At 72.3% G+C, this 51,086-nt stretch carries 42 protein-coding genes and 1 pseudogene; 26 read left to right on the forward strand and 17 right to left on the reverse strand.

Going from position 1 to position 51,086, the window contains the following annotated elements:
• Window positions 1-408 (reverse strand): annotated as a pseudogene (locus ACWEJ6_RS44005) (hypothetical protein); the annotation flags it as partial.
• Window positions 409-508: 100 nt separating this feature from the next.
• On the opposite strand from ACWEJ6_RS44005, the gene ACWEJ6_RS44010 reads away from it, so the two are divergent.
• The 3 genes from ACWEJ6_RS44010 to ACWEJ6_RS44020 all read left to right on the forward strand — a co-directional run bounded on the left by ACWEJ6_RS44010 (window position 509) and on the right by ACWEJ6_RS44020 (window position 4,121).
• Window positions 509-1,594: a DUF5937 family protein gene (locus tag ACWEJ6_RS44010; protein WP_452431413.1), complete on the forward strand. Its 1,086-nt coding sequence runs from the start codon at window positions 509-511 to the stop codon at window positions 1,592-1,594.
• A 69-nt stretch (window positions 1,595-1,663) separates the two neighbouring features.
• Window positions 1,664-2,719, forward strand: coding sequence for an LLM class flavin-dependent oxidoreductase (locus ACWEJ6_RS44015; protein ID WP_452431414.1), 1,056 nt, complete (start codon window positions 1,664-1,666; stop codon window positions 2,717-2,719).
• Between the two features lie 136 nt (window positions 2,720-2,855).
• Complete coding sequence (locus ACWEJ6_RS44020; RefSeq protein ID WP_452431415.1) at window positions 2,856-4,121, forward strand: valine--pyruvate transaminase; 1,266 nt, start codon at window positions 2,856-2,858, stop codon at window positions 4,119-4,121.
• A gap of 71 nt (window positions 4,122-4,192) precedes the next feature.
• Here ACWEJ6_RS44020 and ACWEJ6_RS44025 read toward each other — a convergent pair whose 3' ends face one another.
• From ACWEJ6_RS44025 to ACWEJ6_RS44040, 4 genes are all read right to left on the reverse strand, one after another.
• On the reverse strand, window positions 4,193-5,131 hold the full coding sequence (locus tag ACWEJ6_RS44025; RefSeq protein ID WP_452431416.1) for a hypothetical protein: 939 nt from the start codon (window positions 5,129-5,131) through the stop codon (window positions 4,193-4,195).
• 109 nt (window positions 5,132-5,240) lie between these two features.
• Window positions 5,241-5,840, reverse strand: a complete 600-nt coding sequence (locus tag ACWEJ6_RS44030) for a GNAT family N-acetyltransferase (RefSeq protein ID WP_452431417.1) — start codon at window positions 5,838-5,840, stop codon at window positions 5,241-5,243.
• Window positions 5,841-5,936: 96 nt separating this feature from the next.
• Window positions 5,937-6,908 carry a class A beta-lactamase gene (gene bla, locus ACWEJ6_RS44035; RefSeq protein ID WP_452431418.1) on the reverse strand — a complete coding sequence of 324 codons (972 nt, stop codon included), beginning with the start codon at window positions 6,906-6,908 and terminating at the stop codon, window positions 5,937-5,939.
• A gap of 144 nt (window positions 6,909-7,052) precedes the next feature.
• The gene (locus ACWEJ6_RS44040) at window positions 7,053-9,740 is read right to left on the reverse strand and encodes an ATP-binding protein (protein WP_452431419.1); all 2,688 of its coding nucleotides are present in this window, start codon (window positions 9,738-9,740) and stop codon (window positions 7,053-7,055) included.
• A 168-nt stretch (window positions 9,741-9,908) separates the two neighbouring features.
• Here ACWEJ6_RS44040 and ACWEJ6_RS44045 point away from each other — a divergent pair, with 168 nt between their 5' ends.
• The 3 genes from ACWEJ6_RS44045 to ACWEJ6_RS44055 all read left to right on the forward strand — a co-directional run bounded on the left by ACWEJ6_RS44045 (window position 9,909) and on the right by ACWEJ6_RS44055 (window position 12,068).
• On the forward strand, window positions 9,909-10,328 hold the full coding sequence (locus ACWEJ6_RS44045; protein WP_452431420.1) for a hypothetical protein: 420 nt from the start codon (window positions 9,909-9,911) through the stop codon (window positions 10,326-10,328).
• Between the two features lie 57 nt (window positions 10,329-10,385).
• Window positions 10,386-11,429, forward strand: coding sequence for a DUF5937 family protein (locus ACWEJ6_RS44050; RefSeq protein WP_452431421.1), 1,044 nt, complete (start codon window positions 10,386-10,388; stop codon window positions 11,427-11,429).
• A gap of 90 nt (window positions 11,430-11,519) precedes the next feature.
• Window positions 11,520-12,068, forward strand: a complete 549-nt coding sequence (locus ACWEJ6_RS44055; protein WP_387676218.1) for a hypothetical protein — start codon at window positions 11,520-11,522, stop codon at window positions 12,066-12,068.
• A 17-nt stretch (window positions 12,069-12,085) separates the two neighbouring features.
• Here ACWEJ6_RS44055 and ACWEJ6_RS44060 read toward each other — a convergent pair whose 3' ends face one another.
• The 4 genes from ACWEJ6_RS44060 to ACWEJ6_RS44075 form a co-directional block, all read right to left on the reverse strand.
• Window positions 12,086-12,703: a hypothetical protein gene (locus ACWEJ6_RS44060; protein WP_452431422.1), complete on the reverse strand. Its 618-nt coding sequence runs from the start codon at window positions 12,701-12,703 to the stop codon at window positions 12,086-12,088.
• Complete coding sequence (locus tag ACWEJ6_RS44065) at window positions 12,691-13,272, reverse strand: RNA polymerase sigma factor (RefSeq protein WP_452431423.1); 582 nt, start codon at window positions 13,270-13,272, stop codon at window positions 12,691-12,693. The genes ACWEJ6_RS44060 and ACWEJ6_RS44065 overlap by 13 nt, the downstream gene beginning before the upstream one ends.
• 323 nt (window positions 13,273-13,595) lie before the next feature.
• Complete coding sequence (locus ACWEJ6_RS44070; protein ID WP_452431424.1) at window positions 13,596-14,300, reverse strand: response regulator; 705 nt, start codon at window positions 14,298-14,300, stop codon at window positions 13,596-13,598.
• Complete coding sequence (locus tag ACWEJ6_RS44075) at window positions 14,297-15,541, reverse strand: sensor histidine kinase (RefSeq protein ID WP_452431425.1); 1,245 nt, start codon at window positions 15,539-15,541, stop codon at window positions 14,297-14,299. The genes ACWEJ6_RS44070 and ACWEJ6_RS44075 overlap by 4 nt, the downstream gene beginning before the upstream one ends.
• 167 nt (window positions 15,542-15,708) lie before the next feature.
• On the opposite strand from ACWEJ6_RS44075, the gene ACWEJ6_RS44080 reads away from it, so the two are divergent.
• Window positions 15,709-17,184 carry a S41 family peptidase gene (locus tag ACWEJ6_RS44080; protein WP_452431426.1) on the forward strand — a complete coding sequence of 492 codons (1,476 nt, stop codon included), beginning with the start codon at window positions 15,709-15,711 and terminating at the stop codon, window positions 17,182-17,184.
• A gap of 71 nt (window positions 17,185-17,255) precedes the next feature.
• On the opposite strand, the gene ACWEJ6_RS44085 is transcribed toward ACWEJ6_RS44080, so the two are convergent.
• Window positions 17,256-17,939, reverse strand: a complete 684-nt coding sequence (locus ACWEJ6_RS44085; protein ID WP_452431427.1) for a DUF4386 domain-containing protein — start codon at window positions 17,937-17,939, stop codon at window positions 17,256-17,258.
• Window positions 17,940-17,967: 28 nt separating this feature from the next.
• A complete protein-coding gene (locus ACWEJ6_RS44090; protein WP_452431428.1) occupies window positions 17,968-18,315 on the reverse strand; it encodes a nitroreductase family deazaflavin-dependent oxidoreductase in 348 nt (115 codons plus the stop codon).
• A gap of 139 nt (window positions 18,316-18,454) precedes the next feature.
• Between ACWEJ6_RS44090 and ACWEJ6_RS44095 the strand changes: the two genes are divergently transcribed.
• Entirely contained in the window at window positions 18,455-19,105 is a 651-nt protein-coding gene (locus tag ACWEJ6_RS44095; RefSeq protein WP_452431429.1) for a TetR/AcrR family transcriptional regulator, read from the forward strand.
• A gap of 276 nt (window positions 19,106-19,381) precedes the next feature.
• On the opposite strand, the gene ACWEJ6_RS44100 is transcribed toward ACWEJ6_RS44095, so the two are convergent.
• The 4 genes from ACWEJ6_RS44100 to ACWEJ6_RS44115 are packed head-to-tail and all read right to left on the reverse strand — an operon-like array spanning window position 19,382 to window position 26,869.
• Complete coding sequence (locus ACWEJ6_RS44100) at window positions 19,382-20,317, reverse strand: DUF7158 domain-containing protein (RefSeq protein WP_452431430.1); 936 nt, start codon at window positions 20,315-20,317, stop codon at window positions 19,382-19,384.
• Complete coding sequence (locus ACWEJ6_RS44105; protein ID WP_452431431.1) at window positions 20,314-24,525, reverse strand: glycoside hydrolase family 38 N-terminal domain-containing protein; 4,212 nt, start codon at window positions 24,523-24,525, stop codon at window positions 20,314-20,316. Before ACWEJ6_RS44105 ends, ACWEJ6_RS44100 begins: the two co-directional genes overlap by 4 nt.
• Window positions 24,526-24,570: 45 nt before the next feature.
• On the reverse strand, window positions 24,571-25,791 hold the full coding sequence (locus ACWEJ6_RS44110) for a glycoside hydrolase 5 family protein (RefSeq protein ID WP_452431432.1): 1,221 nt from the start codon (window positions 25,789-25,791) through the stop codon (window positions 24,571-24,573).
• 46 nt (window positions 25,792-25,837) lie between these two features.
• Window positions 25,838-26,869 carry a LacI family DNA-binding transcriptional regulator gene (locus tag ACWEJ6_RS44115; RefSeq protein ID WP_352354547.1) on the reverse strand — a complete coding sequence of 344 codons (1,032 nt, stop codon included), beginning with the start codon at window positions 26,867-26,869 and terminating at the stop codon, window positions 25,838-25,840.
• 98 nt (window positions 26,870-26,967) lie between these two features.
• On the opposite strand from ACWEJ6_RS44115, the gene ACWEJ6_RS44120 reads away from it, so the two are divergent.
• The 4 genes from ACWEJ6_RS44120 to ACWEJ6_RS44135 are packed head-to-tail and all read left to right on the forward strand — an operon-like array spanning window position 26,968 to window position 33,087.
• On the forward strand, window positions 26,968-28,248 hold the full coding sequence (locus tag ACWEJ6_RS44120; protein WP_452431433.1) for an ABC transporter substrate-binding protein: 1,281 nt from the start codon (window positions 26,968-26,970) through the stop codon (window positions 28,246-28,248).
• A complete protein-coding gene (locus ACWEJ6_RS44125; protein ID WP_387676257.1) occupies window positions 28,245-29,144 on the forward strand; it encodes a carbohydrate ABC transporter permease in 900 nt (299 codons plus the stop codon). Before ACWEJ6_RS44120 ends, ACWEJ6_RS44125 begins: the two co-directional genes overlap by 4 nt.
• Before the next feature lies 1 nt (window position 29,145).
• A complete protein-coding gene (locus ACWEJ6_RS44130) occupies window positions 29,146-30,060 on the forward strand; it encodes a carbohydrate ABC transporter permease (RefSeq protein WP_397159819.1) in 915 nt (304 codons plus the stop codon).
• 30 nt (window positions 30,061-30,090) lie between these two features.
• Window positions 30,091-33,087, forward strand: coding sequence for an alpha-mannosidase (locus tag ACWEJ6_RS44135; protein ID WP_452431434.1), 2,997 nt, complete (start codon window positions 30,091-30,093; stop codon window positions 33,085-33,087).
• 63 nt (window positions 33,088-33,150) lie between these two features.
• On the opposite strand, the gene ACWEJ6_RS44140 is transcribed toward ACWEJ6_RS44135, so the two are convergent.
• Complete coding sequence (locus tag ACWEJ6_RS44140) at window positions 33,151-34,053, reverse strand: endo-beta-N-acetylglucosaminidase H (RefSeq protein ID WP_358297833.1); 903 nt, start codon at window positions 34,051-34,053, stop codon at window positions 33,151-33,153.
• 231 nt (window positions 34,054-34,284) lie between these two features.
• On the opposite strand from ACWEJ6_RS44140, the gene ACWEJ6_RS44145 reads away from it, so the two are divergent.
• The 11 genes from ACWEJ6_RS44145 (at window position 34,285) to ACWEJ6_RS44195 (ending at window position 46,784) form a co-directional block, all read left to right on the forward strand.
• Window positions 34,285-35,199, forward strand: a complete 915-nt coding sequence (locus ACWEJ6_RS44145; RefSeq protein ID WP_452431435.1) for a ketopantoate reductase family protein — start codon at window positions 34,285-34,287, stop codon at window positions 35,197-35,199.
• Window positions 35,196-35,552, forward strand: coding sequence for an ArsR/SmtB family transcription factor (locus ACWEJ6_RS44150; protein WP_452431436.1), 357 nt, complete (start codon window positions 35,196-35,198; stop codon window positions 35,550-35,552). The genes ACWEJ6_RS44145 and ACWEJ6_RS44150 overlap by 4 nt, the downstream gene beginning before the upstream one ends.
• Window positions 35,553-35,661: 109 nt before the next feature.
• A complete protein-coding gene (locus ACWEJ6_RS44155; protein WP_452431437.1) occupies window positions 35,662-36,588 on the forward strand; it encodes an NAD-dependent epimerase/dehydratase family protein in 927 nt (308 codons plus the stop codon).
• The gene (locus ACWEJ6_RS44160; protein WP_452431438.1) at window positions 36,585-36,992 is read left to right on the forward strand and encodes a hypothetical protein; all 408 of its coding nucleotides are present in this window, start codon (window positions 36,585-36,587) and stop codon (window positions 36,990-36,992) included. Before ACWEJ6_RS44155 ends, ACWEJ6_RS44160 begins: the two co-directional genes overlap by 4 nt.
• Window positions 36,993-37,065: 73 nt before the next feature.
• The gene (locus ACWEJ6_RS44165) at window positions 37,066-37,944 is read left to right on the forward strand and encodes a hypothetical protein (protein WP_452431439.1); all 879 of its coding nucleotides are present in this window, start codon (window positions 37,066-37,068) and stop codon (window positions 37,942-37,944) included.
• A 114-nt stretch (window positions 37,945-38,058) separates the two neighbouring features.
• On the forward strand, window positions 38,059-40,137 hold the full coding sequence (locus tag ACWEJ6_RS44170; RefSeq protein ID WP_452431440.1) for a hydantoinase/oxoprolinase family protein: 2,079 nt from the start codon (window positions 38,059-38,061) through the stop codon (window positions 40,135-40,137).
• The gene (locus tag ACWEJ6_RS44175) at window positions 40,134-41,849 is read left to right on the forward strand and encodes a hydantoinase B/oxoprolinase family protein (protein ID WP_452431441.1); all 1,716 of its coding nucleotides are present in this window, start codon (window positions 40,134-40,136) and stop codon (window positions 41,847-41,849) included. Before ACWEJ6_RS44170 ends, ACWEJ6_RS44175 begins: the two co-directional genes overlap by 4 nt.
• A 37-nt stretch (window positions 41,850-41,886) precedes the next feature.
• Window positions 41,887-43,215, forward strand: coding sequence for an MFS transporter (locus ACWEJ6_RS44180; protein WP_387676289.1), 1,329 nt, complete (start codon window positions 41,887-41,889; stop codon window positions 43,213-43,215).
• 28 nt (window positions 43,216-43,243) lie between these two features.
• Window positions 43,244-44,428: a glycine C-acetyltransferase gene (locus ACWEJ6_RS44185; protein ID WP_452431442.1), complete on the forward strand. Its 1,185-nt coding sequence runs from the start codon at window positions 43,244-43,246 to the stop codon at window positions 44,426-44,428.
• Window positions 44,425-45,219 carry an SDR family NAD(P)-dependent oxidoreductase gene (locus ACWEJ6_RS44190; protein WP_452431443.1) on the forward strand — a complete coding sequence of 265 codons (795 nt, stop codon included), beginning with the start codon at window positions 44,425-44,427 and terminating at the stop codon, window positions 45,217-45,219. Before ACWEJ6_RS44185 ends, ACWEJ6_RS44190 begins: the two co-directional genes overlap by 4 nt.
• Before the next feature lie 50 nt (window positions 45,220-45,269).
• Entirely contained in the window at window positions 45,270-46,784 is a 1,515-nt protein-coding gene (locus ACWEJ6_RS44195) for a CoA-acylating methylmalonate-semialdehyde dehydrogenase (RefSeq protein WP_452431444.1), read from the forward strand.
• A gap of 67 nt (window positions 46,785-46,851) precedes the next feature.
• On the opposite strand, the gene ACWEJ6_RS44200 is transcribed toward ACWEJ6_RS44195, so the two are convergent.
• The gene (locus tag ACWEJ6_RS44200; RefSeq protein WP_358297803.1) at window positions 46,852-47,622 is read right to left on the reverse strand and encodes a GntR family transcriptional regulator; all 771 of its coding nucleotides are present in this window, start codon (window positions 47,620-47,622) and stop codon (window positions 46,852-46,854) included.
• A gap of 108 nt (window positions 47,623-47,730) precedes the next feature.
• On the opposite strand from ACWEJ6_RS44200, the gene ACWEJ6_RS44205 reads away from it, so the two are divergent.
• From ACWEJ6_RS44205 to ACWEJ6_RS44215, 3 genes are all read left to right on the forward strand, one after another.
• Window positions 47,731-48,894 carry a pyridoxal phosphate-dependent aminotransferase gene (locus ACWEJ6_RS44205; protein ID WP_452431445.1) on the forward strand — a complete coding sequence of 388 codons (1,164 nt, stop codon included), beginning with the start codon at window positions 47,731-47,733 and terminating at the stop codon, window positions 48,892-48,894.
• 108 nt (window positions 48,895-49,002) lie between these two features.
• Complete coding sequence (locus ACWEJ6_RS44210) at window positions 49,003-50,262, forward strand: serine hydrolase domain-containing protein (protein WP_452431446.1); 1,260 nt, start codon at window positions 49,003-49,005, stop codon at window positions 50,260-50,262.
• A 197-nt stretch (window positions 50,263-50,459) separates the two neighbouring features.
• Window positions 50,460-51,086: serine hydrolase domain-containing protein (locus tag ACWEJ6_RS44215; RefSeq protein WP_452431447.1), on the forward strand; the 627-nt coding region annotated here is incomplete at its 3' end.

Consider the following 51,086-nt stretch of genomic DNA (forward strand, 5'->3'; position numbering starts at 1 on the left):
GGACGGGATCGCCGCGGGCGGCACGGTGCCCTGGAAGGACAGCGCGACCTTGCCGGGCTGGTCGAAGATGTGGGAGTAGCCGGTCTGCTCGGTGCCCGCCGGGGCGGCCAGCAGCAGCGCCACGCCCAGCACCCGCACCAGCATCGACGCGGCCACGACGGTGCTGCGTGCGCCCCGGTCCAGCCATCGGCCGACCGCGGGCATGCACACCAGGCCCACGACGACGCCGGCCGTCATGGCGATGCCGGTGACCGGCGCGGACAGCCTCAGCACCGTCACCCCGTAGAGCAGCAGGAAGGGCCGCAGCAGGCCGGTGCCGAGCGCGTCCACGGCCAGGGCGACGGCGTAGCGGGGGCCTCCGGAGGCGCGGACGAGGGCGCGCGGCCGGATCGTGGTGGTGGATGCCATGGCGCCAACCTTGCGTCCGGCCGCGGGGGACGGCTCCGCCAGTTGACGGACACCGTCAACCGACGCGGTCGTCGGCCGTCCGGCCAGGGATGATGGGGGGATGACGCTGAGGATCGACATCGGCGGCCTGCCGTCCGGGCGGCTGCGGTTCGCCGCCTCCCCGCTGGCCGAGCTGACCGCGATGCTGCACGTGCTGGCCGAACCCGGGCACCACCCGCAGCTCGCCGGCTGGGCCGGGGACGTCTGGGCCGGGCTGCGGCCGGAGCTGGCCGAGCGGCTCAGGGAGGCGGAGTTCCTCTGGCGTTCCTCGCGGGCCGACTTCCTGGTCCCCGCGCGTCCCCGGCCGACCCTCGCCGAGGAGCTGGACGATGTCGACCGGATCGACGACGAGACCTACGTGACCGCCGCGCTCATCACCACGTGCGGCAGCAACCGGGTGCATTTCGCCGCGCCGTCGCCGCTCACCGACGCGACGGCGCGCGAGCGGGCGCTGGACCTGGCCCAGGCCCGCGGCGCGCTCCAGGAGGCGTTCGCGGAACGGCTGCTCGCGGACCCGGCCGCCGTGCGGGCGCGGGTGCGCGACACCCTCGAACAGTGCGCCGAGGCGTTCTTCGACGCCGCCTGGACGGGCGTCGCCGCACAACTGGCCACCGACCTGCGCCTGAAGAACGACCTGCTGAAGCGCCAGGGCCTGGGGGCGGCGCTCGCGTCCGTCTCCGGCGCCGTCACCCTGGCGCCGGACGGCACCCGCATCGTCGTGGACAAGCTGCAGGACAACGCCACCACCGCCCACGGCACGGGGGTCACCTTCCTCCCCAGCGTCTTCGGCCGCCCGCACCTGGTGGTGGTGCACGCGCCCGGATGGCAGCCGGTGGTGCAGTACCCCGTGGCCGAGGCGGGCCCGTCGGAGCCGGTGTCGCTGGAGACGGTCACGCTGCGGCTGGAGGCGCTGGCGCATCCGATACGGCTGCGGCTGCTGCGCACCCTGGCCCGCGGTCCGCACACCACCGGCGAGCTGGCCCACGCCTGGGAACTCTCACCTCCGGAGGTCTCCCGCCATCTCGCCGTCCTGCGCCGCGCGGGCCTGCTCACAGCCCGGCGGCACGGCCGTTACGTCCGATACACCGTCAACGTCCCCGACCTGACGGCGCTGGGCGCGGATCTGCTGACGGCCGTACTGCGCTGAGCGGCTTCGGCTGTCAGGCTGAGGACGTTCGAGCCGATCCTTTCTCGGAGACTCTCTCGTGGAGGTCAGATGCGCGCAGGCGTCGTGGTCGCCGCCCAGCCCGGTGTGGAGGATCTCGCCGTGCGGGCCGAGGAGCTGGGCCTGCACAGTTTCTGGGTGAACGACAGCCCGATGCTCCACGGGGACCCCTTCGTCGCCCTGGGGCTGTGCGCGAAGGCCACCAGCCGCATCAGGCTGGGCGTCGGCGTGACCTCACCGGCGCTGCGCTCGGCCCCGGCCGCCGCGAGCGGGCTGGCCAGCCTCAACGCCCTGGCGCCGGGCCGGATCATCTGCGGGGTCGGCACCGGGAACACCGCCCGCCGCACGCTGGGCATGCGGCCGGCCTCGGTGGCGGCGATGGAGGACTTCACCGCCGCGCTGCAGGACCTGTGTGCCGGGCGGAGCGTCGAGTACCGCGAGGGCGACCGGGCCCGCGCCGTCCGGTTCCTGCACGCCGGGGCGCACGTGCACACGGACGACCCGATCGAGTTCGTCGTGGCCGCGCTTGCCGGGCCGAAGGCCGCCGCCGTCGCCGGCCACCGCGGCACCGGCCTGATCTCCTTCGGCCTGCTCGACCCCACCGCCTGGCGCGCCCTGCACGACGCCCGCCGCCACGCCGCCCACGGCGCACCCCGCGACCCCGCCTCCTACGTGGTCACCGCACTGCACGTGCTGGACGAGGACGAGGATCCCCACGGCGACGCGGCCAGGGACGCGACCGGCCACCTCGTCCTGTCACTGCTGACCTTCGCCGCCGACACGGCCGCCGACACGGCCGCCTTCGCCGAGCGTCTGGACGCCGGGGAACGCGAGGCCGTGCGGCGACTTCTCGACCGGCGCGGCACCACCGCCACCGCGCCCGACCGGCACACCAAGCTCTACCCCGGCTACCTCGGACGCATCGCGCCGCAGGATCGCGACCTGATCCTGCCCTCGCTGATGAACACCCTGGCCCTGGTCGGCACCCGCGACGACCTCCGCGCCCGCATCGCCACCCTCGAACGGGCCGGCGTCGACGAACTGCTCATCCAGCCGGTGATCGACCCACCCGCCGAGATGGCCCGCCTGGCCGAACTCCTCGCCTGACAGGACCGCACCATGCCGGCCGGCGCACGTCGTCACCGTCTTGTGCGGCGACGACTAATGAGGTGGACTCGCTTGATCACGATAAACCGCGGGTGTGTGCCGGCGGCGGGCCAGATCCGAGAAGGGACACGCAAGAATGAAGTTATCGCGGAGCGGCCAGAAAATGTCTGACATGTCGGGCCTGCGGAGCATCATGGAGGACGTCGCGACCTCCACCGCCTCGGGCGCGTCCGACTGGCTGAACCTGAGCATCGGCAACCCCGCCCAGATCAAGGAGGTCATCGACGCCTGGAGGGACCTGACCGCGACCGTCGTGGCAGAGGACTTCGCCGCGACCAGCAGCCGCTACGGGCCCTCGCGCGGCATGCCCACCCTGGTCGAGGAGATCGTCACCTCCTTCAACGCCCGGTACGGCTGGGGCATCACGGCCGACAACGTCGTGGTGGGACCGGGCAGCCAGATGCTCTTCTTCATCGCCACCGCGCTGTTCTCCGGCCAGACCGCCGACGGCTCGTTCCAGCGCGTGGTCCTGCCCATGACCCCCGACTACGCCGGCTACCTGGGCCTGTCCACGGACCCCGACGGCGTGACCGGCATCGCCCCCGAGATCGAGCTGACCGGCGACAGGTCCTTCCGCTACGCCTTCGACTTCGAGGCGGTGGAACGATGCCCCGAGGTCGGCATGCTCCTGCTGTCCAGCCCCAGCAACCCGACCGGCCGCAGCATCGACGGCGACGAGCTCGCCCGGCTGATCGACCTGGCCCGGCGCCACGACGTGCCGCTGATCGTCGACCACGCCTACGGCGCCCCCTTCCCCCGCGTCGCCGCCTCCCGGGTGGCCCCGCAGTGGGACGACCACCTGATCAACTGCTTCACCCTGTCCAAGGCGGGCATGCCCGCCGAACGCGTCGGATTCGCGATCGGGCCGTCCCGGTACATCCGGGCGATGGTGTCGTTCATGGCCAACTCCGTCCTGCACGCGCCGCAGCTCATGCAGCGGGTGGCGGCCAGGGCGCTGTCCTCGGGGCTGCTGGACCGGCTCGCCGCCACGGTGATCAACCCGTTCTACCGAGCCCGCCGCCTGTACGCCGAGCGCCTGCTGGCCGACCTCCTGCCCGAGTCCGTCACCTGGCGGCTGCACGCCGGAGAGGGCGGCATGTTCTGCTGGTTGTGGATCGATCACGACTGGTTCGACGACATGGCCCTGTACCGGCTGTTGAAGACCAAGAAGGTCTTCGTCGTCCCCGGCCGCCACTTCTTCGCCACCCCGGCGCCGGACGCCACGGCCGCGTCCCACGCCAGGCGGTGCTTCCGGATCAGCCTCACCGCCGACGAACACGTGATCGCCGAGGGCGTCGGAAGGATCGCCGAAGGCCTCCTGGAGCTGCGCCGCGGCTCCTGAAGGCCCGCGCCGCCCGGACCTGCCGCCTCCCATGAGCCCAGGCCCGGCGCGGCCCCGCCGCCGTGACGCCGCTACGGCAAGGCGGGCACGGCCGGCGGGTTGTCGGTCCAGCCCGTCTCGATCATGGTGTCGGTCGTGGCCTCGTTGAGGGACAGCTTGCCGCTGATCGCGGTCGTCCGGGTCTTGGACAGCAGAAGCATCGTGCCGGTGTCCACGATCAGGCCGGTCTGCTCCTTGATCGTCAGTCCGTTCTTCTGCACGACCTTCGGGTGGTCGATCGACAGCGCCGCGCCGGCTCTGCCCATGCCGTCCTTGGACTGTCCCTGCGAACGGACGGCGGGCATCGTCTGCAGGACCTGGTAGGCCGCGGCGCGGACGTTCTTGGGCGCCGGAAGCTGATGGAGCATCTCCGGCAGCGCCCCGGTGACGAACTGGTCCACGTCGTCCTGCTTGACCCGTGAGACCCGCGCGGCCTCGGAGAGCCAGGACTTCAAGCCGGCCGGGTCCGCGGGCAGTCGCTGGACCTCGTCGTACGTCAGCCACTGCCCGGCCAGGAAGAACTTGTCGTTCTTGCTGCGTACGGGCCCGACGTGCCCCTTGTCCGGCTCGGTCGACAGCTTCACGACCTGGCCGTCGGCCGTGCGGGTCCACTTGGACGGCGAACCGTCGCGACGCCACGCCTTCCGGTCCGCCGCGCTCTTCGGGTACGCCCCCGCGTTCCGGTATCCGAGCCACGCCTTGCCGTCAGGTGCCGTCCATTCCTCGGTGAGCGCCTGCTCCACCACCCAGTAGCGATTCGCGCCGCCGCCCATCTGGCGGGGACCGGTGCGCTGGGTCAGCACCCGCGTATGCCAGTAGGCGCCTTCCGCCGGAGCCGACGCGGCGGCCGCGAGCTGTGTCTGCGATGCCTCCGCCACGCTCGGCAGGCCCAGCAGGGCGGCGACGCCCACGGCGGCCAGGCCGGTGCCGACGGCGATCAGCGGCCGGACCCGTGCGGTCGCGAGCTTCATGTCTTTCCTCCAGAGGTCGGGAAGTGCTGTCCCCACCCCATACGCGTGAGCGCCGCACAAGGTTGCCTGCGACACCCGCGCCGGATTCCGTTCGGCGTCGACCGGGCCCTCAGATCGCGGGGTCGCGCAGGCCGACGCAGTCGAAGGCCCAGAAGGGCTCCGAGTAGACGAATGTGCCCGTCATCCACGGCTCGTGAGCGGACAACCGGGCGACCTGGAACGCGGCTTCAGGGATGCGCAGCGACGGCGAACGGAAGCCCGCCGCGCAGGCACCCTCGAAGCCGCGCGTGCCGTAGTAACGCGGCGAACCCTCCAGGAACACCAACGGCACCCCCTGGCTGTCGGCCGCGTCGAGGGCGTACGCGATGAGCCGGGTGCCGATCCCCTGACGCTGGAACTCCGGGAGCACGCCCAGCGGTGACAGGGACAGGACGTCCACGATCCGGCGCGGAGCGTCCAACCGGGTCGCGCTCAGCAGGACATGCCCGACAACCCGGTCGTCAACGGTGGCGACGAAGGACATCGGCGCCAGCGCGGCCTCCGCAACGCGAAGCGCCTCCACGAGCCCGGGAACCCGTTCCCCGTCACCGAAGGCGCGCGTGTGAACCTCCCGCACATCCTGCTGATCGTCAGCGGTCTCTCGCCGGATCACCAGCCCGGCACCATCGGGAGCGGTCCGGAAGCCTTCGGACGCATCGCATGACGTCATGGCCGCGACGGTAGAGCACGGGACGGCTCCCGCGCGAGGCAATTACCCCCAGGTCGCCACTACCGGGCCGGCCCGGCCCGACCGGCCACGTTCACCCTACTTGGCGAGGCCGAGCCCGCGGACCAGCACGGTGGCCGTCTTGGCGATCACGCTGTTGTCCATGGTCGCGGCCGGGTCGGTGCGATTGGTGTAGATCGCGATGATCACCGGCGCGCCGGAGGGCGGCCAGGCGACGGCGATGTCGTTGCCCGGCGCGTACGCGCCGGTGCCGCCCCCGGTCTTGTCGCCGACGATCCAGTCCCGCGGCACCCCGGCACGGATGCGCTCGGCGCCGGTGACGCCGGCCCGCAGCCAGTCGTTCAGCCGCCGCCGGTCCTCGGGGACGAGCGCGCCGCCCAGGCTGAGCTTCTGCAGGTCGCGGGCCATGAACGCGGGCTTGACGGTGTCGCGCTTCTCGCCCGGCTTCCAGTCGTTGAGCTCCGGCTCCCAGCGGTCGAGCCGCCCGACCGGGTCCCCGAGCGAGCGGTAGTAGCGGGTCAGCCCCGCGGGTCCGCCGATCTGCTTGAGGAGCACGTTCGCCGCGGTGTTGTCGCTGGCGGTGACGGCCGCGTGGCACAGCCGGTCCGCGGTCATGCCGTTCTTGACGTTCTCCGGCAGTCCGCTGATCGGCGAGTTCGCGACCACGTCCTTGGCCGTCCAGTGCAGCGTGCGGTCCAGCAGGCCGGGATCGGTGGTGCGGGCCTTGTTCAGGATGGCGCCGCACAGGATGGCCTTGAAGGTGGAGGCGCCGGCGAATCGTTCGCCGCCGCGGTAGGAGATGGTCTTCCCGGTGCCGGTGTCGATCGCGTAGGCCCCGATGCGTCCCTGGTAGGAGTCCTCCAGCGCGCGCAGTTGCTTCCTGACGCCGGCCGTGCCGCTCTCCGGCTGCGCGGCGGCGACGGCGGACGCCGAGCGCGTGTCGGCCCCAGCTGACCCCGCCAGTCCGACGACGGCCGCCATCGCCGTGGAGGTCGCCAGCACGGAGGCGCCGAGCCTGGTGCGCAGCCCTCCGTAAGGAACGTCTCTCATCCCGACTCCCCGATCTCGATCCGGATCTTCCTGAGCGCGACCAGGAGACCAGAGGCGGCAGCGGGACGTCCAATAGCGATATGAGACCCCGAACCATAAGGATCCGGATATCCGCCCAGGTAATCGCTTCGCGCCCCTCGACGCTCAGGCGACGATCGAGGCCAGCTCCGCCCGCGACGAGATCCCGAGCTTGGGGAAGGCCTTGTAGAGGTGGTAGCCGACGGTGCGCGGGCTGAGGTACAGCTGGGCCGCGATGTCACGGTTGGACGCGCCGGTGGCGGCCAGCCGTACCACCTGCCTCTCCTGCGCCGTGAGGACGCTGAGCGGGTCGTCCGGCCGGCGCGGGGCCGCGGGCACGTCGCCGGTGGCGCGCAGCTCCGCGCGGGCCCGCTCGGCCCAGAGCGCCATGCCGAGCCGGTCGAAGGTCTCCAGCGCGGCGCGCAACTGGGCGCGGGCGGCGGCGCGCCTGCGCGCCCGCCGCAGCCACTCGCCGTAGAGCAGCCGCGTGCGGGCCTGCTCGTGCGGCTGCTCGCCCTGTTCGTGCGCCCGGACGGCCTGCTCGTACAGGTCCTCGTCGTCCTCGACGAGGGCGCGGCAGCGCAGCGCGATCGCATCGGCGGACGGAACGCCGACACCGGCCGCCCAGTCCAGGTAGTACGCCAGCGGCTCGCCCGCCAGCTCGGGCTCCTTGGCCCTGACCGCGGCCTCGATCCGGTCGGGGGCGGAGAAGACGGACACCGGCGCGTTGGCGGGCGAGATCCTCTCCAGCATCCTCAGCGACGCCTCCGGACGGCCCAGCGCCAGCTCCAGCCGCCCGAGCCCGGCCAGGGCCATCGCCTCGGCCGTACGGAGCCCGCGCGCTCTCGCCTGTTCCACCGCGGTCGTGGCCGCCGTCCGGCAACCGAGCTCGTCGCCCAGTTCGCCGCGCGTCACCGCGAGCAGCGCGGCGAGCACGACGGCTCCGTTCCACTGCCCCAGGTCGCTGACCACCGCGATGCTCTCCTCCAGCCGGGACGCCGCCTCGCGATACCTGCCGAGCAACATCTGCGCCTCCGTCCGGATCTCCACCGCGACGGTCAGCCAGCCGCCCATGTCGTGGGCCCTGCACTCGGCCTCGACGCGCGCCGCCATGGCCTCGGCCAGGCCGTAGCGCCCGATCGGCGCACACAGCTGGGCCACGAAGGTCAGCCCCGGCACCTGAAGCCCGGACAGATCGGGAGCGAGCACCAGCCCCCGCATGAGCGGGACGGCGTCCGTCAGCTCGCCGTTGGCCAGCGCGGACAGCCCGAGCGCGCCGCTCACCAGCGGAGACCCCACCTCGGGCAGCGCCCTGAGCAGCTTCGCCGCCTGCGCCGCCAGGCCCGGGTCACCGGCGTACCACGCGCACCGCATCGCCTCCACGAGCAGGTAGGCCGCCCGTTCCGCGTCGAGCGGGGCGACCCGCTCCGCGCCGGCGATGATGAGGTCACCGGCCGTGGCGGGGCTGCCCTGCTCGAACTCCCGATGGGCGCGCACCTGGATCAGATGGGCGAGGGCCAGCGGGTTCCGGATCTCCTCACTGGCCCGGCCGGCCAGCGCGCCCGCACGGGCCAGTTGTCCCGCGTCGCTGGCCGCCACGGCCGCGGCGGCCAGCCGTACCGACCGCCTGGCGGTGTCGGGGGTGAGCTCGGCGGCCCGTTCGTAGGCCGCGGCCATGGCCGCATAGCCCGAACGCGTGCGCGCCCGCTCCGCGGCCGACTCCAGCTCGCCCGCCACGTCCTCGTCGGGCGTGGTCGTCGCCGCGGCCAGATGCCAGGCCCGGCGGTCGGCGTGCTCGCCGCCGTCGAGCACCTCGGCGAGCGCGCGATGCACGGCCAGCCGGGACGTCAACGGCGCGTTCCGGTAGGCGGCGGCCCTGATGAGCGGGTGCCTGAAGGTCACCGTGGCACCGTTCACCGCGATCAGCTTGGCCTGCTCCGCCGCCTCCAGGTCCGCCAGCCGGGCGGAGAAGGACTCCGCGGCGCGCAGCACGATCCCGAGGTCGCCGGTGTCGTCGGCGGCGAGCACCGCGAGCAGCGTCTGCGCCGTGCCGGGCAGCGCCCTGATCTGCTGCCGGAACGCCTCCTGCACCCGTCCGGCGACGGGGATCGCGGTGAACGGGTTCGGCTGCCCGGCCTGCTGCTCCGCGGTGAACGCGGACGGCAGTTCGAGGAGCGCGAGCGGATTGCCGCCCGCCTCCGCCAGGACGCGGTCACGCACCTTCGGCGCCAGATCCCCGGCCGACTCGGTCAGCAGCGCGACGGCCGCCTCACGGTCCACGCCGTCCAGCCACAACTCGGGCAGCCCTTGCGGGTCGAACTCCTCCCGGCCCGCGAACACCAGCGCGACGCCCTCCGCGTCCAGCCGCCGCGCCACGAACACCAGGGCGTCGGCGGAAGCCCGGTCGAACCACTGCGCGTCGTCGACCAGGCAGAGCAGCGGCCCGTCGCCGGCGATCTCGGCCAGCAGGCTGAGCAGGGCGAGCCCGACGAGGAACCGGTTCACCGGAGCGGTCGCGCCCATCCCCAGCGCGCCCCGCAGCGCCGCCGCCTGCGGTTCGGGCAGCGCGTCGATCCGGTCGAGCTCGGAGCGCAGGAGCAGGTGCAGGGCGGCGTACGGCAGCTCCGCCTCTGACTCGATGCCGACCCCGTGCAGCACCCGGACCCCCGCGGCGCGCTCGGTCAGGTGGCTGAGCAAGGCGGACTTCCCGATGCCCGGCTGCCCGCGCACCACCAGCACGCCACTGCGTCCGGACCGGGCGTCCGTCAGCAGCCGGTCCACCTGCGCCTGCTCCGCAGCCCGCCCATACAACATGGCCGAAAATCTAGCGGTACGGACATGTGCCTCTTCCAGGTGGGAGCGGTGTGCAATGACCGTGACCCGGCACTACCGTCACGATGACAGATTCGGCGCGCCACCGGCCTGCGTAGTTTCGACGGCAGCAGGGATGACGGCATCCCGCACCGACGAAAGGATCTGATCATGGCTGCCCTTGCCGCCGCGCCCACCACCGCCGCCGGGTCCAAGGCCGAGGCCACGTTGCTGCGTTTCGCGCTCAAGCAGGACGCCGTCGGGTCGGGCGCCAACGGGCTCGTCTTCCTGGCCGTCGCCGCGATCTTCGGCTCGATGTTCGGCCTGCCCGCCGCCCTCCTCGTGCCGGCCGGCGTGTTCCTGGTGGCCTTCGCCGCCTCCCTGCTCCGCCTTGCCGTCCGTCCGGTGGTGAACAGGGCGGCGGTGGTCGCGGTGATGGTGGTCAACGTGGCATGGGTGATCGCCAGTGTGGAGACGCTGATCGCCGGGTGGTTCCCGCTGACCGGTCTGGGCACCGCCTACGTGATCGTCCAGGCGGTGGTGGTGGCGGGCTTCACCGGCCTGCAGTTCGCCGGCCTGCGCAGGGCCTGAGCCGCGCCTCTGTCCCGGCGTACCGGCTTCGGCTGCGGGGATGATGGGATCGGTTCCATGCCCACAGTGATCACTGGCCTCGACCGGTGCATGCAGGCGGGATCCCTGCTGCCGGTGGTATCGGCGATGACCGAGTTCGGCTCGGCGCTGCACGTCCTGCGCGACCCCGGTCACCACGGCCTGGAGGACTGGGCGGCGAAGATCCTCACGGCGATGAGCCCTGACCTGGCGGCCTGGACCCGATCGTGGTGGTGGACGGCGCAGGCCATCAGAGCGACGCCGTTCGTCACCCCCGAGCCCCCGGCGGAGAGCTTCGACGACCGGCTCGAACAGCTGCGTGCCATGCCCGTCCAGGAGCTGGCAGGTCAGTTGCTGCGGCCGATCGCTCCCTCGGGCGACCGGCAGGTCGCGCTCCAGTGGTCGCGCGCGCGAGATCCGGCGGTGGCGGCCCGCGTCGAAGCGCTCGTCAGGCGTCCGCAGGACGCCGTCGCGGATTTCCTGTCGTTCCTGCGTCGCAGCCGGCAGGAGTGGTTCGCGGCCGAGTGGACCCGGATCCGGCCGGTGCTGGCCGGGCGGGCGCGACGCTTCGCCGACCTGGCCTCCCGGCAAGGGCCCGGGCCCGCGCTCGCCGCTCTCGACCCCGCGATGGAGCTCGCCCCGGCCGGGGTGGCCGTCCGCATCGCCAAGATCCAGGCCGCCCGTCATGACGTGTCCCGGCGCGGGCTGGTCGTCGCGCCCAGCACCTTCATCCGTCCCCACCTGTACGTGGCCGACGTTCCCGGCCGGCCGCTCCTTCTCCTCCATCCCGTCGACGCCGGCCTCCCCGTGCCCTCCGCCGCCGTGGTGCGGCGACGGCTGGAGGCCCTCGCCCACCAGGGCCGCCTGGAGGTCGCCCGGGCGATCGCCACCGAACCGCGGACGGCCGGCGAGATCGCGATGTTGTGGAACGTCGACCCGACCCAGGTGAACCGGCACCTGCGCGCCCTGGCCGCGGCGGGACTGGCCACCACGGCCCGTCAGGGACGGTTCGTGCGGTACCGGCTCGCCGCCGACGTCCTGGAGGAGCTGGGCACGGACGTGCTGTCGCTGCTGCTGCGCTGAGCACGATTGATCGCATTCGTCAGTTCGCTGGCCGGACGGCCGCGGTGGTGCTGAAGTCCCTCCCAACCACTTCATCGAGGGAGCACCACCATGACGATCCTGTCTCCGGAAGAGGCGATCGGCCGCCTGCGCGCCGATCGGGACATCCTCCTCGCTCGCGTCACCGGACTCACCGAGCAGCAGCTCGACGCCGACCATCTGGTGGATTCCGGCCCGCTCGGCGACTTCTGCCGTTCCTTGCACGACCTCATCGCGCACGTCCTGATGTGGGACGAGATCAACCTGGCGGTGCTGACGGAGGCCGCCGCCGGCCGGTCGCACTGGAGCCTCGACCCACGCTGGGAGGACCCCGCCGTCGGGCAGGCGCTGAACATCGGCGGGGTGGAGGCGGGCCGGCACCTCCCGGCCTCGCTGCTCCTGCACCGGTTCGGGGCGGTGCATGACGCGATCCTGACGGACCTGAGCCGGTACGGCGCGGAGTCCTGGGACGCGCCCGGGCTCGGCGCGGTGGTGCAGAGGGCGTGGACCGTGCCCGGGAACCCGGCGTACTGGCACGCCGCCATCCACCTCGGCCGGCTGCCGTCCACCCCACCTGCCGCTTCCCACAGGTCAGAGCATGCGGGGGTGGAGCGGTGGTGAGCTGGCCGCGGCGGCCTTCACTGAGCGCCCGCGACGGGCGTGCACGGCTTCACGGGGGTGCCCGCCTCGGCCAGCCAGGCGCCGAGCTGCCAGGGCGCCTCCGGGTTCCCGTTGTCGCGGAACTCCACGACGAGCGTCTCGTCCGGTTTGATGTACTGCGGGAAGATCTGGATCGTCCGGACGGACTTCACCCGGGTCGCCTTGTACGATCGCGACTCTTCCACCAGTGAACGCAGCTCGCCCGCGTCGGAGGCGGGTTCCCCGCCGTAGGCGCGGTCCACGCCGGTGAATCGCGGGCCCGCGCACCGCGTGGCCGGGGCCAGGAAGGTCACGTCGGCCTTGATGCCCACCGCGTCGAGCTTGGCCTCCAGGCCCGCGGGATCACGCAGCTCGTTGACGGTGACCTCGACCGTGCCGTCCGGGCCCCTGGTCACCGCATGGGCGGCGGGCCCGGTCCCGGCGACCAACGGTGTGACGGTGATCGCCGCCGCGACTCCGGCCGCGACCAGCAGCCGAGGGCCGGTGACGACGCGTCGCCGGGGGTGCATCCCGCGGAGCAGTCGCTGCCGTGCGCCGGCGAGTTCGTCCGGGGTGGCGGGGGGAACGGTCTGCCACATGGCTTTCAGGGCGTCCATTTGCGTTCTCCTTCTTTGCTCAGGGCTTGCCGGATCTGAAGACGGGCCCGGTTGAGTCGCGAGGCGACGGTTCCCGGCGGGATGGCCAGCGCGTCGGCCACCTCCTGGTAGCTCAGTTCGGCCCAGGCGACGAGCAGCAGCACGTCGCGATCGGCCGGTGCGAGCTCCATCAGGGCCAGCGCCAGCGGGCGGTTGACGGCCAGGGTGTTGACCTCGTCCTCGACCCGGGAGCCGGACAGCTCCGCCGGATGCACGCCGCTGCGCACGTACGCGCGGTAGAGGCTCATCTCGGTACGCCGCCGTCGGCCGATCAGGTTGGAGGCGATGCCGTACAGCCACGGTCGGGCATCGGCACGATTCCTGTCGTAGCCGCCGCGGTGCTGGAAGGCGGCCAGAAAGGTGTCGGCGACGACGTCCTCCGCCTCGCTGGGGCCCAATCGTCTGGCGACGTAACGGTGCAGGAGCGGCGCGTGCCGGTCGAACAACGTGGCGAAGATCTCGGGTTCGTTCAGCGATCTCTCGATGAGGAGCGCGTCGTCGACCTCGACTGCTTCGCGAGGGATTGTCATGCATACCGACCTTTCCTGGCGTATGCGGTCACCAGTACTTACCGCGCCAGCCCGAAATCCTTCACGGGGGAACGCGGGCGGCACAGGTGCAAAGTGGTTCGGCGAAGAGTCCGGGGGCCAGGCATTTCCGAAGCATGTGCCGAACGTCCGACGCATACCCGACGACCAGCGAAAACGCCGATACAAGCCGTGGGCGCGGCGGATGGGCAGGTACGACTGCTCGCGATCTCGGCCAGCCGCCGGCGGACGCCTGCGCCAGACGGGGCTCCGTCTGGACGTTCAAGGTGGGGCAGGCGCGCGTGTGCCGACTTCTCACCGCCCTCTCAAGTCGGTGTTCTCCAGTTCCCGTGCGCCGGGAGGTCGGAGCGGGGTACGACGAGGCCGCTCTCGTAGGCGAAGACGATCGCCTGGGCGCGGTCGCGGAGATCGAGCTTGGCCAGGATGCGGCCGATGTGCGTCTTGACCGTCTGCTCGGCGACGATCAGGGCCGCGGCGATCTCGGCGTTGGACAGGCCGCGGGCCACGTGCACAAGCACCTCGGACTCCCGCTCGGTCAGCGACTGCACCAGGGGGGCGGCGCCAGGCAACGCGGGCCGGCACCGGGCGATCTCCTCGATGAGACGCCGGGTCACCGAGGGGGCGAGCAGGGCGTCGCCGGCCGCCACCACCCGTACGGCCGAGACCAGGTCCGCGGGCGGCGCCTCCTTCAGCAGGAACCCGCTGGCGCCTGCGCGCAGCGCCTCGTAGACGTAGTCGTCCAGGTCGAAGGTGGTCAGCATCACCACACGCGGCCTGTACTGGCCGCCGGGCGGCGCCAGGAGCAGCCGGGCCGCCCGCAGGCCGTCCATGCCGGGCATGCGGACGTCCATGAGGACGACGTCGGGCCGCAGCCGCCTTGACCGGTCCACCGCCTGCTCACCGTCGGCCGCGTCGCCGACGACCTCGATGTCCGGTTCGGCGGTCAGCAGGGCGCCGAAGCCCGCCCGGACCATCGCGTGGTCGTCGGCGACGAGCACCCGGATCGTCATGGGTGCCCCTTCTCGTGTCCGGCCTGCACCAGGGGTAGCGTCAGCTCGACCCGGAACCCGCCCCGCGGCGTCGGCCCGGTCAGCAGGACACCGCCCACCATGGCGGCCCGTTCTCGCATCCCGGCCAGCCCGTGACCGGTGCCCGCGGGCTCGGCGAGCGCGAGCCCCGCGCCCGCGGGCGGCGCGTTCTCGACCACGACCCGCAGCCCGGACCCGTTTCCGGTGACCGCCACGGCTGTGGCGGCGCCCGGCGCGTGCCGGATCACGTTGCTGAGCGCCTCCTGCACGATCCGGTAGACCGGCAGCTCCATGCCGGGGGGTATGCGCCTGGGCAGGCCACTCACCGTCAGCTCGACGGGTGTGCCGGCCCGCCTGGCGCTCTCCACCAGCACGCCCAACTGGTCGAGACCCGGCAGCGGCTCGCGCGGCGGCAGCGCGTCGTCGCTGCGAAGCACGCCCAGCAGGCGCCGCATCTCGGCCAGTGACTGCCGGGCCGCCGCCCCGATGGAGTCGAACTCCCGCTCGGCGCCGGCGGGCACCCCGCCGAGCCTGCGCGCCGCGCTGGCGGCCTGTACGGCGATCACCGACATGTGGTGCGCCACCACGTCGTGCATCTCCCTGGCGATCCTGGTCCGTTCCTCCAGCAGCTCGCGCCGGGCCCGTTCGGCCGCGCTGACCTGTTCCTGCTCGGCGACCCGCGCCCGGGCCCGGCGGCGCCAGCGCACGTTGTCGCCGACGATCAACGGCACCGGCACGACGGCCGCCACGAGCTGCAGCGCCACGGCCCGGTCCGTGGACGACATGGGCACCAGTGACACGTCCGCCAGCGCGCCGAGGAGGGACAGCGCCCACACGGCCGCCAGCATCCATCGCGGCCGGTGCTGCGCCAGCACGAACAGCACGATCAGATAGGCGACCACGGGCATCGGCAGCCACGGCCACGGATTGTTCGCCGGCGGCGGCGCGACCAGCAGCGGCGTGACCAGCATCCCGGTGTAGAGCAGCAGCCAGGCGGTCACCGGCCGGTGCCCGCAGATCGTCACCGGAGCCGCGCAGGCCGCCGCGAGCGCCACCGTCAGCTCGACCGGAGCGTCGTAGACGGTGGCGAGCATCCCCACGTTCATGGCGAACATGAAGCAGGCGACCACCCAGGGCGCTCCGGCCCGCACCCTCGCGAACCGGAGCGCGGACAGGACCGCCGGTCCGGCCGGGGCCGGGGCCGTGGTGAAGGCGCGCGACATGCCATCACCGTAGCTGTCGGCCTTCGCGGACGGATCAGCCCCAGAGCCGACTTCGGGCCTCCCACCTGGGTATGACGCGGCGGCCGGATGGCCAGAAGGTATGACCGGTATGGACGGCTCCGTGGTGTGACGTGCCCGGCCGGGCACGCTGCCTAGCGTCGGACCCCATGAACGACAACAACGATCTCGGCACCGACGGCAGAAAGAGGGGGCGCGGACGGACGCTCCGGCGACTGGCCGCCGTACTGGCCGCGCTGGGCGTCGCCGTGGCGGGACAGGTCGCCACACCGCCCGCGGACGCCGCTACCGGACGGCAGCCGCTGGACGGCCTCTGGCGGGCCGACGGGTACGGCACCGTCTTCGGCATCGGCCAGGGGCGGCTCATCACCTACGACACGACGGCGATCAGCTGCCTGCGTGGGGTGCTCTCGGCGGAACAGACGGCGCGCACGCGCGACTCGGCGTCCTTCACGGCCCAGGAGGGCGGCCGGCGGATCGTCGTCCAGACGCGGGGACCAGGCCGGGCGCGGCTACGGTATGCGGGCAGCGTCGGCGCCATCGGCCTGCGGAGGCTGCCCCGCCTGCCCGGGGCCTGCGCCACCCCGACGCCCGCTGATCCGGTGAAGGTGTTCGACGTCTTCTGGACGACCTTCGCCGAGAACTACCCGTTCTTCGCCACCAAGGGCGTCGACTGGCGAGCCGTACGGGACCGGTACCGGTCCAGGATCGGTCCGGACAGCGGGGACGAGGAGCTGTTCGCCGTCCTGCGCGACATCCTCAAGGAGCTCGGCGACGCGCACACCGCGCTCATCGCGGGCGGCAGGCAGTTCGCCAGACCGTTGCGTCCGGGCACCAGGCAATTGGACGGGGTGCCGGCCTTCATCGCCTTCAACGAACGCGTCCGGGAGTTCGTCGAGAAGAACGACACCCGCAAGCCCCTGCAACAGTGGGGACGAGGCGTGATCGGGTACGCCGACCTCCCGGGCGGCCTGGGCTACCTGCGGCTGGGCGCGTTCGACGGCTACGCCGACGGCGGCTACGAGCCCAACGCGGCCGAGCTGGACCGGGCGCTCGACGAGATCTTCACCGTGTCCCGCACCTCGGGGCCCGGCCGGCTGCGCGGTCTCATCATCGACGTCCGCGTCAATCTCGGCGGCTACGACGCACTCGGCCTGCGGCTCGCCTCCAGGCTCACCGGCAGGCCGTACCAAGCGTACGCCAAGCAGGCCCGCAACACCCCCGGCGATCCGCCCGGGTTCACCCGCCCCCAGCCGGTGCCCGTACGGCCGGCGACCGCCCCGGTGTACACGGGCCCCATCGCCATGCTCACCAGCAGCCTGACCATCAGCGCGGGCGAGACCTTCACCCAGGCCATGACGGGACGGACGCCCCGGCCCGAGCGGATCGGGGAGAACACGCAGGGAGCGTTCTCCGACTTCCTGTGGCGGAAGCTGCCCAACGGGTGGAGCTTCGCTCTGCCCAACGAACGTTTCCTGACCCGCGACGGGACCACCTTCGACGTCACTGGCATCCCGCCGCACCTGTCCGTTCCCGGCGTCCTCAGCGACGAGGAACTGAACGGCGGCCACGACGCCGCCTTCGCCAAGGCCCTCTCCTACCTGACGAGCCGGCGGCGACGGTAGCGCCTCCGCCCGAGGAACAGGCCGGCCGCGGGCGGCGGCCGGCCATGGGAATCGGGGTGAACGGCCCGCCGCTAGTGCCTCAAAGATGCCTTCTGCGTGACGAGACCTCTTGTCATCAACCACACGGCGAAGACGAAGCCCTGCAGGGCCAGTGGCGCATTCATCGCCAGGTAGAGCGGCGTCACGACGTCAGTCACACCGAGCAGCACCAGGAAACTCGCCGACACGGCTGCCGCTATTGCCAGGAATCCCCACCCGGACAACCATCGAGGGACAGATCTCGACCGCCACAGAATGCGGAACAACAGGAGATCTCCAAGACTGAGCGAGATGATCAATGCGACATGATTGACCAAGTCGCGCGCCGTCCGCAGTAATTCTCCAAAGACCTCGATGCTGGATGCGGCCACGGCGTCGGCCTGGGCGAGTTCCCGGCCCAGCACGAGAAACAAGGGCAGCATGATGACGCCGATGAAGTGGAACGTCGCCGCGATCAGCCTGAACCCGAGGAAACCCGCGCTGAGTCTTTCGTTCTCCGCCCGCACCATCGGATACAGGCACAGCGCGAACCCGACATACGCGGGGATCATGATGGACTGAGCGACCGCGCCGAGGATGACCTGGCCCTCGTGTGCGGAAACGAGAGCGAGACGGCGTGGTTCGTCGACGGCGGGAACGACGCTCAGCGCGCCGGCGATCATACCCAGGATGACCAGGGCACCGGCAATCGCGGTCGCCCGCTTGTTCGTGTGCACGATTCTTGTCCCGAGATCGTCGTGGTGGTCAGCCTGTGTGCAGGTCCATGCGCAGGAACTCGGTGATGCGGAGCAGCTTCGGCGGGCGTGCCACTTTCTCGGGAAGGGCCTGGAAAGCCTCGTCCTCACCGATGAGGCGCGGCGCGGTGAGTTCCACGTCCTTCCCGTCGACCCGGAGCCGCGCATTTCTGGCCGCCAGGACGTTCTGCACCCAGTCCGAACGCGACCCATACACCAGAACGAACAGGTAACCGCCGTCGACGGGATGCGCGTCGAGCGGCGTGCGGTACGTGGCGCCGGAAATGCGGCCGACGTGAATCAGCACCGGCCATCTTCCGCCGGTCATCGCGCGGGGGTTGAACACCTTCTTGTTCACGTGCCCCCACCACCTCGGCATCGGCATGGAAATCTCCTTCTCTATGCTCCCGAACAGCCTTACGCCCGTAAGGCCACTTACGGCTGTAAGGTTGGCTTACGCTCGTAAGGCTGTCAACCCGCACACGTCCGGAGCCGTCATGCCGCCGCAACCGCTCAGCAGAGTCCTCGTCCTGGAAGCCGCGATCCGGGTCGCGGACCGCGGCGGCGCGGAGGCGATCACGATGCGCCGGGTGGCGCAGGAACTGGGCGTGGAGGCGATGTCGCTCTACCACCACGTGCCGAACAAGGACGCGATCCTCGACGGCGTGGTCGACATGGTGTTCGCGGCGATCAAGTTGCCGGGTGCCGAATGCGACGACTGGCGCGACGCGATCCGTACGCGAGCCGTCTCCGCCCGCGCGGTCCTGTCGCAGCACAGCTGGGCCCTCGGCCTTATGGACTCCCGCCGCGATCCGGGACCGGCGACGCTGCGCCACCATGACGCCGTCCTGGGCGTCCTGCGGGAGGCGGGGTTCACGCTGCCGATGGCCGCGCACGCCGTGTCGCTGATCGACAGCTACGTCTCCGGGTTCGTCCTGCAGGAGGCGAACCTGCCGATGGCGACGCCGGACGACGTCGAGGACGTGGCCGGCGACATCCTCCGGCAACTGCCGGAGAAGGAGTTGCCGTACCTCACCGAGCTGATCCGCGACCACGCCCTGCGACCGGGCTACGACTACACCAGCGAATTCGGCTACGGCCTCGACCTGATCCTGGACGCCCTCGAAGCGCGCCGAAGCGTCCAGTGATCGGGCGAACCCCGGGTGAACTTCTCGATACGGGTGGCGAACAGCAGCGAGAGCACCAACGTGAGTGGCCGACCGGCCGACCGTGTCGGACAGTGCCGCCGTCTGGTGGAGGGCGAGGGGCTTGGACGGGCCGGTCCACGTCGTCGGCGCTCGGCTATCACAGCTCGCCTGGGAGCACGTCAGGGGCCGGCACATGCCACATGGCCGTTGACGGAGTGAGTACGTCGGCGGGGTCGGGGCTGAGACCGGACCGGTCCGGCCGGGTGGATGGTGACGTCAGTGGCGGTGGTGGTTGTCGGGTTGGGCGGGGTCGCCGGGGTGTTCGAGGCCCGGCACCAGGCGCAGCCGGTGGGCGCGGGCGTGGTCGAGCCAGCGTACGAACGCCACCCTGCGCGCGGAGTCGAGGAGGCCGTCGGCGGGTGCATCTCGGTCCGGGACGGGGTCGTGGCGGGTGACGAGGGTGGCGGTCCACGGGCCGGCCGCCACCGTCTGGCCCGGTACGGCGGCGGCCAGAGCTTCGGCCAGGGTGACGGGCAGCGAACCGGGGTCTGCGTCGAAGTCGCCGTCCGGAGTGCGTAGCCGCCATGTCGGTCCGGTGGGCGGTCGCGTGGTGGCCTCCCGATACGCGGCCGCCTCCGACGCGGAGACCGTGACGTCGGCGGTGACGGCCTCGTAGACGGCCCGGACGGCGGCGCTTCCCTCGTAGGCCGCCGCAGCGATCGAACCCAGCTCAACAGCCGCCCGCTGGTCGAGCCGTACCGCGATGGCGTCGGTGGCTCGCTGGTCCGGCCGTACTGCAGGGACGTCGGCGGGGGGCTGGTTGGGGCGGGGTGGTCGGGGCTTCTCCAGGGAGAGTCCGCGGGCTGTGGCCTCGGCGGCGCACAGTTGCTCGGTCAGCACCACCTGGGCCACCCAGCGCGTGAGTTGCCGGTCCTCGGCCGTGCCCGCTGCCGGAAGCGCCGAGGACCTCGGGCCGCTCCGCAGGGCTGCGAGCCGTCGGTCCAGCTCGGAGCGGGGGAGCGGGCAGCCGTCGAGCCAGCCGAGCACCGGCCCCACACCGGGCGCGACCGGCTCGCCGGTGACGGGCGCGTGGGCGGAGTCCGGATGGCCGACCTGATGCGCGGAGGTGGAGGTCGGATGGTCCGCTGCGGGCACGGGGGTGGAGGTCTCAGCGCGGGGCCGGGGATGGGCGGGGTGGGAACGGTGGGTCATGGGGTCACCACCAGTTCGACGGTCGGGGCGTACTGGCAGCGGCCGAACCACATGACCTTGCCCAGGGCCCAGGCGGAGCCGGGGACGGCGTCGCGGGGTGCGGACACCTCGAACTCGGCGACCGTGCTCTCGCCGGCCGCCAGGACGAACCCGCGGACCGGGGCGGCGATCAGGTCCCACGTGCCCCAGGGCGAGACGACCTGCAGCTCGCCCCGGATCTCACCGTTCGTGCGGTTGTGCAGCGCCAGCCCCAGCACGGCACGCCCGCCGGGAGCGACGCGCACCGACGGCGTCGTCACCTCCACCGACAGGCCGGTGTCGCGGCCGGGACGGTCCTTGCTGCCCTGCGCGGCCACCCACTCCTCGGGGACGTCACCGGGCACGGGCAGCACGCCGGGCAGGTCGCCGACGGCGACGGTGACCACGTCCTCGACGGTCTGGCCGTCATGCTGGATCCGGGCGGCGACGAAGTACAGGCCGGGCTCGACGCCCCGGGGCGGGGTCACCGTCACCGGGAACCGTACGTGCCCGCCCGCCGCCAGCCGGTACGGGCGCCGCGTCAGACCGGCCGTCCAGCCCTCGGGGACGAGGATCTCCACGGCTCCTTCCACGTCGGCGTCGAGCAGGTGCGAGGAGAGCACCACCGACAGTTCGGCGGGCTCGCCCTCGGTCCGCACCAGGCCCGGCGACGCCGTGACGCTCACCGGCAGGTAGCCCATCGGCGCCGGCCCCCGGTTGTGCAGCCAGTACCGCGCGTGCACCGGCTGCGCCACCTCGGCCGCCGGCCCCAGCACCGCACCGCCGCGGGCCGACCCACCCAGCGGCAGGCCGGGGACGGCGATCACGGTGGCGACCTCGGCGCCGGTCAGCGTGACGGCCCCCTGGACGGGTTCGCGCCGCCGTTCGAGCAGGTCGGCGCGGTGCGGCTCGGTGAGGGCGAGCGCACCGGAAAGGACGGCGTCGCGGCCGAGTCCGGTGGACTCCATCAGGCGCACGGTCACCCCGGAAGCCGGGTCCGCCGCGGCGGCCGACCCGTGTGCGGTCGGGTTGCCGGCCGGCTTGACGGTGCCGACCAGCACCTCCCGGGCCGGCTCGACCTTCAGGTACGACCGGGTCGGCGGCAACGGGCCCCCGTGCGGCTCGGCGAGCACGGCGTACAGCGGATGGTTGAACTCCTGCCCGCGGGCGGGCAGCGTCAGCGTGCGCCAGTCGCCCTCGCCGGAGACCAGCGCGTAACGGAACTCGTGGGTCCAGTGCATGAGCTGGAAGCCCGCTCCGTCGGGCAGCGTACGGCGGGGCGGGTCGATCCACACCCCGGACGGCCACCCGGTGCACGAGCGCATCAGCGACAGGTGCAACGTGCCGGCCGGATCGACGGCGAAGCCCGGCAGGCCGTAGGTGAGCAGCGCGACAGTGTGGCCGGTGAGCAGCTCGGACTCCGGGACCTCGCCGGGGCAGGCGGAGCTCACGCGGGCGTCGGCGAGGTCGGCGGTCAGCGCGGCGGGATCGGTGGTGACCAGGGCCGGCAGCGCCCGCAGGTCACGCAGGTCGGCGTTGGGCCGCCAGACCTCGCGCAGCGGCCGGGCGGCGGGCACCCAGACGCGCCCGTCCCGCTCCAGGACCTCGGCATAGGCCGGGCCCGCGCGTTCCAGCAGCTCGCGCACCGCGTCGTTCTCCCGCGGCCCGCCGATCATGATGCGGAAGTCGGGGAGGTTGGAGTCGATGTCGAGCCAGCCGTACCTGGACCAGTCCGCACCGGCCGTGGTCGCGGTGACCCCGGCCCTGACCAGCGCGACCAGCAGGTCGCGCACGCCGGCGGCGTCGTCCGGGCCGGGCACGACCACCTCCGCCACGCCGAGCGCCCGCTCGCCCAGCGGCCGGCCGCCGGGGCCGGTGAGCGCGACGCGGGCGGTGGAGCCCAGGCCGAACCAGGTGTTGGCGGGGTTGTCGAGGGTCCACGGCGCTTCGGCGGCGTCCACGTCGGGCAGGGCGAACCCGCGCCCGACCACGGCCCCGGCCACCTCGCTCACCGGCAGCGCGCCGGGCAGGTCGGCGGGGAAGCTCAGCCGCAGCAGCCGGTCGGCCCCGCGGTAGTCCAGGACGCGGGTGGCCAGGTCCACGTGGTCCACGCCGTCCCAGAGGGTGACGGTCTGCTCGTAGCCGATGCCGTCCACCGTCCCGGTGATCACCAGGCGCTCGCCGAGCGGGCAGGTCTCGCGCCGCACCTGGGCCGCGCCCTCCGCCGCGCCGACGACCGGGCCCTTGGGCACCAGGTGCCAGGGGCCCTCGCCGAAGTCGGGGTGGGCGGGGTACTCCTCGTAGACGCGCAGCTCGTTGCCGACGCAGCCGGGCCGTAGCAGCTCGCGTCCCGCCTTCTTGTCCAGGACGGCGGACAGGCAGCCGCCGCGGCCGGGGTCGGCGGTGACGCGGTAGCGGGCGTTCTCGACGGTGACGCCGGGCGCGGCCGTCCACGCGGCCGCACCGGGCCGGGACGATCCCGGCAGGAGCCGCCAGGTGCGCCAGCCGGTGGCGGGCACGTCCTCGGCCAGGAACCGCAGGGTCCCCCGGTCCACGACGCACGGCACCTCCGCGCCGGCGTCGTCGAGCACCCGTCCGCCGTCGAGCCCGGCGGGCAGCCGTACGGCCACCGGCGCCGACCGGTCGAACGACAACGTGTTCGCGACGACCACCGCGACGCCTTCGCCGCCGGTGTCCACGCGGGCGACCAGCGAGGCGAGCGAGACGTCGCGCACCGCGCCCGCCAGGTCGTACGCCTCGCGCCAGCCCGACAGCAGGTCCAGGTAGACCTGGTCGGACTCGCTGCCGGTGATCGCGTCGTGGTGTGCCCCGTAGGCGAGCTGCCGCCACACCTTGTCCAGCGCGGCCTCGGGGTAGCTCCCGAGCCCTTCGAGCGCGGCGAGGGTGGCCAGCTTCTCCGCGTCCACGGCGGCCACCTCGCCCGCCCGCTGCGCCTGCTTGGTGTCGATGTAGGAGACGTCCTTGCCGGTGTAGACCGGGTTCATGTCGCGGGTCTGCGGGCTCGGGCGGCGTCCGGTGGCCGCCAGCTCGGCCCGGACCGCGTCGAGGAAGTCGCGCGGGGTGGCGCAGACGAAGCGCGGCCAGACGTAGCGGGCGTTCCAGGAGCGGTGGATCTCGGTGACCCACTTGTTGGGCGGGGTGTAGTCGGTGCCCACGGGCAGCAGCAGGTTCCGCGTCGCCCCGACCGGCTTGAGCTTGCGGTACAGCTCGTACACGGCGTGCTCGGCGCTCGCCAGGTCGGGGGCGGAGTCCATCCACCAGCCGGCCGAGTAGTGGTGGGGCATGAAGTGCGTCAGCACGCCGAGCCCCGAGGGGGCGATCCACTCGAACTCGCTCGGGAACTGCATCACCCGGGCGTCGTCCTTGGCCTCGCGGAAGTTCTTCTGGATCGGCCCCCACTGGTGGAACGGCCCGCGCGCCCACGCGCTGCCGGTCAGCCCCGCCGCGGCGAGGTATCCGGGGAACTGCGGGTCGTGCCCGAACGCGTCGAGCTGCCACGCCGTCGCCGGATCCCCGCCGAGGATGTCGCGCTGGTAGCCGATGCCGTACACGATGTTCCTGATCGTGACCTCGGCGCCGGTGAGGTTGGTGTTGGGCTCGTTGTACGTCCCCCCGACCAGCTCCACCTGCCCGCGCTCCATCAGCAGCCGCAGGTCGGCCCGGCGCTCGGGATGGACGTCGAAGTACGGCTTGAGATAGTCGATCTCGGCCAGCACGAACTTGTAGACCGGGTCGCGCAGCGCCAGGTCCAGGTGCGCCTCCACCAGCGCGAAGCCGTTGCGCTCCCACAGCGGGCGGGTGGTGGCGTCCCCGGACAGCAGCTCCCACGGCGAGGTGTAGGCCGCCTGCGTGTTCCACCACACCGGGTCGTAGTGGAAGTGGGAGACCAGGAACATCGTCCAGCCGGGCTCGGCCACGACCACCACGGCCTCGGCCCGCGCGCCGCCCGCCGTCACCACGACCGGCAGCTCGGCCCCCGGGACCGGGCCGGCGATCTCCAGCGGCACCTCGACCACGCCCGCGCCCTCCGCCTCCCCGGCCACGCCCGGGCCGGTGACGACGACCCGGGCGGGCGGGCCGTCGAGCGTCACGCGCAGCACCTGGCGCGGGGCGTCCTCGGTGCCCGTGAACAGGTCCGTGGACTCCACGGAGACGATGGCGACTGACACGGTCTTCCCTTCAGCAAATCGATGATCTTGCGGTCGGCCCGTCGTTCACTCCGGGGTGAGGACGCTGCCGATCCCCCGGGCAGTGAGGTGGCCGGGGTCGTCGGCGCGGTCGCCGGCGACGACGGCCACGGGCCCGGACTGGCGCAGCCGGACCCATGCGGCGTGGAAGGCGCTGCCCGGCGCGACCTCGGCCCGGCGTCCGGGCTCGGTCCGCAGGTCCACGTCGCACCGCAGGGCCGGACGTCGCGCCTCGGTACGGCCGCGGCGCTCGTCGATGATCGCGGCGAGCTCCTTGGCCGCCGGCTTGGGACGGTGGTCCACGGTGAACAGGCCCAGCTCGTACTCCCGCTCGGGGAAGTCGGAGAGGGAACGGTCCAGGTCGTGGGAGCACCACCAGGTGACGCCCCACAGGGCGGGGTTGGCGGTCACCGCGTCGAGCGTGCGGCGGACGAACTCGGCGGTCCTGGCCTCGGGCACGTCGGGCCTGGGCACCCCGATCTCCTGCAGCCAGACGGGCCTGGCCGGGTCGAGCGAGGTGGCGGCGGCCAGCTCGACCAGGTAGTCGGCGTGCGAGACGGTGGCCGGGCCGAGCGGGCCGTCGATCGCGGAGACGCCGTTGAACACCCAGGAGTGCACCGTGGTCAGGTCGCCCAGGTCCACGTTGTCGGCGGGACGGAACGGGTGCTCCGGGTCGTACCAGGTGGCGTCGTACAGGGAGTGGAGGGCGAGCAGGCCGGGCGCGGCCGCACGCACGACGTCGATCAGCTCGGCGGCCCACGCCGTGGACGCCTCGGGGGTGGTGGCGTTGCTGGGGTAGAGGTTGTTGACCTCGTTGCCGAGCGTGACGGCGAACACGTTGCCGCGGGTGGCGACGGCCCGGGTGAGCCGGTCGGCGTAGGCGGCTATGGCGTCGCGCGCGCCGCGGTCGGTGAACAGGCTGCGACGGTGCCAGGTGAGCACCCAGGAGGGCAGGAAGTCGAAGCTGGACAGGTGCCCCTGGAGCAGGTCCACGGCGACGGACAGGCCGAACTCGGCCGCGACGTCGATCACGGCCAGCAGGTCCTCCACGCCGCGCTGCCGGACCAGCCCCGGGTTGGGCTGGATCCACGGCCAGATCGGGAACACGCGCACGTGGTCCAGGCCGATCGAGGCCAGGTCCTCGAAGTCGCGGCGGACCGCGTCGAGCGACAGGTCGAGCCAGCTGTGGAACCAGCCGGCGGAGGGCACGTAGTTGGCGCCGTGGCGGATGGGGTCGAGCAGGGGCACGCGTCCTCCGGGGGTCGTACGATCTCCCGGCGGAGCCTAAAGCGATTTAGTCGCCCTGCCAAGCCCCTGGAGCCGCCGTGCTCTCCCGGACCGTCAGCCGGGGGGTCTCGGTCTTGACGTCCTTGCGCTGCTCAGGGTCGGCGATGACCTCCAGCATCACCTCGGCCAGCCGCTTGCCGAAGGCGAAGGTGTCGCGGGAGAGCGCGGTGATCGCGGGGTGGGTGATCCGCGTGAGCACCGAGTCGTCGAAGGCCACGATGGACAGGTCGTCGGGCACCTTCACCCCCATCTCGCCGGCCACCCCCAGCCCGGCCAGGGCCATCACGTCGCTGTCGTAGACGATGGCCGTGGGCCGGCGCGGCCGCGACAGCAGCGCGCGCGTCGCGGCGGCGCCCTCGGAGTCGCTGAAGTCGGTGTGCACCGACACCGCCTCCTCCAGGGCCAGCCGCCCCGCGCGGTCGCGCAGCGCGCGGGCCCGCCGCTGGGTGTGCCGGAACGCCGGCAGGCCCGCGACGTGCGCGATCCTGCGGTGGCCGAGCGCGGCCAGGTAGTCCACGATCGACAGCATGGCCTCCCGGTCGTCGGCCCAGACGCTCGACAGGGACCCGTGCCTGCCCGGCCCGCCCAGGACCACGGCGGGCACGCCCAGCTCCTCCAGCACCGCGATGCGCGGGTCGCGGACCATGAGGTCCACCATGACGAAGCCGTCGACCCGGTGGGCGGAGGTCCACTCGCGGTAGATCTCCATCTCGGCCTCGGCGTCCTCCACGATCAGCAGTTGCAGCGCGACGGCCTGGGCCGACAGCCCCGCCTGCAGGCCGGACAGTAACTGGGCGAAGAACGGCTCCACGCCGAGGGCGCTGGCGGGCCGGGCGATGACCAGGCCCACAGCCTCCGCGCGCGCCCCGCCGAGGGCCCGGGCGGCGCTGTGCGGACGCCAGTTCATCTCCTTCGCCACCTGCAGGATTCGCGCGCGGGTGGCCTCTCCGACCCCCGGGCGGCCGTTGAGCGCGAAGGACACCGCGCCCTTGGAAACCCCGACCCGCTCGGCGATGTCGGTGATCGTCGGTCGGCGCACCACTGCTCCTTCACGAATTCGTCTCAGCTATTGACACACGAGTCTAGCCAGGTGAATAGTCCCGCAACTAGAGCGATTTAGTAACCAAGGAGAGCGCCATGCGTAGGTACTGGACGGGACCGGCGGTGGCAGCCGTCATGGTCGTCTCGGGCTGCGGTCTCGGCGGGTCCGGCGAGCCGGGAGCCGCCGCCCCGACCGCGGCGGCCACGGGAGAGGTGAAGGGCACTGTCAGCCTCCAGACGTGGGCCCTGAAGCCCAAGTTCACGGCGTACGTCGAGGGCGTCGTCGCCGCCTTCGAGAAGAAGTACCCCGGCACGAAGGTCGAATGGCTCGACCAGCCGGCGGACGCCTACTCCGAGAAGGTACTCAACCAGGCCGCCTCCGGAACACTCCCCGACGTCACCAACCTGCCCCCGGACTTCGCCAGGCCCCTGGTCCAGCAGGGCATGCTGCTCGACGTCGCCGCCGCCGACCCCAAGCTCGCCGACGAGTACGTCGCGGGCGGCATCGACGCCTACACCTTCCGCGGCTACCCCGGCACGTACGGCTATCCCTGGTACCTCAACACCGACGTCAACTACTGGAACTCCGAGTTGATGAAGAAGAACGGCCTCGACGCGGCCAAGCCGCCGACGACGTTCGACGAGCTGGTCGAGCAGGCCCGGACCTACAAGGAGAAGTCCGGCGGCAAGACCTACCTGATGAGCCGCCGGCCCGAGCTGGGCGACCTGGCCCAGGCGGGCGTGAAGCTGCTGTCCGACGACGGCAAGAGCTTCGTCTTCAACACCCCCGAGGCCGTCGCGGTGATCGAGAAGTACCGGGCCGCCTTCAAGGAGGGCTTACTGCCGCGCGACGTGCTGACCGACACCTACGCGGGCAACGCCAAGCTGTTCAACGAGGGCACCGTGGCCTGGACGACGGCCGGCGCCAACCACATCATCGCCGTCAAGACCGACAACCCCTCCCTCGCGCCCAAGGTCGTTCCCTCGACCGCGATGGGCACCCCGCCGCTGTACGTGCAGGGCCTGTCGGTGTCGAAGAAGAGCAAGAACCCGGCCGCGGCGATCGCGCTGGCCCGCTGGGTGACCAGCGCCGAGAACCAGGCGGCGTTCGCGCACGAGGTCAGCGTCTTCCCCAGCACCAAGGCCTCGGCGGGCGACCCGTTCTTCACCCAGAGCGACGGCACCAACGCCGGCGACGCCAAGGTCATCGCCTTCAAGTCGCTGGCCACCGCCAAGGTGCTGCAGCCGGTCGAGGTGACCGAGGCGATGAGCAAGTTCATCCGCCAGCAGATCGCCCTCGCGCTCAACGGCGAGGTCTCCGCCAAGGAGGCGCTGGACGCCGCGGTCGCCAAGTGCAACGAGCTGCTCAACCAGTGATCACCCCCGCTCTTCCCGCACAGGGCGCCCTCCGCCGCCGGCTCACCCCCTGGCTGCTGGTGGCGCCCGCCGCGCTGTGGCTGCTCGTCTTCAACGTCTGGCCCTCGCTGAACACGCTGGTGCTGGCCTTCACCAACGCCAAGCCGCTCAGCGGGGGGCACTTCACCGGGCTGGCCAACTTCGGCCGCATGCTCGACGACGACCAGCTCGGCGACGCGCTGCTCAACAGCGTCGTCTTCATGCTGGTCTGCCTGCCGGTGCTCACCCTGCTGCCGCTGCTGCTGGCGATCCTGGTGGAGAAGAAGATCCCCGGCATCACGTTCTTCCGCACCGCCTTCTACACGCCGGTCGTCGCCTCCGCCGTCGTGGTCGCGCTGATCTGGAGCTGGCTGCTGAGCGACCGTGGCCTGATCAACGGGCTCATGCAGGCGCTGGGCGTGCTGCAGGGGCCGCTGCCGTTCCTGACCGACCGGTGGCTGCTGGTCCTCAGCGCCATCACCCTGACGGTGTGGAAGGGGCTGGGCTACTACATGATCATCTATCTGTCGGCGCTCGGGAACGTGCGGCGCGAACTGCACGAGGCCGCGGCCGTGGACGGGGCGGGGGCCGTCCGCCGGTTCTGGAGCGTGACGGTGCCCGGCGTGCGCAACACGATGTTGCTGGTGTCGGTGCTGGTCTCGGTGTCGGCCCTGCGCGTGTTCTCCGAGCTGTTCGTGCTGTCCAACGGCACCGGCGGGCCGGGCGGGCGGGCGATGTCGCTGGTCATGCTGATCCAGATGTACAGCCGCGGCTTCTACGGCCACTTCGGCTACGCCTCGGCGCTGAGCATCCTGCTCTTCGTCATCACGATCGGCCCGATGCTCCTGCTGACCCGGCTCAACAGGAAGGCGGACTGACATGGCGGCCATGAAGGCGAGCGCGCGACCCGCCGCCGCGGCGGCCCGCCCGGGGCGGCACGGCCGCCGCCGGGGCCGGGGCGGGTTCGGCGCCACCACGCCGGGTGAGCTGGTCCTGCGGTACGCGCTGCTGCTGCTCGTCCTGGCGATCACGATCCTGCCGTTCCTGTGGCAGTTGTCCACCTCGCTGAAGGGCCCGTTCGAGGACGTCTTCGCGCAGACCCCGAGCTTCGTCCCGCTCCAGCCGACGCTGGCGAACTACGCGCGCGTCGCGGACACCATCCCCGTGTGGACGTACGCGCTCAACTCGGTGATCGTGGCGGTCATCGTGGTGGGCGGCAACGCGGTCGGCGCGACGCTGGCCGGGTTCGCGCTGGCCCGGCTGGAGTTCCGGGGCGCCAAGCTGCTCCTGGTGCTGTTCCTGTCCACGCTCGTGCTGCCGGGCGAGGTGACGATCGTCTCCCAGTACGTCACCGTCCGCGGCATGGGCCTGGCCGACACGCTGCTGGGCGTGGCGCTGCCCGGCGCGATCGGCATGCTGAACGTGCTGCTGATGCGCACCGCCTTCCAGGCCATCCCCAAGGAGATGGACGAGGCGGCGGTCATCGACGGGGCGACCCCCTGGCAGCGGCTCGTCCGCCTCGGGCTGCCGAACGTGCGCGGCATGCTGAGCGTGATCACGATCTTCGCGTTCATCGGCGCCTGGGACGACTTCCTGTGGCCGCTCATCGTGCTCAACGACCCGAAGAACTTCACGCTGACCGTCGGACTGCAGTACCTCAACGGCACGTTCAGCGCCAACCCCCGTCTCATCGCCGCTGGGACAATGATCTCCTTCCTGCCCATCGTGCTCCTGTTCGCCTCGCTGCAGCGCTTCTTCTTCCGCGGCGTCGCCGAGGGTGCGATCAAGGGCTGAGCCGGTTCCGAGAACGAGGAGTCTCTCTCCATGCATGACGACCGCACACTGGTCGAAGCCCGTCTCAAGCGCGTGCTGGACGAACGTCTGCGCCCGGCCGTCCACCCCGAGTCCGTGCCGATGGACGTGCGCGTCTGGACCGCGCCGGGCGAGCCCGTCCCCGTCGCCGAAGGGCTCGCGGCCCCGACCGAGCCGATCGCGGTCGGCGCGGCGTGGGGCGCGCCATGGGCGACGAGCTGGTTCACGGTGACCGGCACCGTCCCGGACGCCTGGACGGGCCGGACCGTCGAGGCGGTGCTCGACCTCGGCTTCGACGAGAACATGCCGGGCTTCCAGTGCGAGGGCCTGGTCTACCTGCCCGACGGCACGCCCGTGAAGGGGCTCAACCCGCGTAACCAGTGGGTGCGCGTCGGCGCGCCGGTGGCCGGCGGCGAGCGGGTCGAGCTGCGGATCGAGGCGGCCTCGAACCCGGTCGTGCTCGACTACAAGCCGTTCGTGCCCACCCTGCTCGGCGACAAGGAGACGGCGGGCAGCGAGCCGCAGTACCGGCTGGCGCGCATGGACCTGGCCGTGTTCGACGAGACGGTGTGGAACCTGATCATCGACCTGGAGGTGGTGGGGGAGCTGATGCACGAGCTGCCCGCCGACAGCGGCCGCCGCGCGGAGCTGACCCGGGCCGTCGACCGCGCCCTGGACGCGATCGACCTCCAGGACGTCAACGCCACCGCCGCGGCGGCCCGCGCCGAGCTGGCCGGCGTGCTGTCCGCGCCCGCCGTGCCCTCGGCGCACCGGATCAGCGCGGTCGGGCACGCCCACATCGACTCGGCCTGGCTGTGGCCGCTGCGCGAGACCGTCCGCAAGGTCGCCCGCACCGCCTCCAACATGACGGCGCTGCTGGCCGACGAGCCGGAGTTCGTGTTCGCGATGTCGCAGGCCCAGCAGTGGGCGTGGATCAAGGAGCACCGGCCCGAGGTGTGGGCCAAGGTGACCAAGGCCGTGGCGGCCGGGCGGTTCGTCCCGACCGGCGGCATGTGGGTGGAGTCCGACACGAACATGCCCGGCTCCGAGGCCATGGCCCGCCAGTTCGTGCACGGCAAACGGTTCTTCATCGACGAGTTCGGCGTCGACAACGAGGAGGTGTGGCTGCCGGACACGTTCGGGTTCGCGGCCGGGCTGCCGCAGATCATCAAGGCGGCGGGCTCGAAGCGGCTGCTCACCCAGAAGATCTCGTGGAGCCGGACGAACACGTTCCCGCACCACACGTTCCTGTGGGAGGGCATCGACGGGTCGCGGGTGTTCACGCACTTCCCGCCGGTCGACACCTACAACTGCTCGATGAACGGCCGGGAGATCGCGCACGCGGCCCGCAACTTCAAGGACAAGGGCGTCGCCCGGCACTCGCTGGCCCCCACCGGCTGGGGCGACGGCGGCGGCGGCACCACCCGCGAGATGGTGGCCAAGGCCGCCCGGCTGCGCGACCTGGAGGGCTCGGCCACCGTCACCTGGGAGACCCCCGCCGGCTTCTTCGCCAAGGCCGAGGCCGAGTACCCCGACCCGCCGGTCTGGGTGGGCGAGCTCTACCTGGAGCTGCACCGGGCCACGCTGACCAGCCAGGCCAAGACCAAGCAGGGCAACCGGCGCAGCGAGTCGCTGCTGCGCGAGGCCGAGCTGTGGGCCGCCACGGCCGCCGTGCGGGCCGGCGCGCCCTACCCGTACGAGCAGCTGGACCGCATCTGGAAGACGGTGCTGCTGCACCAGTTCCACGACATCCTGCCCGGCTCGTCGATCGCCTGGGTGCACCGCGAGGCCAGGGCCACCTACGCGGCGCTGGCCGAGGAGCTGACCGGCCTGATCGACGACGCCCAGCGGGCCCTGGCCGGAGACGGCCCCCACGAGCTGGTCTTCAACGCTGCCCCGCACGCCCGCAACGGCGTCCCGGCCGGTGGCGCGGCCCCGGCCGCACCGGGGACCCCGACGGCCGTGGAACCCCGCGAGGGCGGCGGCTTCGTGCTGGACAACGGCCTGCTCCGGGTCGAGGTGGACGGGCGCGGCCTGATCGTCTCCGCCTACGACCAGCGGGCCCGGCGCGAGACCCTGCCCCCCGGCCAGGCCGCCAACCTGCTCCAGCTGCACCAGGACTTCCCCAACATGTGGGACGCCTGGGACGTGGACGAGTTCTACCGCAACACGGTCACCGACCTCACCGCGGCCGACGAGGTGACGGCCGGCGAGCGGCCCGGCTCGGTCCGCGTCACCCGCTCGTTCGGCGGCTCGTCCGTCACGCAGGTGATCTCGCTGGACGGGCGGCGGGTCGACATCGCCACCGAGGTCGACTGGCACGAGACGGAGAAGTTCCTCAAACTGGCCTTCCCCCTCGACGTGCGCGCCGAGCGCTACGCCGCCGAGAGCCAGTACGGCCACGCCTACCGCGCCACCCACACCAACACGAGCTGGGAGGCGGCCAAGTTCGAGGCGTGCAACCACAAGTTCGTGCACCTGGAGGAGCCCGGCTGGGGCGTGGCCGTGGTCAACGACTCCACCTACGGCCACGACGTGACCCGGACCGTGCGCGAGGACGGCGGCACCACCACGACTCTGCGGGTGTCGCTGCTGCGCGCCCCCCGTTTCCCCGACCCCGAGACCGACCAGGGCAGGCACGCCTTCCGGCACGCGCTGCTGCCCGGCGCGACGATCGGCGACGCGGTGCGCGAGGGCTGGTTCCTCAACCTGCCCGAGCGGGTGCTGTCCGGCGCCGCCGAGGTAGAACCGCTGGTCACGGTGGACGACGACGCGGTCGTGATCACCGCGGTCAAGCTGGCCGACGACGGCAGCGGCGACGTCGTGGTGCGCTTCCACGAGTCGCGCGGCGGCCGGGCGGCGGCCACGCTCACGGCCGGCTTCCCCGTCAGCTCGGTGACGGTGACCGACCTGCTGGAGCGCCCGCTGGCCGAGCCCGAGCGGCCCGGCCGGTCGATCCCGGTGACGTTGCGGCCGTTCGAGCTGGTCACCCTGCGGCTCGGCCGCTGACCGCACGTTCCCGGTGAGGGGCGCCCGTCCGGGCGCCCCTCACCTGCGTTCACGGCTGAGCCGTCAGGGGGTGTAGACGGCGGAGCTCCCGTACAGCTTGTTGGTGAACGCCGAGATGTAGGAGGCGGTGTTCGCCGAGGTGAGGTTGTAGGTGAGGAAGACGCCGTACCCCTCGGTGACCGTACGGCGGGCGAGGGAGGCGGCGGTGGACGAGCTGGTGCCGGTGAACGACACGGCGGCCGGCGACAGGCGGGACCTGGAGGTCGGGCCGTTCGGCACGGACCAGGTGCCGTACCAGGGGTTCCAGGCGTAGTCGAAGGTGTTGTTGATGCTGACGCCGTTGTAGGACAGGCGGTCGGCGGCCGGGCCGATGTCGTACAGCGTGATGAGCTTGTTCGGCAGTTTCTGGCGCAGGGCTTGGACCAGGTAGACGAAGGAGAAGGCGTTCGGCTGGCCGGTGCCGTTCCTGCCGTACTCGACGTACTCGTCGTCGAAGTCGATGCCGTCGAGCCCGTACGTCGTCACCACGTCGGCCAGCTCCTGGGCGAACGCGTCGGCGGCCTGCTGGGAGGGGAAGTTCGCGAAGCCGGCGCCCTGGTGGTTGCCGAGGATGGACAGCAGGACCTTGATGCCCCTCTGCTGCAGCGGGCGGACCTCGGTCGCCACGTTGTCGAGCACCCGCTGCACGTTCTCGTTGCAGTGGAGGTAGGCCTTCGTGCCGTCGTAGTTGATGTTGGCGGCGAAGATGACCGCGATGTCGAACACCTGCGCACCGCCTCGGGCGAGCGTGTACTTCGCGACGTTCGTCATGCTCTCGCTGTTGACCTCGATGTAGACCACCGAGAGCGGGCCGGTCTTGCCGGCCGCGCGGCGCTCGGCGTGTGCCGCGGTGGGTAACGCGGCACCCACGGTGGTCGCGGCCAGCGCTGCCAGCAGGGTCCTTCTGCGCATGAGCGGTGAACTCACGATCGGCTCCTCAGGGCATGGGGGATGAATTGCTATATCGGTTAAGTCCAGTCCACTCGTTCTCACGAGGCTGCATGGGGGCTGGAGATAAATCGGTATAGCGCCTCGATCATCGGCAGCCCGGGGCCCGCTGTCAAGGTGTCGCCGGCGCGGAAAAGGCGCCGCGGGCGCCGGAGATCTCTCCGGTGGTAATGTTCCATATATCCAAATATTTAGATGTATGGAGCAGTGATGACGAAGGTGCTGATTGTCGGTGCCGGCGCCCTGGGGCAGGTCTTCGGGGCGTGGCTGGCCGCGGGCGGGGCCCGGGTCAGCTATCTCGTGCGGCCGGGCCGGGAGGGCTGGGAAGGGGCTTCGCTGTACCGGCTCAGGCGGGGGCGGGCGCCGGTCGCCGAACGCATCACGCCGTACGAGGTGCGCAGCGAGCCGCCCCGCGAGCAGTGGGACATGGTGTGGCTCTGCGTGGACTCGCCGGCGCTGCGCGGCGACTGGACGGGCGCGCTGCGCGCGGTGACCGGTGCGGCGACGGTGGTCACCATCGGCCAGGATCCGGGCGATCTGCGCACCCTCGCCGGCGTCTGGCCGCGGGAGCAGATCGTCCAGGTGACGCCGACGCTGCTGGCCTACCAGGCGCCGCTGGAGCGCGAGGTTCCCGGCCCGGGGGTGGCGTACTGGGTGCCGCCCGGTACGGCGACGGGCGTCACCGGAGCGCGTGCCCCGCAGGTCGTCGCCGCGCTGCGGGCCGGCGGCGTGCGGGCCAGGCGGGTGACGCGGGCCGGCGCGGGGGAGCTCACCGCCGCCCGGATGATCCCCTACATCGCCGCGCTGGAGTCCTCCGGCTGGCGGCTGCCCGCGTCGGGCCCGCGGTTGCGGGGCGCCGCCGCGGCCGTCCGGGAGGCCGTCGCGGTGGTCTCCGCCCAGCACGGGCTGCGCGCTCCCGTCTCCGTTCCGTCCTGGGCCGTGGGGCTGGCGTTGCGCGTGCTGCCCCGGCTGCTCCCCTTCGACCTGCGCCGCTACCTGGAGACGCACTTCACGAAGGTGAGCGCGCAGACACGCCTGATGCTGGACGGCTGGATCGCCGAAGGGTCGGCCAGGGCGCTGCCGGTCGGCCGCCTGTCCGCCGTGCGCGACTCGTTGCCCGCATGAGCGGCCCGATCGAGGCCCGGGACGTCCTCGCGCTGTTCGCGCGGACCCGGCCGCTGTTCACCGCCCTCGGGGACGAGCGCAGGCAGGAGATCGTCGTCCACCTGCTGGAGTCCGCGGAGCCCCGCAGCGTCGGCGACATCGCCGCGCATCTGGAGCTGTCCCAGCCCGCCACCTCCCACCACCTCAAGATCCTGCGCGACGCGGATCTGCTGACGGTACGGCGCAAGGGCACCCTGCGCCTGTACGACCTCAACGCCGACGCCTATCCGGAGCTCCTGACGCCCCTGCGCGACCTCATCACGATGATCATCTCGTGCGCCTCCGGCCTCGGCGAACAGCCGGGCGGCCACTAGAGATCGACGTCCGCCCGCGCGCCTTGCCGTCCCGGTCTGTCACATCGGGACCGGCTGTCCCGTCCTCGCAGTGCTGTCCATCCAGGCGACGCGTGAAGGAGCAGGGGCGATGAAGGTACTGCTGGCCGGGGCGACCGGCGCGATCGGGCTTCCGCTGTTGTCGGCGCTGGCCGCGGCGGGGCACGACGTGGTCGCCGTCGTCCGCGATCCCGCCAAGCGGCGGCTCGTCACCGAACGCGGCGCGGACGCCGTCGTCGCCGACGTGCTCGACCGGGACGCGCTGCTGCGCGCGCTCGACGGGCAGGCCGCCGACGTCGTCATGCACCAGGCCACGGCGCTGCGCGGCGCCTCGCGCAGGCTGCGCCCCGACGACCCCACCCTCGCCCTGCGCGACCGGGGGACCGCGCACCTGCTCGACGCCGCGCGGGCCGTCGGCGCGCGCCGGTTCGTCACCCAGTCGCTGATCACCGGGTACGGCTACCGCGACCACGGCGACCGCGTGCTGACCGAGGACGACGAGTTCGGCGTGCACGTCGGCACCGTCGCCGACCTGGTGACCGACTCCAGCGTGGCGACCGAGAGCCAGGTGTTCGCCGCCGCAGGCATCGAGGGCGTCGCCCTGCGCTACGGCATGTTCTACGGCAGGAACGCCTTCAGCGACCTGTTCGCCGACATGATGCGCAGGCGGGCACCGGTGCTGCCGCGCGGCAGCACCGGCACCACCTGCTTCGTCCACGTGGACGACGCCGCGGCGGCCGCGGTCGCGGCCATGGAACGCGGCGGCGCGGGCCAGGCGTACAACATCGTGGACGACCGGCCGATGAGCTGGCGCGACTTCCTGACCGCGGTCGCCCGCGCGCACGGCACACCGCGTCCCGTCGTGATTCCGAGATGGCTGGTCCGGCTGGCCGTGCCGTACCTGGGCTGCCTGCTGATGGACACCACGATGCGGGTCTCGCACGCCAAGGCCACCCGCGACCTGGGCTGGACCCCGGTGCACCCGAGCGTTCCCGACGGACTGGAGGACATGAGATGACGAACGGTTACAGCAGGCCGGCCAGGATCTTCGTCCAGGTGGCCGTGGCGGTCGGCGCGCTGACGATGCTGGGCTTCGGCGTGTGGATGCGCCTCGACCCGGCCGGTTTCGCGGTCTTCGCCCGCTTCCCCAATCACGTGCACTTCCTGCACGACGCCGGGGTCTTCCAGATCGGCATCGGGCTGATGATGCTGAGCGCGCTGGTGTGGCGCGACGTGCTGTCGGTCGTGCTGGTCGGGTTCCTCGTCGCCAACACGCTGCACGTGGTGAACCACGCGGCCGACCTGGACCTCGGCGGCAACCCGGACAACTGGTGGCAGCTCGCCCTCCTCTCCCTGCTGACGCTGGCCGGCCTCGTGGTGCACCGCAGGCAGCTCAGCCGCCGGTCACGGGCACAGAGGTAGGCGAACGGCAGTGCAGCTCGGTGTCCGATAGCTTGCGACAATCCGCGTGCCATCACATGAAGGAGTGCTCATCGTGACATCCGAGACGTACCCGGCGGCTGACCTCAGCGAGTGGGATGCCGCGCTGGCCGGCGCGTTCGAGATCCTGCTCGGCGGAGAGCCGGCCGTGCACCCTGCCGCCAGGTACGGCGTGTACTACGCCTCGGACACCTTCGACGAGTTCCTGTTCCCGAACGCCTGGGCCACCGCCGACGCGCTGTCCGGCCGGGAGGCGAGGAGCCTCCCGGATCCGGACGGTGAACACCCCTTCTCCCCGTGGACCTGGCGGTTCGACCTGGGCGGGTCGCTGTTCTGGTTCGACCCCGATCTGGTGGCGGGAACAGGGGCATGGGGCGAGGGCGGGCACAAGGGCCCCCGGCCGTTCGGCGACGCCTTCGTCGCCGACCTGCGGGCCGTGTCCGCGGCCGATGAAACGGGCGAAGCCGATGAGGTCCTGGTGCACGGCGCACGGCTGGGGCCGCTCCTGGGCCGCCACGGCGTCGATCTGACCGGCGAGGAGTGCGAGAGACTGAACGGCTGGCTGACCGTGCTGCTGCGCGTCGCCACCGACGGCACCCTCACCGACGCGATGCGGGCCGCCACGTTCACCGAACGCGGCCCCGGCCACCTGGTGTCCGTCTCCGACATGCGGTACGCCCGCTCCGCCGTCGAGCCCTGGGAGGCGCGGCTGGGCGCGGTCGCGCATCCCGCGCTCCGCGACCATCTCCGCATGCTCTGTCTCGCCAAGGACGACGCGCGCAGCGAGGGCGGCTTCTACTGCGGCGACGGCCCCTGGCCGTGGACCGGCGTCCTGGAGGCGGTCGGCTGCTCGCTGGTCGCGGGCTGGGGGTTCGGCGAGTCCCAGGCCGGCACCGCCGTCGTGCGCCTGCCGGACCAGCCGGAAGCACGCTGACGACCTAAGCAAGTCATATCACCTTACTCGCATAAAAATGACAACTAGGCATTGCTGATATCTCAACCCACTCGTACTGTGATCCCAGTCGCTCCGTAGAACGAAGGAGATCCAGTGCCCCCCAGTCACGATCCTCGACCGTCCGGCTGGCGAGTCGGCGCCGACATCGGCGGCACCTTCACCGACGTCATCGCGCTGGGGCCGGACGGCCAGGTCGTCCCCATGAAGCTGTTGTCCACCCCGCCCGACTACGGCGCGGGCGTGGTGGCGGCGACCACCGGCGTGCTCTCCCTGGCCGGTGCCCGGCCCGAGGCCGTGGTCGCGATGCTGCACGGCACGACCGTCGCCACCAACGCGATCCTGTCGATGAACGGCGTGCGCACCGCGGTGGTCACCACCCGCGGCTTCCGCGACGTGCTGGAGATCGGACGGCTGCGCCGGCCGGTGCTCTACGACCTGTCATGGTCCAAGCCCGAACCCCTCGCCCGGCGACGCGACCGGCACGAACTCGACCAGCGGATCACGGCCGACGGCCGGCTCGCCCCACCGGCGAGCGAGGACGAGATCCGCGCGCTGGCCGGACGCCTGCGCGCGGACGGCATCGAAGCGGTGGCCGTGTGCCTGATCAACTCCTACGTCCGCCCTGACGAGGAACGGCGGGTCGCCGCACTGCTGCGAGCCGAACTGCCCGGCGTGTACGTCACGGCGTCGGTCGACGTCTCCCCGCAGCCGCACGAGTTCGAGCGCACGAGCACCGCCACGGTCAACGCCTACGTCGGCCCCACCGTGCACGGTTACCTCACCCGGCTGGAAGCGGGGCTGCGCTCGGCGAAGGTGCGCGCGCCCCTGCTCGTCATGCAGTCCAGCGGCGGACTGCTCGATGCGGCCTCCGTCGCGCGGCGGCCGGTGCAGATCATCGAGTCCGGCCCGGCGGCCGGCGTCACCGCCGTGCAGAAGCTCGCCCAGCTGATCGGCCTGTCCACGGTGGTCGCGTTCGACATGGGCGGGACCACGGCGAAGGCGTCCCTGATCGAGCACGGTGAACCGTTCGTCTCGGCCGACTACGAGGTCGGCGGCGGCATGAACGGCGCCCGCGGGCTCAGTTCCGGCGCCGGGTATCCGGTGCGGGCGCCGTCGATCGACATCGCCGAGGTCGGTTCCGGCGGCGGCAGCATCATCTCCGTCGACGCGGCGGGCGCCCTGCACGTGGGGCCCGTCAGCGCCGGCTCGCGTCCCGGCCCTGCCTGCTACGGCCAGGGCGGCGAGCTGCCGACCCTCACCGACGCCAACGTGACGCTCGGCTACCTCAGCCCCGACGCGCTGGCCGGCGGCCGGGTGGCGATCCACCCGGAGCTGGCCGTGAAGGCGTTGTCACCGGTGGCCGAGCAGCTCGGCGACGACGTGGCGGGCGCCGCGCGCGGCGCGTACCAGGTGGCGGTGTCCAGCATGACGACCGCGGTCAAGGCGGTGACCAGCGAACGAGGGCGTGACCCGCGGGAGGCCACCATGGTCGCCTTCGGCGGCGCGGGCCCTCTCTACGCCGCCGCGCTGGCCCGCGAACTCGGGATCTCGACCGTGATCGTGCCCGTGCACCCGGGACTGTTCAGCAGCCTGGGCCTGCTCGTGGCCGACACCGAACGCCAGGAGCTCACCCCGTACCGGGCCGGCTTCGCCGACGTGGGCGCGCTCGCCGCGGAGTTCGCGCGGCTGTCCGCCCACGTACGCGACCAGCTCGGCGCCGACGCCGTCGTGGACCGGCTCCTGGACATGCGCTACCGCGGCCAGCGATTCGAACTGCGGATCCGGGTGCCCGACGGCGACCTCACCGAGGACCTGCTCGCCGAGACGCGGTCCCGCTTCCACGCCGAGCACCGGCGCACCTACGGCCGGGCCGGCACGGACGAGCTGGTGGAGCTGGTCAACCTCCGGGTACGCGGCCGGCTCCCCACCCAGGTGTCCATCGCGGACGTGCTGGGCCTGCCCCTCGCCCCCGGCGGCGAGCCCGCCGTCCGCGAATGCCGGTTCGACCGGACCGTGCCCACGCCCGTCGTGGGCCGGTCGGATCTCGGCCCGGAACCGGTCGAGGGGCCGATGGTGATCGAGGACATGGACGCCACCACCCTCGTCCCGCCCGGCGCCCGGGTGCATCGCGACCGGCTCAACAACATCGTCATCACCTGGAGCGCCTCATGATCCGCGACGCCGTGACCTTCGAGGTCTTCCGCAACGCCGTCACCGGGATCGCCGACGAGATGGCGATCACGATCCTGCGCACGGCTCACTCGCAGCTCGTGGCGTCCAGCATGGACTTCTCCGCCGCCCTGTGCGACGCGCGGGGCCGGGTGATCGCCCAGGCCAACACCCTGCCGGTGCACCTCGGGTCCATTCCGGACGCGATGGAGGCGATCCTCGACGAGTTCGGCGACCGGATCCGTCCGGGAGACGTCTACCTGCTCAACGACCCGTCCCTGGGCGGCATGCACCTGCCCGACATCTTCGCGGTCGCCCCGGTGTTCGCCGGAGAGGACCTCCTGGGCTTCGCGGTCACGGTCGTCAACCACACCGACGTCGGCGGGTGGGCCGCCGGTTCGATGGCCGTGCAGTCGACCAGCATCTTCGCCGAAGGGGTGCAGATCCCGCCGTCGTGCCTGGTCGAGGCCGGCACGGTCAACGAGACGTTCCTGCGGCTGATCCTGCGCAACGTGCGCGAGCCCGAGCTGCTGCGCGGCGACCTCGAATCCCAGCTCGCGGCCTGCCACACCGGAGCCGAGGGGCTGCGCGCCCTCGCGGCGCGGCACGGCGTCCACGGGCTCGCCGCCCTCGTCGACGAGCTGCTCGACTACTCCGAGACCCTGCTGCGCGCCGCGCTCGCCCAGGCCGTCCCCGGCGCCTACGAGTTCCTCGACCACATCGACGACGACGGCCTGGGGTCCGGGCCGATCCCGATCCGCGTCAAGGTCACGCTGTCCGGGTCGGGGATCGAGCTCGACTTCACCGGCTCCTCGCCGCAGGTGGACTCCGCGCTCAACGCGACGGCCTCCTTCACCCGCTCGGCCGCCTACGCCGCCCTGCAGGGCGTGCTCGCCTCCGACATCCCGGCCAACAGCGGCTTCTACCGGCCGTTCAGTTTCGTCATCCCGGAAGCCTCCATCCTCAACGGCCGGCGGCCGGCCGCGCGCGGCGCCCGCGGGCTCGTCGGCTTCCGGATCATCGACGCCGTGCTCGGGGCGCTCGCCCCGGTGTTCCCCGCCCGGGTGCCGGCCGCCGGGGAGGGCGGACCTGACGGGATCGCGATCGGCCTCGTCGGGCCGGACGGGGAGTCCATGGTGTTGTGGGACCCGCTGGCGGGCGCGTGGGGCGCGCGTCCCGACCGCGACGGCGTGGACGGGATCAGCTCTCTGGGCGCGAACCTGACCAACACGCCGGTCGAGGAGCTGGAACGCTCCGGTCACCTCCGCATCGACGGTTACGGCTACCTCCCCGACAGCGGCGGAGCGGGCCGCTGGCGCGGTGGCCTGGCGACCTTCCGCGACATGACGCTGCTGGCGGCCGAGGCCAAGGTGCAGATCAGGTCCGACCGGCGCACGTTCCTGCCGTACGGGCTGGCCGGCGGCGCGCCGGGAACCCCCTCGCTCAACATGCTCGACCCCGGCGGTCCCGGTGAACGGGTGCTGGAGTCGAAACCGCACTTCGAGATGACCGCGGGGACCCGCCACCGGCACGTGACCGCCGGCGGCGGCGGGCACGGCGTCCCCTTCGAACGCATCCCTGAACTGGTCCTCGAAGACGTCCTCGACGGCAAGGTGACCCACGAGGGAGCCGAACGGGACTACGGCGTCGTGATCACCGCGGACGGCGTGATCGACCGGGACGCCACCGCCAGGCTGCGAGGCCGGGCGCGCTGAAGCCGCCGCACACCCCCCACACCGATTGGAACCCCCCATGAGTTCACCCGTCGCGACCCCACCGAGCACCGTCTCACCGCGCACCTGGCGCAAGGTGGGCGTCCGGATCATGCCGCTGGTCGGCCTCGCCTACGTGGCGAGTTACATCGACCGCGCCAACGTCGGTTACATCGCCGCGCCCATGTCCCGTGACCTGGGCCTCGGCAGCGGCCAGATCGGCCTGGCCGCCGGACTGTTCTTCATCGGCTACGTCCTGTTCGAAGTGCCGAGCAACATGATGCTGAGCCGGTTCGGCGCGCGGAAGTGGATCGCCCGCATCATGATCACGTGGGGGCTGGTCACGGCGGCGACCGCGGCCGTGAACTCCCCGGCCACGCTGTTCGCCGCGCGGCTCCTCCTCGGGTTCGCCGAGGCCGGTCTGGCCGCCGGGATCCTGCTCTACCTGACGTTCTGGTTCCCGCGCCGCCAGCGGTCCTGGGCGCTGTCGACCTTCATCGTGATGATCCCGCTGTCCTCGATCATCGGCTCTCCGCTGGCCGCCGCGCTGCTGGAGTGGGGCCAGAGCCTGTTCGGCATCGCGGGCTGGCGGGCGCTGTTCCTCGTCGAGGGCATCCTGACGGTCGTCGTCAGCGTCCTGATCTTCGTCTTCCTGCCGAACCGCCCGGCCGACGCGCGCTGGCTCGACGACGAGGAGAAGGCCGCCATCGAGAACGTCCTGGCCGCCGAAGCCGCCGAACAGCGCGCCCGCGGGGCGCTCACCGGGCTGCGCCAGGCGCTGACCAGCGGCCGGGTGTGGGCGATGGCCGTGACGTGGTTCGCGATCGCGTTCGGGCTCTATCCGCTGCAGTTCTTCCTGCCCACGATGATCAGGTCCCTCACGCAGAGCGTCGGTGAGTCCGCCGACGTCAGCAGCGTGCTGCTGTCCGCGATCCCCTACGTGGTGGCCGCGGTCGCCCTCCTGACCTGGGCTCGCCTGGCCGCGCGCTGGACGGCGGTCACGGCCACGGCCGTCCCGATGGCGCTCGGCGCGGCGGGGCTGCTGCTGGCGACCTTCACCAGCAGCGGCACGCTGTTCGTGCTCGCTGTCTGCCTGAGCGTCGCCGGGATCATCACCGCGATGCCGCAGTTCTGGCGGATCCCGGCGATCGGCCTGACCGAGGCGGCCGCCGCCTCCGGCATCGCCCTGATCAACTCCGTCAGCAACGTCAGCGGATTCATCGGTCCCTACTTCACCGGGACGATCGCGTCCGCGACCGGCAGCTTCACGTACGCGCTGCTGGCCATCGCGATCATCATGGCCGCCGGGCTGGCCGTCCTGCTCACCGCGGGACGCCGGATGGAGCGGCTGGACGGGAGCCTGTCATGACCGCCGCCGACCGGCAGGGAGGCAGGGCGTGAACGCCGCGCTGCTGCACCGGCTCCGGGCCGAGCTGGACGAACGCCGGGCGACCACCGGACTGCGCCGCGATCTCGTGGTCTCGGGCCCTCAGGGGCCGGCGCTCGGCGTGGACGGCGAGTGGCTGGTGAACTTCGCCTCCAACGACTATCTCGGGCTCGCCGGCGACCCGGAGGTCCTCGACGCGGCCCGGCGGGCGCTGCGCGAGACTGGGCTCGGGGTGGCGGCGGGCCGGGTGCTCTGCGGCACCCGGGCCGTCCACGGCGAGCTGGAGGCGTGCATCGCCGAGCTGGTCGGCGCCGAGGACGCCGTGCTCCACAACTCCTGCTTCGACGCGAACCTCGGCCTCTTCGACGCCCTGCTCGGCCCGCAGGACGTCGTCCTCAGCGACGCGCTCAACCACGCCAGCCTGATCGACGGCATCCGCCTCACGAGGGCCCGGCGGCGCGTCTTCGCCCACGCCGACCTCGACGAGCTCGAACGCCACCTCATCGAGTTCGCCGGCGCGCGCCACCGCCTCATCGTCACCGACGGCGTCTTCAGCATGGACGGCGACGTCGCCGCGCTGCCCCGGCTCTGCGAGCTGGCCGAACGCCACGACGCGGTGCTCGTGGTCGACGACTCGCACGCCACCGGGGTGCTGGGCACGACCGGCGGGGGCACCGCCGAGCACTTCGGACTGAAGGGACGCGTCGACGTGCTGACGGGGACGCTCGGCAAGGCACTGGGCGGCGCGGCCGGCGGCTTCGTCGCGGGCGACCGCGCGCTGGTCGAGACGCTGCGCCAGGTCTCGCGGCCCTACATCTTCACCAACGCCATGGCCCCCGCGCTGGCCGGGGCGGCGCTGGCGGCGATCCGCATCGCCCGACGGCGTCCCGATCTGCGGGAACGCCTGGCCGCCAACACCGCCTGGCTGCGCCGGGCGTTGCGCGACCTCGGCTACGAGGTGCCGCCGGGGGAGCATCCGATCATCCCCGTGATGCTGCGCGGCGGCACGCTGGCCCTCGACGTGGCGGCGGCGCTCCGCCGCGAGGGCGTGCTCGCCTTCGCGCTCTCCCACCCGGTCGTCCCGGCCGGCGAGGAGCGGATCAGGGTGCAGGTCTCGGCCGCGCACACCGCCGGCCAGCTCGAACGGGCGGCGGCCGCCTTCGGCCGCGCGCGTGCCGTCCTGGCCGGCTCATGAGCACCGCCGAGGGGCTGCGGGCGCCGACCAGCGCCGACGGCCGGGAGCTGGCGGGCCGGGTCGCGATCGTGACCGGCGGGGCCCGCGGCATGGGCCTGGCCGCGGCACACGCGCTGGCCCGCCGCGGCGCGACCGTCGCGGTGTTCGACCTGGCCGCGCCCGGCCCGGGAGAGCTGGCGGCGACGCTGGCCGTGCCGGCGGACCGCGTCCGGTCGCTCGCGGTGGACGTCACGGACGGCGACCAGGTCGAGCGGGCGTTCACCGCGCTGCTGGCGGAGCTGTCGCGGCTGGACATCCTGGTCAACGCCGCGGGCGTCGCACCGCCGACCCCGTTCGAGGAGATCACCCGGGCCGAGTGGAACCAGGTGCTGGCGGTCAACGTGCTCGGGACGGTCCTGTGCTGCCGGCAGGCGCTTCCCGCGATGCGCGCCCGGAGCTGGGGCCGCATCGTCAACTTCTCCTCCACCGCCGGCAAGACCATCAGCACCGCGGGCGGCGCCCACTACACGACGGCCAAGCACGGCGTCCTCGGGCTCACCCGGCACCTGGCGAAGGACTACGGGCCCGACGGGATCACGGTGAACGCCGTCTGCCCGGGACTCATCGACACCCCGATGGCCCGCGCGCTGCTGCCCGGAGAGGCGCTCGAACGCGCCACCCGGTCGTTCCCGGTGCCCCGCGTCGGGCAGCCCTGGGAGGTCGCCGAGCTCGTCGCCTTCCTCGCCTCGGACCGCGCGGCGTACATCACCGGGGCGGCCATCGACATCAACGGCGGCGACCTGATCGTCTGACGCGCCGCCGACCACCCGCAACCAGCACCCCACGAGAAGGTGAGCTTTCTGTGAGCACAGGGACAGTCAGGATAATCCGGCACCGGATCGGCGGCCGCGAGACCGCCGGCCGGTCGAGCCGCACCGCCCCGGTATGGAACCCCGCGACCGGCGCGCATCAGGCCGACGTGCTGCTGGCCGAGCCCGCCGACGTCGACGCCGCGGTACGGGCCGCGCGTGCCGCCCTGCCGGGCTGGGCCGACACCTCGGTCATGCGGCGCTCGCGCTTGATGTTCGCCTTCCGCGAGCTGGTCGACAAGCACCTCGACGACCTCGCGCGGCTGGTCTCCGCCGAGCACGGCAAGGTCCTCGACGACGCCAGAGGCGAGCTCGTCCGCGGCCTGGAGGTGATCGACTTCGCCTGCGGGATCCCGCACCTGCTCAAGGGCGAGTACTCCGACCAGGTCTCGACCGACGTCGACCTGTTCTCGTTCCGGCAGCCGCTCGGCGTCTGCGCCGGGATCACGCCGTTCAACTTTCCCGCCATGGTCCCGCTGTGGATGCATCCGATCGCGATCGCGACCGGCAACACGTTCGTGCTCAAGCCCTCCGAACGCGACCCCTCGGCGGCCAACCTCATCGCCGATCTCTACGCCGAAGCCGGTCTGCCCGACGGCGTCTTCAACGTCGTCCACGGCGACAAGGTCGCGGTCGACGCGATCCTCGACCATCCGGACATCGACGGCGTGTCGTTCGTCGGCTCTACGCCGGTCGCGCGGTACGTGTACGAGCGCGCGACCGCGGGGGGCAAGCGCGTCCAGGCGCTCGGCGGCGCCAAGAACCACGCCGTCGTGCTGCCCGACGCCGACCTCGACCACGCCGCCGAGCATCTGGTCGCGGCCGGGTACGGCTCGGCGGGCCAGCGCTGCATGGCGATCTCGGTCGCCGTCGCGGTCGGCGACGTGGCCGAGCCGCTCGTCGAGCTGATGCGCGAGAAGGCGCAGGCGATCAAGGTCGGACCGGGGCTGGAGGCCGGGTCCGAGATGGGGCCGGTCGTGTCGGCGGAGGCGCTGGAACGGATCAGGGGCTACATAGACTCCGGCGTCGCCGCGGGCGCCGACCTCGTCGTCGACGGGCGCGAGCTCGACATCGAGGGCGACGGCTTCTTCGTCGGGCCGACGCTGTTCGATCACGTCACGCCCGAGATGGACGTCTACCGCGACGAGATCTTCGGCCCGGTGCTCGTCGTCGTGCGGGTCGGCTCGCTCGACGAGGCGATCGACCTGATCAACGGCAACAACCTGGCCAACGGCACGGCGATCTTCACCAGGGGCGGCCACGCGGCGCGCCTCTTCCAGCGCTCCGTGCAGGTCGGGATGATCGGCGTCAACGTGCCGATCCCGGTGCCCATGGCGTTCCACTCGTTCGGCGGCTGGAAGCAGTCGCTGTTCGGCGCGCACCACATGCACGGTCCGGAGGGCGTCGCGTTCTACACGCGCGCGAAGGCCGTCACCAGCCGGTGGCCGGAGGAGCGAGAGGACGGCCCGCGCCACCGCGGCGACCTCTCCTTCCCGACGGCGGTCTGACCGGACGGCCCGGCCTCCGACCGGCCTCGCGCCGCACCCCGGAGGCCCGGCCCCCGCCCGGCGCGGGCTACGCCCGCGGGCGCGACCCGGGCAGCTCGATGTGCGCCCGGCTCACCGACGTGCTCTTCGCCAGCACCTGCAGCAGGTCGCGGCGCACGCGCTCGCACCGCGCGCGCATCGCGTCCCGGGCGGCGTCCGCGTCACGCGCGCGCAGCCCCTCGTAGACGGCTCCCAGCTCGCCGGGCGGGCTCGCGATGCCGGGATCGATCAACGCGGCCATGCGCAGAACCCGTTCCAGCTCGTCGAGCACGTCGACGATGGCCTTGCCGAGGCGAGGGTTGCCGCTGAAGTTGGCGATGATGCCCTCGAACTCGATGCCGGCCTGGAGCGACTCCTCCTGTTCCACTTCGCCCGCCGCGAGCGCGATGGGCACCTTGGACAGCGCTTCGAGCCGTTCGAGCGCCGGCGCCGTGACTCCGAGACGCGCCGCGGCGGCGGCCGCCTCGCCGGACAGCAGCGTCCGCAGGGCGCACAGGGCGTCGGTGTCCTGCAGCGTGATCGGGCTGACGACGTAGCCCGCGCGCGGAAGCGCGGTCACCAGCCCGTCGCGCCGCAACCGGGCCAGCGCCTCGCGCACCGGCGTCTTGCTGATCCGCCATTGCTCGGCGAGCGACGTCTCGGTGAAACTGCTGCCGGGCGGCAGGGTCAGATCGATGATCTGGCGCCTGATCGCCCGGTAGGCCTGGCTCGTGCGGTCGAGGCCGGTCTCGTCCGTGCCGACCAGCAGCAGCGCGGGGATGTGCGGCGTTCCGCTGACCACGCCATGGATGTCGGACATCGCGCCAGAATACCAATTCTCAGCGTTGATACAGCAGCTCGGCCGTCCCGCATCGGATAGAGATATTTATTCTTGTTGTTGATATCTCAGTGTGCGATGCTTCGTTCCATGCAGCGAAACTCCTGGTCCCTTCCCGCCGCGAGCGACTTCCCGGCGCTGGGGGCGATGAGCACCCGCGCCCGCGCGGAGCGCGGCGCACGCGACGGTGTGCGGATGCTCCCGCTCGTCGGCGCCCCGATCCTGCCCATGCCCGAGCACGTACGGCGGGCGGTGGCGGGCGCGATGGACCTGCCCGACCCCCGCGACACCCGCGGCCTGCCGGAGCTGCGCGCCGCGATCGCCGCCGAACTGGAGCGCGAGCACGGCCTGCGCGTCGATCCCGAGCGCCGCCTGCTGATCACCCACGGAGCGATGCAGGGGCTCTTCCTCGTGCTGCGCACGGTGCTCGCGCCGGGCGACGAGGTGATCGTGCCGACCCCCACCTACTTCTTCGACGGCGCCATCCGCGAGGCCGGCGCCACGCCCGTCGGCGTCCCGTCCCGCGAGGGCGACGGCTGGGCGCTCGACCTGGCCGGTCTGGAGGCCGCCGTCACCAGCCGCAGCCGGGCCGTGCTGCTGTGCAATCCGACCAACCCGACGGGCTATCTCCCCGACGCCGCCACCCTCGCGGCCGTGGTCGACCTCGCCGCCCGCCACGGGCTCCTCGTCATCTCCGACGACTCATGGCAGCACTTCACGTACGACGGCCACCGCTACCACCCGGTGGAGGCGTTCGCCGACCGCTGGCCGCACCTGGTCACCGTCACCAGCCTCAGCAAGTACTACGCGCTGGCGAGCTGGCGGCTCGGCTACGTCCTGGCGCCGCCACCCGTCATCGACGCGCTCAACCGCCGCTTCGAGTGGGAGGCGGTGTGTTGCGGAGTGGTTCCGCAGCGGGCCGCGGTCGCCGCACTCACCGGCCCACGCGACTGGCTCGACCTGGCGCTCTCCGCCTACCAGGCCAAGCGCGACCTCGTCTGCGACGGCCTCGCCGCCAGCGGCTTCCCCCCGCCCGTACGGCCCGCGGGCGGCGCCTTCCTGCTCGCCGACTGCTCATGCCTCGGTGAGACCCCGGCCGCCATCGACCGCGCACTCCTGCGGAACGGCATCGCGACCGTGCGCGGCGCCGACATGCACGCTCCCGACACGCATGTCCGCATCACGTTCGGCTCCGACGAGGGAACGCTCGCCGAGCTGGTCCGCGGCCTCGCACAGGCCCGCCGAGCGTCGTGACGTGCCCGCCCGTCGGCACGGGCCGCGGGACGGTTCATGACTCCTGTCATGTTGAGCCGATGACAGCCGCGACTGACCGCGGAACCGCGTTCGGATCATGCTTACGCCATGAACATCCGGACGCTTGGAAAGAACGCCTCGGCCGTCGTCCTGACCGCCGGGATGGTGCTGGCGGCCAGCCCCGCCCAGGCCGCCCCCGCGCGGGAGACCGGCCTCGACCGGCAGGCGCTGCGGCAGTCGCTGGACGCCGTGCACGAGGCCGGCATGTACGGCATCTACTCGACCGTCCGCGACGGCGAGCGCAGCTGGCGGGGCGCCTCCGGCGTGGCCGACGTCGCCACGAAGCGCCCCGTGCGCCCCGGCATGGCGCACCGGGTCGGCAGCATCACCAAGACGTTCACCGCCGTTGCCCTGCTCCAGCAGGTGGCCCGCGGCGCCGTCGAACTGGACGCCCCCATCGCCCGCTACCTGCCCGACGTGGTGCCGGGCGAGCGCGGCCAGAAGATCACCGTGCGGATGTTGCTCAACCACACGAGCCACATCGCCGACCACGTGGGCCCGGCCTTCCCCTCGCTGCTCCAGGGCACGTTCGAGAGCCTCGACGACAACCGTTTCCGCACCTTCTCCCGCCGGGAGCTGGTCGAGCTGGGCCTGGCCGCCACGCCCACCGGCGAGCCGGGCGCCACGCCGGGGATCTACTCCAACACCAACTACCTGATCGCCGGCCTGCTCCTGGAGAAGGTGACGGGCGAGAACGCCGAGCAGTACATCACCCGCAACGTCATCCGCAAGGCGGGGCTGCGGCACACGTCCTTCCCGCGCACGCCGGTCATCCCCGGCCCGCACTCCAAGGCGTACGAGTCGATGTTCGGCTTCATCGACCCGCCCAAGGACTACAGCGTCTACAACATGTCGTGGATCACCACGGCGGGCGCCGTCGTGTCCACGATGGAGGACCTCAACCAGTTCTACCGGGTGCTGCTGCGCGGCGGGCTGATCGGCCCGGCCGAGCTGGCCGAGATGCAGAAGACCGTGCCCGTGGCCGGCGTGTCGGACGCGTACGGCCTCGGCATCTACGCCACCGACCTGCCGTGCGGACGGTTCTGGGGCCACAGCGGCGGCGTCTTCGGCATGGCCACCGACTCCTACACCAGCCCGGACGGCGCCCGCCAGCTCTCCATGGGCGTCAACCGCACGAAGTACCAGAGCCTGGACGAGAACGGCAACATCGAGATCAGCCCGATCGACTACGCCACCGTCGACTATCTCCTGCTGGGGCTCTGCGGCCAGAGCGCGGCGCGCACGAAGGCGGCGCAGCCGCAGATCGTCCCGTTCGCCGTGGACCGGCTGGTCTCCGTCAAGCGCTAGCGTCACACCGCTCACCACGGCTTACGTCGATGCCGCCGGCTCACCCCGGCGGCATCGGCATGCCGGCAACGGTCGTGTCAGCGGCGGCGTCAGTGCGGTGACGGCTCGGTGTCAGGGCTGTCCGCGAGGGTCTACGCATGGCCGCCGGACCGGTGACGGATCCGGCGGATCGACCACCGCGACAAGGAGACACGATCATGGCAATCGGCGGGAACGGCTTCTCCGAGCAGGGGCTGCGCAGGCTGCGCGAGGTGCTGGCCCGGCACGTCGACTCGGGGCGGATCCCGGGCCTGGTCGCCCTGGTGAGCCGCGGCGAGGAGACGCACGTCGAGGCGATCGGCACGATGCGGCACGACGGCGGCGCACCCATGCGCCGCGACACCGTCTTCCGGATGGCCTCCACGTCCAAGCCCGTCTCGATCGCGGCGGCCATGGTGCTGGTGGACGAGTGCCGGCTGCGGCTGGACGACGTGGTCGACCCGTGGCTGCCCGAGCTGGCCGACCGGCGCGTGCTCACCAGCCCCGGCGCGCCGCTGGACGACACCGTCCCGGCCCACCGGCCGATCACCGTGCGGGACGTGCTGACCTCCACCTTCGGGCTCGGCATGGACTTCACCGCGCTGGGCAAGCCGATCATGAACGCGATCTTCGAGCGGGGCCTCACCCCGAACCTGCCGGTCGAGATGCCCGAGCCGGACGAGTGGATGCGCCGCCTGGGCGAGCTGCCGCTGATGTACCAGCCGGGCGAGCAGTGGCAGTACCAGATCAGCAGCGACCTGGTCGGCGTGCTCGTCTCCCGGGTCACCGGCCGGCCGTTCGAGGAG

Source organism: Nonomuraea sp. NPDC004702 (genome assembly GCF_053601695.1).

Bases quoted from the DNA above. Each gene is read 5' to 3' on its own strand.
- ACWEJ6_RS44010 (WP_452431413.1), top strand. From the start codon at position 509: ATGACGCTGAGGATCGACATCGGCGGCCTGCCGTCCGGGCGGCTGCGG.
- ACWEJ6_RS44015 (WP_452431414.1), top strand. From the start codon at position 1,664: ATGCGCGCAGGCGTCGTGGTCGCCGCCCAGCCCGGTGTGGAGGATCTC.
- ACWEJ6_RS44020 (WP_452431415.1), top strand. From the start codon at position 2,856: ATGAAGTTATCGCGGAGCGGCCAGAAAATGTCTGACATGTCGGGCCTG.
- ACWEJ6_RS44025 (WP_452431416.1), bottom strand. From the start codon at position 5,131: ATGAAGCTCGCGACCGCACGGGTCCGGCCGCTGATCGCCGTCGGCACC.
- ACWEJ6_RS44030 (WP_452431417.1), bottom strand. From the start codon at position 5,840: ATGACGTCATGCGATGCGTCCGAAGGCTTCCGGACCGCTCCCGATGGT.
- bla (WP_452431418.1), bottom strand. From the start codon at position 6,908: ATGAGAGACGTTCCTTACGGAGGGCTGCGCACCAGGCTCGGCGCCTCC.
- ACWEJ6_RS44040 (WP_452431419.1), bottom strand. From the start codon at position 9,740: ATGTTGTATGGGCGGGCTGCGGAGCAGGCGCAGGTGGACCGGCTGCTG.
- ACWEJ6_RS44045 (WP_452431420.1), top strand. From the start codon at position 9,909: ATGGCTGCCCTTGCCGCCGCGCCCACCACCGCCGCCGGGTCCAAGGCC.
- ACWEJ6_RS44050 (WP_452431421.1), top strand. From the start codon at position 10,386: ATGCCCACAGTGATCACTGGCCTCGACCGGTGCATGCAGGCGGGATCC.
- ACWEJ6_RS44055 (WP_387676218.1), top strand. From the start codon at position 11,520: ATGACGATCCTGTCTCCGGAAGAGGCGATCGGCCGCCTGCGCGCCGAT.
- ACWEJ6_RS44060 (WP_452431422.1), bottom strand. From the start codon at position 12,703: ATGGACGCCCTGAAAGCCATGTGGCAGACCGTTCCCCCCGCCACCCCG.
- ACWEJ6_RS44065 (WP_452431423.1), bottom strand. From the start codon at position 13,272: ATGACAATCCCTCGCGAAGCAGTCGAGGTCGACGACGCGCTCCTCATC.
- ACWEJ6_RS44070 (WP_452431424.1), bottom strand. From the start codon at position 14,300: ATGACGATCCGGGTGCTCGTCGCCGACGACCACGCGATGGTCCGGGCG.
- ACWEJ6_RS44075 (WP_452431425.1), bottom strand. From the start codon at position 15,541: ATGTCGCGCGCCTTCACCACGGCCCCGGCCCCGGCCGGACCGGCGGTC.
- ACWEJ6_RS44080 (WP_452431426.1), top strand. From the start codon at position 15,709: ATGAACGACAACAACGATCTCGGCACCGACGGCAGAAAGAGGGGGCGC.
- ACWEJ6_RS44095 (WP_452431429.1), top strand. From the start codon at position 18,455: ATGCCGCCGCAACCGCTCAGCAGAGTCCTCGTCCTGGAAGCCGCGATC.
- ACWEJ6_RS44100 (WP_452431430.1), bottom strand. From the start codon at position 20,317: ATGACCCACCGTTCCCACCCCGCCCATCCCCGGCCCCGCGCTGAGACC.
- ACWEJ6_RS44120 (WP_452431433.1), top strand. From the start codon at position 26,968: ATGCGTAGGTACTGGACGGGACCGGCGGTGGCAGCCGTCATGGTCGTC.
- ACWEJ6_RS44130 (WP_397159819.1), top strand. From the start codon at position 29,146: ATGGCGGCCATGAAGGCGAGCGCGCGACCCGCCGCCGCGGCGGCCCGC.
- ACWEJ6_RS44135 (WP_452431434.1), top strand. From the start codon at position 30,091: ATGCATGACGACCGCACACTGGTCGAAGCCCGTCTCAAGCGCGTGCTG.
- ACWEJ6_RS44145 (WP_452431435.1), top strand. From the start codon at position 34,285: ATGACGAAGGTGCTGATTGTCGGTGCCGGCGCCCTGGGGCAGGTCTTC.
- ACWEJ6_RS44150 (WP_452431436.1), top strand. From the start codon at position 35,196: ATGAGCGGCCCGATCGAGGCCCGGGACGTCCTCGCGCTGTTCGCGCGG.
- ACWEJ6_RS44155 (WP_452431437.1), top strand. From the start codon at position 35,662: ATGAAGGTACTGCTGGCCGGGGCGACCGGCGCGATCGGGCTTCCGCTG.
- ACWEJ6_RS44160 (WP_452431438.1), top strand. From the start codon at position 36,585: ATGACGAACGGTTACAGCAGGCCGGCCAGGATCTTCGTCCAGGTGGCC.
- ACWEJ6_RS44175 (WP_452431441.1), top strand. From the start codon at position 40,134: ATGATCCGCGACGCCGTGACCTTCGAGGTCTTCCGCAACGCCGTCACC.
- ACWEJ6_RS44180 (WP_387676289.1), top strand. From the start codon at position 41,887: ATGAGTTCACCCGTCGCGACCCCACCGAGCACCGTCTCACCGCGCACC.
- ACWEJ6_RS44190 (WP_452431443.1), top strand. From the start codon at position 44,425: ATGAGCACCGCCGAGGGGCTGCGGGCGCCGACCAGCGCCGACGGCCGG.
- ACWEJ6_RS44200 (WP_358297803.1), bottom strand. From the start codon at position 47,622: ATGTCCGACATCCATGGCGTGGTCAGCGGAACGCCGCACATCCCCGCG.
- ACWEJ6_RS44205 (WP_452431445.1), top strand. From the start codon at position 47,731: ATGCAGCGAAACTCCTGGTCCCTTCCCGCCGCGAGCGACTTCCCGGCG.
- ACWEJ6_RS44210 (WP_452431446.1), top strand. From the start codon at position 49,003: ATGAACATCCGGACGCTTGGAAAGAACGCCTCGGCCGTCGTCCTGACC.